The following is a 57671-nucleotide window of genomic DNA, read 5'->3' as shown; positions in this document are numbered from 1 at the left end:
GTGTCGGTGACGTACGCGGCCATCCTGATCGCGGTGGCCTTCCGCCGCTTCCGCCGCAAAGACGTGGTCAGCTAAGACGCCTGCCGCTGCAGGAAGGTCCCGCCACCGCCACCGCCACCGGAGTCGCCCGTCTTCGGTGACGCAGGCCCCTCAGCGGCACAGGCCCCTTCGGTGGCGAACGCCCCCGATCCCGCAAGCCCCTTCCGCATCGGATGCCATCGGCGGCGCAAGCCCTTTCAGCGGCGGACGCTTTCAGCGGTGCAAGCCCTTCGGTGGCGGACGTCTGCGCCGGCCGGTTTCTGGTGGGTGACGGACTTCTGGCGGAGTAGCAAGGCGGCCTGCCGCAGGACGGTCTCCGTAGCTGGCCTTCCTGCCTTACCAGCGCCCAAGGCGCGCCTAACCCCAGTGAGGTGGCTTGTCGTCGAGGTAGAAGGAGTCCGGGTCGGTGTCCTGGGAGTCGCGCCAGTCGCCCCAGCCGAGGTCCGTATCGTCGTCCGTCTGCTCCGGGAGGAATTCACTCACGGTATACATGCTACTCAGAGGGACAAACCCATTCCCGGCCCGCGCGGCTTATCCCGTGCGGCGAAGGGCCCCAAGGGTACGATGCCAAAGCAGGTGTCGCCTATCCCCCGTGAGGTCGCCCATGGCCACCCCGACCGGCTGGCGGCGAGAAGGCAATCTGCCGTCGGAGCTGACCAGCTTCGTGGGGCGGACCCGCTTGCTCGCCAACCTCAAGCGACATCTCGCCGAGTCGCGGCTGGTGACGGTCACGGGCATCGGCGGTGTCGGCAAGTCCCGCACGGTGCTTCGGCTGGCGCACCAGATCCGCTCCCAGTACGAGGACGGCGTCTGGTTCGCCGACCTGGCCCGGTTGCAGGACGCCGGGATGGTCAAGCACACCATCGCGTCGGCGCTGGGCATCGCCGACCAGTCGTCGCGGACCGAGTCCGAGTCCCTGTCGGAGTGGGTCGGCGAGCGCGACATGCTGCTCATCATCGACACCTGCGAGCATCTGGTGCAGGGCTGCGCCGAGCTGGTCGAGGAGTTGCTGGAGCGCGCTCCCAACCTGAAGGTGCTGGCCACCAGCCGCCAGTCGCTGCACTTGCCCTACGAGCACGTGGTGCCCGTTCCGCCGCTGCAGGTGCCGGGCGACGACCCGACCGAGAGCCTGTTCACCAATGAGTCGGTGCAGCTGTTCGGGGCTCGGGCCGGCGCGGTGATGCCCGATTTCGTGCTCGACGAGCAGAGCATCGGGGCGGTGGCCGAGCTGTGCCGCCGGCTCGACGGCATTCCGCTGGCGATCGAGCTGGCGGCCGTACGCCTGCGGGCGCTGTCGGTCGATCAGATCCTGGGGTTGCTGGCCGACCGGTTCAGCCTGCTGGCGGGAGCCAGTCGTACGGCACTACCGCGCCATCAGACGCTGCGCGCGGCGATCGGATGGAGCCACGAGTTGTGCGAACCGGCGGAGAGACTGCTGTGGGCGCGGCTGTCGGTGTTCGCGGGCGATTTCGAGCTCGACGCGGCCAGGTTCGTGTGCGCCGACGACCGGCTGCCGTCCGAGGACATCACCGACCTGGTCACCGGGCTGGTGGAGAAGTCGATCCTGCTGATCAGGAGCAATCACGCCGGAGTCCGCTACAAGCTCATCGACACGCTGGCGGAGTACGGCGAGGAGTGGCTGGACAAGCTCGGCCAGACCGAGCAGATGCGGCGCCGGCATCTGGAGTACTACCTGAGCCTGGCGCAGCGCAGCGAGGACGCCTGGTCGGGGCCGAGGCAGATCTACTGGTTCGTCCGCATGCGCCAGGAGCACGACAACGTGCGAGTGGCCCTTGAGCACGCGCTGCGGTCGCCCGGTGAATCCATTCTGGCGCTGACCCTGCTGTCGTCGCTGTGGTTCATGTGGGTCTGCTGCGGATTCGTACGCGAAGGCCGGCTCTACCTGGAACGCGCCCTGCAGGCCAACCCGGGAGTGAGCAAGCAGCGCTGCAAGGCTCTCTGGGTGCTGTCCTACGTACGCAGCGGCCAGGGCGACAGCGCCGGTGCGCTGGCGGCGGCCGAGCAGTGCAGCACCGAGGCGGTCAGGGTCGGCGACTCCAAGGCGGTCATCCTCGCCTCCAAGATGCAGGGGACGGCGGCCCTGCTGCAGGGCGACCTGCAGAAGGCCAGCGCGCTGCTGGGTGTGGCGATCGAGTTCAACACTGACAACAAGGAGCTCAACCCGGGCCTGCTGCCGGCCATCGTCGAGCTGTCGCTGGTGCTGTCCGCGCAAGGTGAGCTGTATGAGGCCGAGTCCCTGCTGCAGGACTGCCTGCAGGTGTGCCGCGAACGCGGCGAGCTGTGGCTGAGCTCGTACGCGCAGTGGTCGCTGTCCATCACCCGGCTGGCGACGGGCCGGGCCGAGGACGCGCTGCAGAGTGCGCGTGAGGGACTGCGGATCAAGCGCCACTTCCACGACACGCTCGGCACGCTGCTGGTGCTGGAGACCACGGCCCGGATCTTCGCCGTCATGGACCAGGCGCCGCTCGCCGCGCGACTGCTCGGCGCGCTCCATCAGAACTGGAAGACGGCCGGCCTGCCCATGCTCGGCGCGCCGTTCCTCACCAGCGACCACGAGCAGTGCGTCAAGGAGTGCCAGAAGGTGATGGGCGAGGACTCCTACAAGAACGCCTTCGAGGAGGGCACGCGGCTCGACCTCGATGAGGCGTCCGCGCTCGCGCTCGGCGAGCTGGACGCCCCAGGAGATCTCGACTAGACGGCCTGCGGCCAGCACGTACCGATCGGCCAGGCGTGGACATAGCGGGCGCTGCCGAGCGAGAACGCGATGTGCCCGCGCACCCAGTGTTCGAGGCCGCGTACATACTTGTGCACCGGTAACGAGGCCCAGTGGTCGAGCGCCGCGCGCCGGTCGAGGAAGGCGGCGATGGCTTCGTTGTGCATGTTCGCCACTTCTTGCAGCGCCTCTTGCAGCGTGAGGGTCTTGTGCGTGGCCAGCACCGTGACGAGGTTGTGCCGGGCCTTGTCGTTGCCGCGCTCCTTGGCGTACGACAGCAGGTCATTGTCCCAGCCGATGAGGTCGCAGGCGAGGTCGGAGAGCGCGCGCACGTCCGGATGGTGCCATTCCTCCGCTTCCAGCCGGTAGCCGCCGCATGCGTCGATGAGCGCGAGGCAGGTGTACGTGGCCCCGGTGATGCGGCGCATGAGCACGTAGTCCTCGGGCGTGGGGATCAGGTCGACCTCGCGGTTGGCGGCCTCCCAGATCTGGGCGAAGAGGTACTCCTTTACCGTGATGCGCCACCTGTCCACTTGCGCGGGGGTGGCGGTGTCCGAGATTCGGTGGAGCAGCTCGCACAGGGCGAGCCCGAAGGGGTCGGTGACGTCCGGGTCCTTGCGGCCGTCGAGGATCTCGAGGAGCGGCGGAAGGGCGCGGGCCAGCGCAGAGGCCCGGTGTCCCATCAGCTCGCCCTCGCAGAACGCGTCGTCGAACGCGAAGAGCCAGTTGTACCAGTCGTTGATCAGCCTGAGACTGTCCCGCGGCACGAGGGGGTTGGTACGTGCGGCGAGCAGGCCGATCTTTGAGCGCCGGAAGTGCTCGATCGTGTCGGCTCCGGCGAGCATGTGCGAGGCGGCCAGCCATGCGTGGCTTTCCGAGTCGATCTCTGTGGCGTGCACGTTGATCTCGTTCGGGAACGGGCATGGCAATGGAGGGATGCGAAGCGGTCGCCTACTGAAGGAGTGCGCAGAAGTAACCACCTTCCCAGCATGACGATGGACTGTTCGAAAGGCCACACTCGATAACTTCCCGGACATTTCGCCATATTTCACGCTATTTGCCGATTTGCCGGAACCATTCAAGGAACTGGTCGTTCGCGAACATCCGCGCCGTGTCCACCGCCGAGGGGGCTCCGGCCGCCGGATCCGCGCCCGCGTCGAGCAACGCTCTGACCACGGCAGACTCCTTCTTGAACACGGCACCCGCCAGAGGTGTCTGGCCACGGTCGTTCGCTCTTCCCGGGTCGGCGCCCAGCTCGGCGAGCATCCGGACGGTCGCGGCGTGACCGTGATAAGCCGCAAGCATCAGCAAAGTGTCACCTTTGCTATTGGTGAGATTTGCCGGAACCCCGGCGTCCACGTAGGCGCGCAACGTCTCCGTGTCGCCCGCCCTGGCCAGGTCGAACATCCGTGTCGCGAACTCTTCGAGCTCCGGATCCTCGTCCATGTCCACCATTCTCCCTCGATAGGGTGCCTTGCACGGAATCGTTGCGGCTCGTCGTAGGTTCTGGAGAGAGTACCTAGGGAAAGGCTGTCCAACCGTGTTCGACCCGACGGATCTCTACAAGCTCGCAGAAGATGCGCCCGAGCTGGCCGATCCCGTGCTCTTGTACCACTTCGACGGCTTCGTCGACGCGGGTGGTGCCGGGCGCCTCGCGCTGGGCCACCTGCTGGCTGAGCTGGAGCACCGGACCGTGGCGACGTTCGACGTGGACCGCCTCCTCGACTATCGCTCGCGGCGGCCCATCATGACCTTCGACACCGACAGATGGGTCGAGTGCGAGAGCCCCGAGCTGGCCGTCTACGCCGCGAAGGACGCCACCGGCACCCCCTTCCTGGTGATGAGCGGACCCGAGCCGGACCGTGAGTGGGAGCTGTTCACCCGGGCGGTCGGCGCCCTCATCGACCAGCTGAAGATCAGCAAAATTGTCACGTTGCACGGCATCCCGATGGCGGTCCCGCACACCCGGCCGCTCGGCATCACCATGCACGCCAGCCGTCCCGAGCTGATCAATGCCCAGACCAGCTCCTTCGGCCGGGTACAGGTGCCGGCCAGCGTGGCCGCCCTGATCGAATTCCGGCTCGGCTCCCAGGGGCACGACGCGCTGGGGTACGCGGTCCACGTGCCGCACTACCTGTCGCAGGCCGAATACCCGCACGCCGCGGTCGCCGCCCTGGAGGCGGTCACGCGGGGCACCGGCCTGCTCTTCCCGCTGGACGCGCTGCGCGAGGCGGCCCAGCGCACCACGACCGAGATCGAGGAGCAGATCCAGGCCTCGACCGAGCTGTCCACGGCGATCAGCGGTCTTGAGCAGCAGTACGACGCGTTCGCGGGCGGCACCGACCGCGAGAACCTGATCGCCGAGGCCACCCCGATGCCCACGGGCGACGAACTCGCCGCCCAGTTCGAACGCTTCCTGGCCGAACGCGACGACGAGTAGGAGCGGCCCACGAGGCGCGCCTCCGCCGCACGCCAGGCCAAAGACGCGAGCGGCCCCACCCGCACGCCGGACCGATCACGGCGAGAGACCCCCACCGCGCCGGGTGATGGCGGTGGGGGCTCGCGTTACGCTGGGCCGATGAGCGAGATCGAGGTCGGCCTGGTCGGGTACGGCACGGCGGGCGCGTTCTTCCACGCGCCCCTGATCCACGCCACGCCCGGCCTGCGGCTGTCCGCCGTCGTCACCGGAAACCCGGCGCGAGCCGACGAGGTGGCCGCCCGCTACGGCGCGATCCCCGTGCCCGAATTGGCCGGGCTGTGGGACCGCTGCGACCTCGTGGTCGTCGCCTCACCGAACAAGACCCACGTGTCGGTGGCCACCGAAGCCCTCACCCGCGGCAAGCCGGTCGTGGTCGACAAACCTCTCGCCCGTACCGCCGAGGAGGCCCGCGAGCTCGTACGACTGGCGGCCGAGCGCGCCCTGATGCTGACCGTCTTCCAGAACCGGCGCTGGGACGGCGACTTCCGCACCCTGAGCCGGCTCACCGCAGAGGGCCGCTTCGGTGAGGTGCTGCGCCTGGAGTCCCGGTTCGAGCGCTGGCGGCCGGTGCCCAAGGGCGGCTGGCGCGAGGCCGGCGGCCCCGAGGAGGTCGGCGGCCTGCTCTACGACCTGGGCAGCCACCTGGTGGACCAGGCGCTGCAGCTGCTCGGCCCGGTGCGCGACGTCTACGCGGAGAGTGACATCCGGCGCGAGGGGGTGGCGGCCGACGACGATACGTTCATCGCGCTGTCCCACGTCAGTGGCGCCCGGTCACACCTGTGGGCGGGTGCGCTGGCCGCTCAGGGCGGGCCGCGGTTCCGGGTGCTCGGGTCGCGGGGGGCGTACGTCAAGTACGGGATGGACGTGCAGGAGGAACAGCTGCGCGCCGGGATCTCGCCCGGCTCGCCGGGGTTCGGCGAGGAGAGCCAGGAGATGTGGGGGCTTGTCGGGACGGAAGACGACAAAACTGCGGTCCCTACCGAGGCTGGGGCGTACCTCGACTTCTACCGCGGCGTCGAGTCCTGCCTGCGCGCGGGCACGCCGCCGCCGGTGAGCCCCGACAGCGTGATCGACGCGCTGACCGTCATCGAGGCGGCCCGCCGGTCGGCGGCCGAGCGCGTTGTCGTGCGGCTGCGGCAGGGTGCGGCTGAAAGAGCCTGATGCGTCGTCACACGACCGTCTCGGTCCCCGGTGACGGTCCGTGGCGGCTGAGGTCCTTAGGAGAGATCCCCCCTCCGGGGGAGCAGGAGCAGACGGCTCATCGCGGCAGGCGTACCAAGGAAGAACGGCCGGAGGGCCTACTCGCGTAGGCGGGCCCGCATCGTCTCCGTGTCGGTCTCCGTCCATCCGTGTGACTCCAGCCACGCCGCCGGCCCGCCGAACCGTTCGTCCAGCACCGACAGGAACTGTTCCATGTACCGCGCCCGCGGCATGTGGTCGTCCGCGGGCCGTGAGTCGAGGTCGTCGCGGTACGTGGCGCTGCCCCGCAGCCGCCGCAGCACCTGCTCCAGCCGCTCCCCGGTGGCCACGTAGTCGGCGATGATCCCCTCCCGGGTGACGCCCGTCACCTCCAGGGCCAACGCCGACAGCACCCCGGTGCGGTCCTTGCCGGCCGCGCAGTGCACCACGGCCGCGCCGTCGTTCAGCGCCATCGCCCGCAGCGCGGCCACCACCGCGTCGGGCCGATCCCGCAGGTAGCCGTAGTAGAAACCGGTCATCCGCAGGTCCTCGTCCAGCTCACGCTCCTGCCAGGGCAGCACCCGGTCGCCGTCGATGGTGTCGGCCTCGACGTCGGTGTGCCTGCCTCCCTCGGCGAACAGGGTCAGATGGTGATGCGTCACCTCGGGCATCAGGGTCAGCGGCCCGGGGCCCTCCAGCGCGACCTCGGCGTTGGAGCGGAGGTCCACGACGTGGCGCAGTTTGAGCTCGCCGACCAGCCGGGACACGTCCTTGTCGGTGAGCCCTTGGAGATTGTCCGCCCGAAAAATCCGTCCGTAGCGGGTGACGCCGCCGTCATGGGTGGTGAGTCCACCCAGGTCGCGCACGTTGACGGCGCCTTCCAAATCGATCCATCGCGTCATCTCGTTCATTGATTAGACCCTATATGTCGCTTAAAAATGAGCGGATTCGAGGTTCATAACGCAGCATGAACGGTATGGATCCGCGTGCTCTGCCCCCGAGGCTGGTGATCGACCCATCCCTGTCTCCGGACATCTCCATCCAGCTGCGATCCAGCCCGCACATCCTCCGCATGGCCAGAACCGGCCGGCAGATGAGCTCCTCCTTCAATCCCGTCCTGCTGCTCGTCCTTCCGGCGCTCCTGATGATGATCTGGGCCGTGACCGACACGAGCGGCGCGATCGTGGCCGCGCTCGGGATGAGCCTGATCGCGCTGCTGCGGTGGATGGCCGTGGACTCGACGAACCGGGCGGCCAAGAAACGTCTCCGGCTCGCCTCCGAGTACGCCGCCCACTACGTCCTACCCGAAGATCTCGACCATCCCTGCCAGATGCTGCTTCGCCGCGCCCAGGACGCCGTGGACGCGATCCTGAACTCCCAGGTGAACAGGGCAGGGCTGATCGACACCATCGACAATCGGGTGACGTTGCCGGAGGAGGTGTGGCAGATCGCCCAGCGGCTGGCCAAGCTGTCGTCCATGCACGCCGAGCACGGCCGGCTCATCCCCCGCGACCTGCCCACCGGCATGGAGGACGCCTTCAAGCCGTACACCACCGCGCTGGACGCGGCCTGGACGTCGCTGTCGCGGCGGGTGCGCCACCTGGAGAAGTACGCCAAGCAGGTGGTCAAGGCGGACAAGGTCTTCCACGCGCACCGGCGGCTGGAGGCGCTGGCCGCGCGGACGCCGGACTACCAGCAGCTGATCGCCGAGACCGTCCACGACGAGCGGGCCCGTACGCACATCAAGGAGCTGTCCGACCAGGCCGCGCACGTGCGCAAGCTGTTCGAGGAGAGCATCTTCCAGGCCCGGCAGGCCGCCGGTGAGCTCATCAGAGCTCCCCTCCCCTGATCAGGACTCCACTTTCCTCAGCAGCTCCAGCGTCCTGCGCATGCCGGCCTCGTTGCCGAGGCTGCGGTAGATGTCCCTGGCCTGTGTCAGGGGCTCGACGGCCGCGCGCGGCCCACCCGAGTCGAGGTGCGCCTCGCCGAGATAGCGCAGGCTGAGCGCCATCCACCACCGGTCGTCGAGCTCCTCGAAGGCGTGTACGGCCCGGCGCAGCTCACGCTCCGACTCCTCGATCCGGCCCAGCCTGGCCAGCGCCCGCCCGGTCGACAGCGCCGTGCGCGCCACTCCCCAGGAGTCGCCGAGGGCCACCAGGATCTCCTCCGCCCGCCGGACGAAGTCGAGCTCGCGCAGCCCGTTGGACGGGTCGCCGACCTCGCCGGCGGCGCGCAGGCAACGGGCCTCCTCCCACAGCTCGCCCCGCTGCCGGAACATCTCGGCGGCGCGGTCGAGGCTGAAGCCGGCCTTGGTGAAGCCCTCCAGAGCCGCCCGGTGCTCGCCTTCGCGGTGCCGGCCGCGGGCCTGCGCGGCGAGCACCTCGCCATAGGCACGCAACGTCTGGGCCTCGGAGTAGCGGTTGCCCGCGTGCTTGAACACCTCAAGGGCGTCTTCGAGCAGCTCCCTGGCCTCCTCGGGCCGCCGCTCGGCCAGCCGCATCTCGGCCAGGTTGCGCTGGGTGCGGGCCATCCACCAGAAGTCCTCTTCGCCCTTGAAGGAGGTGATGGCACCGATCAGGTAGGACTGCGCGCGGTCGAGGTGGCCGTCGTTGAACAGGCCCATGCCGATCGCCCGCATCGCCCGGGCCGCCCACCACGACTCGCCCAGGTCGGTGAAGATCTCCAGCGCCTGCTCGGCGCCCGCCCTGCCCTGCTCGTGCCCGCCGAGACCACCCTGCACGGCCGCGCGGTCGAGCAGCGCGATGCCCAGGGCGCGCCGGTCGCCGGTGCGCCGCGCGGCCTCGCAGCCCGCCTCGGCCACGGCGTGCCAGTCGGTCCAGTAGGCGCGCAGCGAGTGGCACAGCGAGCAGAACGCCCTGGCCAGGCCCGAGGTCAGCTCCCACAGCTCCAACTGCCTGGCCAGGTTGATCATGGCGAGCAGCGAGAGCCGCTCGGCGTTGAGCCAGTCGCCCGCGTGCGTCTGCCCCTCGATGCCGGAGCTGCGCCCGCCGCGGCTCCAGTCCTGCGGCCAGCGTTCCTGGGCCGCCTCCTCCGCGCGGCGGCGGTAGCCGTACAGCACCCGCTCGATCGCGGCCCGGCGGCGGCCCTGGTCGTCCTCCTCGGCCAGCTCGGTGGCGAACAGCCGGACCAGGTCGTGCAGGCGGTAGCGCATGGCGCCGGTCTGGTCGACGCCCGAGCTCTCGGCGAGCTGCGCGTCGATCAGCGCCTCCAGCTGGTCGGCGCCGTCGAGCCCGGAGATGTCGAGCAGCTCGCCCGCCACCCAGCCGGGCACGTCGGGCGAGGTGAGCGCGGACAGCAGGCGCAGCAGGCGGCGCTGCATGCCGGTGCAGTCGTCGTAGCTGAGCTGCACAGAGGCGCGCACGCTCTTGTCGACGGTCTGCGCGAGTTCGAGCTGGTCGAGGCGGCGGCGCTCGTCGGCCAGCCGGTCGGCCATCTGGCGCAGCGTCCAGTGCTCGCGGGTGGCCAGCCGGCCGCCGCAGATGTTGATCGCCAGCGGCAGGTAGTCGCAGATCCGGACGATCTCCTTGGCCGAGGTGAGGTCGTCGACCACCCGGTCGCCGCCGGCCAGCCTGGCCAGCAGTTCCACGCCGTGGGCCTCGCTGAACACGCCCAGCTGGGTGTCATAGGTGCCGTTGAGGAACAGCGGCTGGCGCGAGGTGACCAGCACGGCGCACCCCGGTTCGGCCGGGATCAGGGGCTTGACCTGGTCGGCGCCGTGCGCGTTGTCGAGGCCGATGAGGATCCTGCGGTCCTTGGTCCAGGTCAGCCAGAGCTTGCGCAGCTCGTCGAGGCCGCCGGGATCGGTGGTCAGCCGGACGCCCAGCGCGCGCAGGAACCCGATCAGCACCTCCTCCGGGCGCACCGGGGCGTCGACGCCGCCCCGCAGGTCGGCGTAGAGGCGCCCGTCGGGGAACGCGCCGGCGACTTCCTGCCCGAACCTGGCCGTCAGCGCCGACTTGCCGACGCCGCCCCGGCCGTACACGGAGACGACCAGCGGCGGTGAGACACCGCCGGCCTTGGACTTGCGCCGCTCGCCGAAGACCGTCCGCAGCTCGGCGAGCGACTCGACGCGCCCGGTGAAGTGCTCGGGCACGGGCGGCCACTGGTCCGGCGGACGCGAGGACGGCTCGGCCGTGATCTCGCGCTTGGGCCGCGCCTCGGTCGTGGCCCAGGTGGTGAGCCCGACGAGGAGCGCCGCGATCATCGTCACGCCCACCTTCGCGACGGGCGGGATGTCCCAGTCGACGGAAGCGGCCAGGACGCTGGCCGCCGCGGCCGCGATGCCGGCCGAGACCGGCGCGGCCCATGGAACCTTCCTACGCCGCGAACGCGGCTTCTCCGGCAGCTGCCCTGTCAAGGACCACCTCCGGGGGTGATTCAAGCGGATGGGGTACGGCCCGCGCCAGCCGTACCCCGTCCTTAAGCTAAAGGCCGATCACCGGACAGGTGGCCGTCACCGTCTTGGCCGGGTCGCTCTCCGACGTCGCGGTGAGCTTGACCTTGCCGAGCCGGTCACCACCCGAGGCGCGCACGGCGTTGACCGTGACCACCTCCTGCTTGCCGAAGTCGACGGCGGCCAGGGCGTTGGGCAGCTGGGCGGTCCAGCCCTTGCCCTGCACCTCGGCCTTGAGCCGGTAGACGTCGGAGTTGAGGTAGGCGCTGACATCCTCGGGGTGCTGCCCCTGCGCCGGGGCCGCCTTACCGGTGTTGAACAGCGGGAACTTACAGCTCGTCACGCCCTTGCCGGCCGGGATCCCGGCCGCGGGCAGCAGCTTGACGCCGCGCTTCTGCGGGCCCGCGCCATCGAGCGAGCGGATCGCGACCGTGTACGACAGCGTGCCCTTGCGGTCGCGCTTCAGGTCGGTCACGTAGAAGTGCAGGCGGTTGGCCTGGTCGACGTACTCGTACTGGCTGCCGGAGCCGGTGCCCGCGTGGAAGAGGGCGTCGGACAGCTGGCGGTAGTCGCCGATCGTGATCGGCACCTTGGTCCCGTCGGGCATGACGTAGTCGGTCATCCCGATGTCCTGCGGGTTGGCGTCGATCACCCACTCGAACGGCGAGCGGTCCTGGTTCTTGGTCTTGGCCACGAGGACGCCGGAGTCGGGGGTGAAGGAGTCGGTGCCGACCCGGTCGACGACCTCGACCGTGTAGTTCTCGTAGCCGCCGCCGTCGCAGAGCGGGTTGGTCTGCGTACTGCAGGCCGGGCTCTTGTCGCCGGTGTCGAAGGAGATGTTGACGCCCGACAGCTCGTTCTGGCCCGGCTGTACCTCGCGGGCGATGACCCTGGCCTTGACCAGGCCCGACTCGTCGAGGGCCTCACGTGACAGGCGCAGCACGTTCTGCTCGTCGACCATCGCCAGCTTGATCTTGTTACGCAGCATGTGCTGGGCGCCCATGGACGCGCCGGAGGTCGGCGGGATCAGCCAGCGGGAGTGCGGGCCGCCGGGCCCGTTGAAGCTGCCGCGGCTGAGCATCTCCCAGATGCCGGTGTAGGCGCGGCGGGCGGGGACGCCGTACGGGTTGTTGTAGTTGTCCAGTACACCGAGGATGTGGCTGAACTCGTGGGCGTACACGGCCATGCCGGAGCTCTCGGCCTGGACGGAGTCGACGCCGATGTTGGCATTGGGCCAGAAGTTGGAGCCGGCCTGCCAGGAGGTCCAGTCGACGTAGCGGGTCTGGGCCCAGTTCGGCAGGGCGGGGTCGGGCGGACCCCACTCGTCGGTCACGTCCTCTTTGGTGGGAAATTTCATCATCCCGAACTCCTGCCAGGTGGACGACTCGTCCTGGCCGGCGCTCACGTAGAAGATGAAGTCGAACTGCTTGGCCGCCTCTTCGCCGATCGCGCCGATGAACGCGGCGTGACCGTCGGTACGCAGGTTCTTGTCGCACGAGTCGCCCGCCGGGCATGCGGTGCCGCCCTGGAACTCCATGGCGTACTCGTGGTCCTTGCCCGGCATGGTGTACGGCCCGAAGCCGGTCAGCTCGACCCCGTAACGCCCACCGGAGTCCTCCATCCAGTACTCGTGGATGGTGTGACCCTTGTTGAGGTCGTTCGGGGTGTTGAGGAAGTCCTGGTAGAACTTCGCCACCTGGTCACGCGGGATGTCGTGGGCCTCGGCGCTCGGGTTGCGGTAGATCGTCGAATTCTTGGGCTGGGTGACCACGAACTGCTGGTTCGGGTAGTCCAGGAGCACCAGCGCGCCCTTGAAGGTGCGCTTGGAGCCCTTGACGGCCGGGTCGTTCCAGCGGGTGCCCGGCACCTTCTTGTAGTCCGCCCACGTCATGTGGTCGGGGTTCTCCCAGTTCTGCGGGTCGATGGGCGCGATGCCGCCCACCGAGCGGCTACGCAGCGACTGGGCGTCCGAAGGCGCGTCCTGTTGCCAGGGCTGGGTCTGCGGCCAGTGGTTCTGCCGCCAGGGGTACTCGGGATCGTCTGTGGGGGGTGCTGCGGAAGCCGGGGTCGCCACAAGGCTCATCGGAATCAGCACGAGGGCCGCCAGCAGACCTTTCAGCAGCTTCTTGGGGGCAATCACGGATCGACGTTATAGACGAAGTTGACGGAGATCACCGATCAGTTGTAGGGAAGACTTGTGGCGTGTCCTCCGACAAATGACGAAATATCCAGGTGACGTGGTGGCGGATCTCCAGCGGACCGTGGACGAGCTGGCCGCTCGCCTTGACAGACCGCTGTTGCTGGAGGACCGCGTGCAACGCGTCGTCGTCTACAGCGAGCAGAACGGCGCCATGGACGACGTCCGCCGCGACTCGATCCTGCGCCGGCACTCCACGCCCGAGGTACGCCAGTGGGTACGCACCGCCGGGATCCACGAAGCCACCGGGCCGTTACGCATCCCGGGCGCGCCGCATCTGGGCCTGCTCCCCCGGGTCTGCGTTCCGGTACGGCACGAGGCCGGGCTGCTGGGCTTCCTCTGGTTCATCGACTCCGGCCCGGCCATGTCCGGCGCGCGGATCGCCCAGGCCGCCGCGGTGGCGCCGGCCCTGGCCCTGACGCTCTACCACGAGAGCCTGGCCACCGGGCTGGCCTCGCACCGGGAGCTGGAAGCGGTCACCGGCCTGCTGCTCGGCGAGCGGGACTCGGCCCGGCAGCTGATCGAGGCCGGCGCCTTCCCGCAGGCTCAGCCGGTGACCGTACTGGTGGCCAGACCGCTGTCGGACGAACCGGACGAGGCGCTGCGGCTCGCGCTGGAGCAGGGCCTGCTCGCGCTGCGGCGACGGCTGAGCGGGCACCACCCGCTGCACCTGGTCCGCTACGACCACGCCGTGCTGCTGACCGCGGGCGGCGCGATGGCGGCCGACGAGCTGCACGCGGCGATGTCGATCCCGGTGGTGGTCGGGATCGGGCGGGCCAGGCCGGCGCTCGCCGAGGCCGCCGAGTCGTACACGGAGGCGCGGCACGCGGCCGAGGTGGCCGCCCGGGTGCCCGATCTCGGCCGGTCGGTGGAGTGGGCCCGGCTCGGCGTCTACCGGATGCTCACCCATCTTCCACACCACGAGCTGCATCCGGGGCTGGCGGACCTGCTCGCCGACGAGCAGTATCTGCCGCTGCTGGAGACGCTGGAGACGTACCTGGATCTGGCGGGCAGCGCGGTGGCCACGTCGCGGGCGCTGCGCCTGCACCGCACCTCCCTGTACTACCGGCTGCAGCGGCTGGAGGAGCTGGCCCGCACCGACCTGAAGGACGGCGGCGAGCGGCTGGCCCTGCATCTCAGCCTCAAGCTCGCCCGGCTCTCCGGCAGCTACCGGCCCAGGGAAGCGCGGCCCAGCACATGATTGCATGCCTGGCCCAGCTCACGTTTAATGCCCAGAAGGAACGCCCAGCAGGTAAAGACCAGAAAATCTAAGCCCAGCGGGCAAATCCAGCAGGTCATCCGACGGGAGGTCCTCTTGCCGTCCGCGAAGCGTGCCGCATCTGGCCGAGCGCCGAAACTCGGCAGGCGCACGCCCGCGCCCATCGTCCTCCACTCCGCCCCGCTGGTGCTGCCGATCGGCGCCGACCCGCTGCGCGGCGCCGCGATCGCGGTCCGGGGCGAACGCGTCCTCCAGGTGGGGCTCCGGGAGGAGCTGCTCGCCTACTTCCCCGTCACCCGGGAGCAACGCTGGCCGGGGATGATCGTGGCGGGGCTGGTGGACGCCTGCGCCACGGCGGCCGTGCCACCACCCGGGGTGACCGCGAGAGCCGGCGTCGCCGCCGACCCGGCCGAGCCGGCCCGGCTGCCCGGCGTCTCCTACGTCGAGGTGTCGTACGAGTCCGAGCAGGTCTGGGAGGAGACCGGGCGCGACGCGGTCATCACCGCGATCCGCGAGGTCGATCGGCCGCGTACGGTGGGCATCGCCGCGTACACGCCCGACCCACAGGTGCTGGAGGACGTGGCGGTGCTGGCCAGGACCTTCGGCCTGCGGCTGCTGGCCGACCTGGACCGCCATTCGCCCGCGGCGCTCGACGAGGCGGGCATCCTGGGGCCGCACTGCCATGTGGCCTGCGACCGGCCGCTCGATCCTGGCGAGCGCAAGCTGCTGCGGCTGCGCAAGAGCGTGGTCGCCCTCTGCCCGTCGCCGCCCGACGACCTGCCGGCGCTCCTGGACGAGGGCAACCGCGTCGCCTTCGGCACCCGCGCCCCCGCCTCGGCCGGCCCGGTGGCCGATCTGCTCACGCTGGCCAGGTCCATCAGGCAGTACGCCAAGGAGCGCGGGCAGCGATCACCGGGACTCGACCGCAGGCTGGTCGAGGCCGCCACGCTGGGCGGGGCGCGGGCGCTCGGCATGTCGAGCGGGGCGGGCCGGATCGGCGCGCTGGGGCCGGGCAGCCGGGCCGACTTCGCGGTGTTCGACGCCCGCGGCCGTTACCCGTACGCCGCCCTGCTGAGCGGGGCTCCCTGCCTCGCCACGGTCGTCGGCGGCACGGTCGTCGGCGGCACGGTCGTCGGTGGCACAGTCGTCGGTGGCACGGTCGAAGGCGGCGCGGTCGTCGAGAGCTGAGCGGTGCCTAGCGTGGCTGGCCGTCGATCACCCCGAGCAGCTCCTTGAGCTGGTCGCGCTGGTCCTCGGACAGGACCGCGAACAGGTCCTGACCCGCCTGCCTGCGCGCCTCCCGCGACCGCTCGTGCATCGCGCGGCCCGTCGGCGTGATCACGACCAGCGTGGAGCGCCTGTTGGCCGGATCGACCTCCCTGCGCACCAGGCCCGCCTGCTCCAGGGTGTCGATGACGGGCGTGACCGAGCGCGGCACGATCCTGAGCTCATCGGCGAGCTGCACCATCCTGAGCGGCCGGTCGGCGTCGGCGAGCGCGCGCAGCGCCCGCGCCTGCCCGGGGTTCACGCCGAGGGGCGCGAGACGATGAGCGTAACCGTGCCGCAGGCGGCGGCTGACCCGGTGCAGGAGCTCCGACAGCTCCACGTCCTCCATGCCGGATAGCTTAGCCGGAATAAGTATGAGTTAGCCTCTGTTTGAGGGAGCATCTGATTAGGAGGCCTGCTTGGCCGAGGAACCACGCGCGCCCTTGCGGCGCATCATCAAACTCTTCCGCGCCTACCGGGGGCGGCTGGCCGTGGTCGGCGCCCTCATCCTGCTGTCGTCACTGGTCTCGCTGGCCTCGCCGTTCCTGCTGCGCGAGGTGCTGGACGTGGCGATCCCCTCCCGCGACGCCATGCTGCTCGCGCTGCTGGCCCTGGGCATGATCCTGGTCGCGATCATCACCAGTGTGTTCGACGTGCTGCAGACGCTGGTGTCCACCACGGTCGGCCAGCGGGTCATGCACGACCTGCGCACCGCCGTCTACGGCCACCTGCAGCGCATGTCGCTGGCCTTCTTCACCCGCACCAAGACCGGCGAGGTCCAGTCGCGCATCGCCAACGACATCGGCGGCATGCAGTCGGTGGTCACCTCCACCGCCACCTCGCTCATCTCGAACCTGACCACCGTGATCGCCACGGTCGTGGCCATGCTGGCGCTCGACTGGCGGCTGACCGTGATCTCGCTCCTGCTGCTGCCGGTGTTCGTGGGGATCAGCCGCAAGGTCGGCGAAGAGCGCCGCCGCATCACCACCGAGCGGCAGCGGAAGCTGGCCGTGATCTCGTCGATGGTGCAGGAGTCACTGTCGATCAGCGGCATCCTGCTCGGCCGTACGATGGGCCGCTCGCCCGCGCTCACCGAGCGCTTCGCCGACGCCTCCGACGAGCTGGCCGAGCTGGGCGTGCGGTCCAGCATGGCGGGGCGCTGGCGGCAGTCGTCGATCCAGATCGTCATGGCCGCGATGCCCGCGCTGGTCTACTGGGCGGTCGGCTACACCGGCGTGATCTCCGTCGGCACGCTGGTGGCGTTCACGACGTTGCAGGTCAGCCTGTTCAGGCCGGCGGTGTCGCTGCTGCGGCTCGGGGTCGAGGTGCAGAGCTCGCTCGCGCTGTTCGGCCGCATCTTCGAGTATCTGGACCTGTCGATCGACATCCACCCGGGCACGCGTACGCTGAGCGACGTCCGCGGCGAGGTCCACTACGAGCGGGTCGACTTCTCCTACGACGAGGAGCCCACGCTCAGAGACGTGGACATCACCGTGCCGCCGGGCACCAGCCTGGCCGTCGTCGGCGAGACCGGCTCCGGCAAGACGACGCTCAGCTACCTGCTGCCCCGGCTCTACGACGTGACCGGCGGCCGGGTGACCATCGACGGGGTGGACGTCCGCGACCTCACCTTCGAGACGCTGGCCGAGACGGTCGGCGTGGTCTCCCAGGAGACGTACCTGTTCCACGCCACGATCGCCGAGAACCTGCGCTTCGCCCGGCCGTCGGCCACGGACGAGGAGCTGGCGGAGGCGGCCAGGGCGGCGCGCATCCACGACCACATCGCCTCGCTGCCCGACGGCTACGAGACGCTGGTGGGCGAGCGCGGCTACCGGTTCTCCGGGGGCGAGAAGCAGCGGCTGGCCATCGCCCGCACCCTGCTGCGCAACCCGCCGGTGCTCGTGCTCGACGAGGCGACCAGCGCCCTCGACACACAGACGGAGCGGGCCGTACAGGAGGCGCTGGACACCCTCGCCGAAGGCCGTACCACGATCATGATCGCGCATCGCCTCTCCACGGTCCGCGACGCGGACCAGATCGTGGTCCTGGACGGCGGCCGGGTCGTCGAGCGCGGCACGCACGACACGCTGATGTCGCTGGAGGGCCACTACGCGGCCCTGGTGGACCGGGACCGCCCACTCGAACCGGTCTGACCGGCCCGTGAGCCGCCGGCGTCCGTCCCTGGAGAACGCCGGACCGCACACCGTAATGTCGGACAGGTGCACACCACCAGATACGCCCCCAACGGCATGGTGTCCAGCGTCGACCACCTCGCCTCCTCCGCCGGAGTGGCGGCGCTGGAGCGCGGCGGGTCGGCCGCCGACGCGGCCATCGCCGCCAACGCCGTCCTGGCCGTCACGGCGCCGCACATGTGCGGGCTCGGCGGGGACCTGTTCGCCCTGATCCACGATGGCTCGGGATCGGCCAACCCCGGACATGAGGGCGCGGTCGGCCCTGGGCAGGCAGGCGCGGTGAGCGCGCTCAACGCGTCCGGGAGGGCCGGCTCGGGCGCCGACCCGGACCGGCTGCGCGCCGAGGGACACCGGCGCATGCCGCACCAGCACGACATCCGCTCCGTGCCGGTGCCCGGCTGCGTGGACGGCTGGCTCGCGCTGCACGCCAGGCACGGCCGTCTCCCGCTCGCCGACCTGCTCGAACCGGCGATCCGCCTGGCCCGCGACGGCTTCCCCGCCTCCCCGCTCATGCTCGCGGGCGCGCGCGTGGCGTCCCAGAGCCCCGGCAGTGGCGACTTCGCGACCGTACGCAGGGCGGGCGACCGCGTGTCGCGACCCGGCGTCGCCCGTACGCTCAAGGCCATCGCCGCGTCGGGACGCGAGGGCTTCTACGGCGGCGAGTTCGGCGCGGGCCTGCTCGAAGTCGGCGGCGGCGAGTACGCGGAGTCCGATCTGGCCGGCCCGCTCGCCGACTGGGTCGAGCCGCTGAAGGTGCGCGCCTTCGGCCACGACGTCTGGTCGATGCCGCCGAACTCCCAGGGTTACCTCCTCCTGATGTCTCTCGGCATCGTCGAAGGGCTGAGCCTGCCGGTCTCACCGGGCCATGCCGCCTGGGCCCATCTGCTGGCCGAGGCCGCGCGCATCGCCGGGCACGACCGTCTCGACGTACTCCATGAGAGCGCGAAGGACCTGCTCACCCCCGGCGAGATCGCCCGCCGGCGCTCACTGATCGACCCGGCGGCGCCGCTGAGCGTGCGGGCCCCGAGCGCTGACGGCGACACGACCTATCTGTGCGCGGTGGACGGCGACGGCATGGGCGTGTCCTTGATCCAGTCGAACGCGGCCGGGTTCGGCAGCCTGCTGTTCGAGCCGCGTACCGGGATCAACCTCCACAACCGGGGCATCGGCTTCTCGCTCACGCCCGGCCATCCCGCCGAGTACGCTCCCGGCCGCCGCCCGCCCCACACCCTCGCGCCCGCGCTGATCACCCGCCCGGACGGCTCGCTCCGCTCGGTCGTCGGGACGATGGGCGGCGACGCGCAGCCGCAGATCCTGCTCCAGGTCATCACCCGGCTGCTCAGGTACGGGGAGACGCCCGGTCAGGCCGTCTCCGCGCCCAGATGGCGGCTGAGCCCCGGCGACACCGGCTTCGACACCTGGGCCGCCCCGACCGACCCGGTCATCGACCTGGAGGAGGGCGCCACCTGGGCGGACGGCCTGTCGGCGCTCGGACATGAGGTGTCCGCCCGGCCGTACGGGAGCGCGTTCGGGCACGCGCACGTCATCGACGTACGCCCGGACGGGATGCTGGCCGGGGCGGCCGATCCACGCTCACTCATCGGCGCCGCGCTCGGCCGGTAACGGTATTACCAGGGGCAGGGTTCGGGGCGTGGCGCTGGGTAGGAGAGCGCGTATGACCGAACAACCTCCGGACAGGTACGGCTTGAGCGACGAGCAGCGGATCGAGGTCGACGAATGGACTGACGACCTCGGTCTCAGCCACGACATAGAAGAGGACGACCCCGCGCACGAGGACACGCTCGACGAGCGACTGCGGCGCGAGGCGCCCGACCGGGAACGCGCCCCCCGCCCCTCGCACCGGCTCACCCAGCCCGACGAGGGGCTGGCACCCGACACGGAGAGCGAGGAGTGGGGCGAGGATTGGGGGCAGGACGACGGCGACCTCTCCGCCGAGGAACGCGCGGTCCGCGTCGACCCCGATGACGAACTGAGGTGAGCCGCTCCAGCGCGGACGGCAGACCGTCGTGACGGACTCAGGCGAGCCGCCCCAGTGCGAGATGAGGAACTCAGGCGAGCCGCTTCAGCGCGGGCAGCAGGGCGGGCAGATCGTCGACGATCATGTCGGCGGCCCGCGCCTGCGGCCGCTCGGCGTGCAGATACCCCCAAGGGCCCCGGCGCAGCAGCGCCGTGCGCATGCCCGCCCGAGAAGCGGGGAGCACGTCGTTGTCCAGCCGGTCCCCCACATAGAGGATCTCGGCGGGCTCCCGCCCGGCGATGGCCGCCACCTTGGCGAAGAACTCGGGAGCGGGCTTGGACACCCCCCAGCCCTCAGAGGTGTGCACCGAGTCCACGGGTAGGTCCATGGCGACCAGCGCGTCATAGGCCCTGGACGGCTGGTTGCCCGCGACGATCACCTGGTATCCCGCCTCACGCAGGGCCTTGAAGGCCTCGCGTACGTCGGGGTAGAGGTCGTCGGCGTCGAAGTGGTTGCGCAGGCTGTGGGGTTCGTCCCGCTCCCAGGCCGCCATCTCGGCCTCGATATCGAGGCCGGGCCGTACGAGCTGGAACGCCTCGCTGTGGGAGCGGTCGAGCGCGGCCATTCCGCCGAGCGCGCCCATCAGCACAAAACTGCTCACACCGAGCCGGTCGGCCCAGCGGGACCAGATGCGGGTCTCGTCGATGAGCGTCTCACCGACGTCGAACACCACTGCCTTGATCATCAAACCTCCTGGATAGTCCCCCCAACTGTACGGATTCCTCATCAATCTCCAGCAAGGGGACATGTCATCCGCTAACGGGCGACGCCAAGGACCGGCGTGCCCTAGGAGCACCGCGTGCCGAATGACAGCCTGCCAATGAGGGACATCTCGGGACGGGCGGCTTGAGCTTCCTGGGTTTTGGAGTGTGTTCGACTCGGGCACGTGGAATACTTAGCGTGCCCGTTCGAATACGAAGGGACAGATTCACATGGTCGCCTTGACGATTCGCCCCGAGAGCGCCGCGCTGGAGCAGGCGAGCGCGTGCGACGCCGCCACCCCCAGCGCGAGCCGTCTGCCCAGGACCGCTCGGGAGTTGTTCGATGCACTCCCCCCTCTGCCCGGTCTCCGGCAAGAGGTCATCGAAGGGAACTTGATCGTGAGCCCTATGGGCAGCCCTGAGCAGGGCTGGATTGCCATGGACCTGTGTGAGGCCCTTCTGCCCCTCAGGAAGGAGCGCGGCTGGCGGGCCGCCGTAAGCACCGTGAGCATCTGCATCGAGGGCTCACATGACTCAGCGACACCTGACTATGTACTGTCGCCACCGGATTGCCGCCGCTGGGGCGAATACGAGCTGCTGTCCTCCCATCTCTTCCTGGTGGCCGAAGTGGTCTCACGGAGCAGCGTCCATCGCGATCACCACGAGAAGCGGGAGATCTACGCGCAGGGCGGGGTGCCGGTCTACCTGTTGATCGATTCGATCGCCGAGCAGCCGACCGCCACAGTGTTCAGCGCCATCAAGGACGGCGCCTACAGCACGACGACCAAAGTCGCCATGGGCACCCCCCTCTACCTGCCCAAGCCGATCGACTTCGAGCTCGACACCTCCATCTTCAAAGCGTGAGCCGCTCCACACGAAGGGACCAACTCAATGGTGACCACCTCTCGCAAGCCACACGCGAAGTGTCAGTGGACCAGTGATCAGCGCATGCCCGCAACCGCACGGGAGATGTTCGATGCTCTGCCGCCCCTCTCCGGCTTCCGGGCCGAGGTCATCGAAGGGAATCTGATCTTGACCCCCGTTGGGAATCCCGAGCACGGCTCCTGCGCAATGGCGCTCTTCCGCGCGCTCATACCTGTCCTGGACGAGCATCGTTGGAAAGCATGGACCGGCAACGTCGATGTATGCATCGAGGGTTCACGAGACCCGGTCGAGCCTGATTTCGTCCTGGCCCCAGCCGATTGCCCCCGCTGGGGCGAACGCGAGCTGCTGTCCTCAGGCCTGATCATGGTCGCCGAGGTCGTCTCCACCAGCAGTGCCCGAAGAGACCGCGAAGACAAGCCCCCTCTCTACGCGACCGGCGGCGTGCCGATCTACCTGCTGATCGACACCATCGCCAAACCACCGTCCGTCACCGTCTACAGCGGCATCGACGACGGTGTCTACCGGACCACGGCCACCGTGCCCGTCGGGACCCCGCTCCGGCTGCCCGCCCCGATCGACTTCGAGCTCGACACCTCCATCTTCAAGGCGTGAGCCTCAAGGCGCGAGCTTCTCCATCGCCTTGGCGATGCGCTTCTCCGACACCGGCGTGGGCGTGCCCAGCGTCTGGGCGAAGAAACTGACCCTGAGCTCCTCGATCATCCAGCGGATCTCCAGCACGTCCGGATCCGCGCGCCGTGCCGGGTGGAGCCTGGCCAGCAGGTCCTCGTAGGCGTCCTCCACCTTGTGCACCCGGTCCATCCACTCCTCGTCACGCCACGGCTCCTCGGGGAGCTTGGTCAGGCGGCGTTCGATGGCTCGGATATAGCGGAGTATGTCGGGTAGGCGGCGATAGCCCGTCGCGGTGATGAAGCCCGCGAAGACGAGTTTGCCCAGTTGGTCGCGGACGTCCGAGGTGGAGGCGCTCTGCCGCAGGGCGTCGAGGCGGGTGCCGATCGCGTGCCACACGGTCAAGATCTGCTCCGTGCGCCCCAGCACCTCGGCCGAAGTCTCGTACACGTGCGCGCGTACGTGCTGATAAAGCCGGTCGAACGAGACCGGGTCCCAGGCGGGGCCGCCCAGGTCGAGCATGAGCTTGTCGATCGCCGCGTTGACCACGTCGTCGAAGAGCGCCACCGCGCCCCCGTGCGGGCTGCGTGAGAGGGCCAGTTTGGCCTGGTTGGACAGGCCGCCCAGTAGCGACTTGGCCGGATTTGTGACGTTGAGCAGGAGCAGGCGGCGGGTGCCGGGCCAATGGGAGCGGCGCTGTTCGGCCGCCGTCTCGAAGATCTTGATCGACACGGAGTCGCCGTCGTCCACCAGCGCCGGGTAGCCCTTCATGCGGCCCTGCTCGAAGACCTTGGGCAGGGTGCCGAAGCTCCAGGTGTGCAGGCCCGACTGCTCCAGGTCGTCGGCGGCGGCCGAGAGCGTCTTGCGCAGGCGCGGCGCCAAGCGCCGCTTGAGGGCGTCGAGGTCTTTGTCCTCGGCGATCGTGCGCTTGCGCTCGTCGATCACCCGGTAGGTGATGCGCAGGTGGTCGGGGACCTGGTCGAGCTGCCAGGCGTCGTGCGGCACGCGTACGCCGGTCAGCCGCAGCAGCTCCCGCTCCACGGCCTCCAGCAGGGGTTCGCCGCCCTGGCGTACGCCTTCGAGCACCTGCTTGGCGTAGTTGGGAGCGGGTACGAAGTTGCGGCGCAGGTGCTTGGGCAGCGACCGGATCAGGGCGGTGATCAGCTCGTCGCGCAGGCCGGGGATCTGCCAGTCGAACCCGTCGGAGCTGACCTGGTTGAGCACCTGCAGCGGCACGTGCACGGTGACGCCGTCGGCGTCGGCGCCTGGCTCGAACTGGTAGGTCAGCTTCATCCGCTGGCCGAGCTGCCGCCAGGCGTCGGGGTAGTCGTGGGCGCTGACGTCGGCGCCCTCGTTGACCAGCATCTCGGGCGAGTAGGTCAGCAGGTCGGGCTCGGTGGTCCTGACCTTCTTCCACCAGGAGTCGAAGTGGCGCGCGGACACGACGTCGGCGGGGACGCGCTGGTCGTAGAAGTCGAACAGGGCCTCGTCGTCGACCATGATGTCGCGCCGGCGGGCCCGGTTCTCCAGCTCCTCGACCTCTTCGAGCAGCTTCCGGTTGTCCTGGAGGAAGCGGTGGTGGCTGTCCCAGTCGCCTTCGACGAGCGCGTGCCTGATGAACAGCTCGCGTGACAGGTCAGGGTCGATGCGGCCGTAGTTGACCTTCCGCCCGGCCACCAGCGGCACCCCGTAGAGGGTGACCTTCTCCAGCGCGATCACCGCGCCCTGGTTCTTCTCCCAGTGCGGCTCGGAGTAGGTACGTTTGACCAGGTGCTGGGCGAGCGGCTCGACCCAGTCGGGCTCGATCTTGGCGTTGACCCTGGCCCACAGCCGGGAGGTCTCGACGAGCTCGGCCGACATCACCCACTGCGGCTGCTTCTTGGCCAGCGCGGAGCCGGGGAAGATGGCGAAGCGGGCGTTGCGGGCGCCGATGTACTCCTGGATCGGGCGGCGCCCGTCGGCGGCCCGCTTCTCCATGACGTCCTTGACGCCGATGTGCGACAGGAGGCCCACGAGCAGCGCGGCGTGCACCTGCTGCGGGTCGGCCTGCCGGCTCCCCGGCTGGGCGCCGAGGGACTGGCGGATCTGGCTGTAGATGTCCTGCCACTCGCGTACGCGCAGATAGTTGAGGAACTCCGACTTGCACAGGCGGCGGAAGGCGCTGGAGGACAGCTCGCGCTGTTTGTCCCGCAGGTGGTTCCACAGGTTGAGGTAGGACAGGAAGTCGGACTCCGGGTCGGCGAAGCGGCGGTGCTTCTCGTCGGCCTGCTGCTGCTTGTCGACGGGCCGCTCACGCGGGTCCTGGATCGACAGTGCGGCGGCGATGACCATGACCTCGCGCAGGCAGCCGTTCTTCTCGGCCTCCAGGACCATCCGGCCCAGGCGCGGGTCGACGGGCAGCCCGGCCAGCTTGCGCCCGATGCCCGTGATGCCGCCCTGACCGTCGAAGGCGCCCAGCTCGTGCAGCAGGCTAACGCCGTCGCGTACCTGGCGGCGGTCCGGCGGCTCGACGAACGGGAACGCCTCGATGTCGCCCAGCCCGATCGAGGTCATCTGCAGGATGACCGAGGCGAGGTTGGTGCGCAGGATCTCCGGGTCGGTGAACTCCGGCCGCTTGAGGAAGTCCTCCTCCTCGTAGAGCCGGATGCAGACGCCGTCGGAGGTACGGCCCGAGCGGCCCTTGCGCTGGTTGGCGCTCGCCTGCGAGATGGCCTCGATCGGCAGGCGCTGCACCTTGGTGCGGTGGCTGTAGCGGGAGATGCGCGCGTAACCCGGATCGACGACGTATTTGATGCCCGGGACGGTCAGCGACGTCTCGGCCACGTTGGTGGCCAGCACGATGCGGCGGCCCGTGTGGCGCTGGAACACGCGGTGCTGCTCGGCGGCGCTGAGCCGGGCGTACAGCGGCAGCACCTCGGTGTTGCGGAAGTCGGCCTTGTCCAGCGCGTCGGCCGCGTCGCGGATCTCCCGCTCGCCCGACAGGAACACCAGGATGTCGCCGGGGCCCTCGGTGACCAGCTCTCGGCAGGCGTCGACGATGCCCTGCGTCTGGTCGTCGTCCTCGTCGAGCGGCCGGTAGCGCACCTCGACGGGGTAGGTGCGGCCCGAGACCTCGACGATCGGGGCGTCGTCGAAGTGGCGGGAGAAGCGCTCCGGGTCGATCGTGGCGCTGGTGATGATCAGCTTGAGGTCGGGGCGCTTGGGCAGGAGCTGCTTGAGGTAGCCGAGGATGAAGTCGATGTTGAGGCTTCGCTCGTGCGCCTCGTCGATGATCAGCGTGTCGTACTGCTCCAGCAGCCGGTCGTTCTGCAGCTCGGCCAGCAGGATGCCGTCGGTCATCAGCTTGACCAGGGTGCGGTCGCTCGCCTGGTCGGTGAAGCGCACCTTGTAGCCGACCGCCTGGCCCAGCTCGGTGCCCAGCTCTTCGGCGATGCGCTCGGCCACCGTACGGGCGGCGATGCGGCGCGGCTGGGTGTGGCCGACCAGGCCCCTGACACCGCGGCCCAGCTCCAGGCAGATCTTCGGGATCTGGGTGGTCTTGCCGGATCCGGTCTCCCCGGCGATGATCACGACCTGGTGGTCGCGGATGGCCGCGAGGATGTCGTCCTTGCGCTGGGATACGGGGAGATTTTCCGGATAGCTGACTTCTGGTACGGCTTCGCGGCGCCGGGCGAGGCGTCGCTCGGCACGTTCCACGTCGGCGAGGATCTCCGCGGTGATCTTGTCCCGGGCCTCGCGAGAGCGTACCCGGCGCACGCCGTCGAGCCTGCGCCGCAATCGCCGCTGGTCGCGCGGCATCAACTCGGGCAGGCGGGACTGGAGCTCGGTGAGTGGAGAGGACAACGCAGAGGTTCCCATACTGCTATCAGGATATTTGAGCTCCGCGTCCCCGGAGCCAACCCACCATGCTGCCCGACGGCGGCGGTGTCCGCATCCGAATATCCGCTCGACCGTGATCCCCAGGTCGGGCCCACGCTCCCCCGAACATCCGGTCGACCGTGATCGCCCAAGACGGGCCCACTCTCCCCAGAGTTGTCGCCTTGGACGACCACGGTCACTAATGAGACTCCCGAGAAGCCCATCAGGTTGCGCTCCGGACCAACCTTTCTTGATCACCCAGGTCGGAGCGTTGCGAAGAAGACGGTCTCACCGTCTCGTACCGGCGCCCGGCCCGCTCCACCGGAGGAGCGTCCCCCTGGACAGACGCCGGCCACGGGCGGCGGGTGGGGCTCACCGTGCCGTGCCGTAAAAAATAGCTATTTGACGGCGAGAGCCGCTCCTATGATGCCCGCTTCGTTGCGCAGGCGCGCGGGAACGACGGCGGTGTCCACGTGCACGTACGGAAGGAACTTGTCCGCCTTCTTGCTCACCCCGCCGCCGATGACGAACAGCGACGGCGAGAAGAGCATCTCCACGTGCCGCAGGTACTCCTCCACCCGCCCGGCCCACTTCTCCCACCCGAGGTCGTGCTCCTCACGGGCGCGATCGGAGGCGCGGCGCTCGGCGTCCTTGCCGTGGAGCTCCAGGTGCCCCAGCTCGGTGTTGGGTACCAGGACGCCGTCGACGAACACCGCGCTGCCGATGCCCGTCCCGAACGTCAGCATGATGACGGTCCCCATCCGGTCGCGGCCCTCGCCGAACCTCATCTCCGCGACGCCGGCCGCGTCGGCGTCGTTGAGGACGGTCGCGCCGTCGAAGAGCTTCCTCGCGTCGACGCCGATCCAGGAGTGGTCGACGTTCGCGGCCGTCATGATCACGCCGTCCACGACCACGCCGGGGAACGTGACGCCGACCGGGCCCGTCCAGTCGAAGTGCTTGACGATCTCCACCACGACCTCGGCCACCTCGCGCGGCTTGGCCGGCTGCGGCGTGGGGATGCGCAGGCGCTCCTCCGTCAGCCGCCCCGACGCGGTGTCCACGGGGGCGCCCTTGATCCCGGATCCACCGATGTCAATGCCCAAAACTTCCATGTACCTCAACTCCCCAGGAAAACGCCCGATTGACGTCCAAGGCCAATATTTCTGACCGTTACTGAACCGCACTTGCGTCCCCCACGTATCTCCGGCCACAAGCGCTAACAAGGAGGCACGGATGCGGCTCCGCATCATCACACTCTGCGCTGGTGCGGTCGTCTTGAGCACGACCCTCACCGCCCCCGCACAGGCAGCGACGAATACCAAGTTTGACGTCGTGAATCTCATTTCCGACATCCAGGGGAAGGCAGCAGTCCACGATCCTAAACTGGTCAACCCGTGGGGACTGGCCATGGGCAAGACCCTGTGGGTCTCCGACACGGGCACCGGCACCGCGACCGTCTACTCCGGAGCGGGCAGGAAGGAGGCGACCGAGGTGGCCATTCCCGGTGGCGCTCCGACCGGCCAGGTGTTCAACTCGGGCGAGGGCTTCACCGTCAAGGGCAAGCCCGCCACGTTCATCTTCGCCAGCCCGAGTGGCGCGATCACCGGCTGGAACGCCGAGGTGGACCCGAAGAACGCGATCATCGCGGCCTTCACCCGGGGCGCCGACTACAAGGGCCTCGCGATGGTGAACACCGACGACGGCGACTTCCTGCTGGCCGCCGACTTCGCCAACGGGCGCCTCGCCGCGTGGAACTCGGAGTTCGAGAAGATCAACCTGTCCCGCAGGGCGTTCAGGGACCCGTCGGTCCCCTCCAATTACCACCCGTACAACGTGACGTTCAGCGGCGGCAGCGTATGGGTCGCCTATGCCCTGCGTGACTCGCAGACCGGGAAGTCCATCGCGGGCTCCGGCAAGGGCTTCGTCAGCCGCTATAACGTGAACGGGCGCCTGGTCGGGCGCATCGCGCGTACCGGGCTCAACGCCCCCTGGGCCGTGACCGCCGCGCCGAAGCAGTTCGGCGCGTTCGCCGGATCGGTCCTGGTCGGCAACTTCGGCGACGGGACGATCCACGCCTACCGCGGCAACCGCCACCTGGGCGCGCTGCGCGATGGCAACGGCAGGACGGTCTCGCTGCCGGGCCTGTGGGACCTCGAGCCGGGCACCGCCGCCACCGGCGGCGAGAACGCCCTGTGGTTCTCCGCGGGCATCGACAAGGCCCAGCACGGCCTGGTGGGCGTGCTCCGGCCCGCCGGCACGGGATCGCAGGTGAGCACGCCTTCGTCGAGCCCCACGCCGACTAACCACTCGTCGCACAAGCCGTCGACGACGTCCAGTCAGTCTCCGTACGGGAGTTACTGACCGGACCCGCTGAACGTTTCCGGCACGGCAGGCGCGAGCCGTGCCGGAAACAAGCTCTTGTTTTTGTACGAGTTATGTACGTCTTTCATGAGGCTTGGATGGGATAACACGCATCCCGTGCAAGTCCATATGCATTTGTGATCGTTCTTCCCAACGGACCGTCTCCTTCCACTCGCCCGAAGGGAGTTTCTCTCCAAGGGGCCTCAGCCAGGATCGCGCGACGAACCCCCCGGAGAACCTCCGTCGTCACCGCTCTGGTCGAAGAGCCCGGTGAGCGCGGGAGTCAGGTCGACGATGCTCCGGTAGTGCACGCCGGTCATCCCCAGGGCCGTGGCGCCCGCCACGTTCTCCAGCCGGTCGTCGACGAACAGGCAGCGCTCCGGCGCGACGCCCGCCAGCTCTGCCGCGAGCTCGTAGATCCGCCGGTCGGGCTTGGCCACCCCCACCCGGGCACTGCTGACCACCGCGTCGGCGAAGTAGGCCAGCCCGAGCCGCTCCAGGTGCTCCTCCAGCGTGTCCATGGCGTTGGTGACCAGCACCACGGGCACCCGCCCCTGTGCCCGCGCCAGCAGCCCCCTGACCTCCTCGTCCACCCAGAACGGCACCGCCGCAAACTCGGCGGCGGCCTGGCGGGCGCGCTCGTCTCCGCCCAGCGCCACGGCGATGGACTCGACCCACTGGGCCTCGGTGATGTGTCCGAGCGTGGCGGGGCCGATCAGGTCCGGGTCGAAGGCGGTCTTCCTCAGGGGCAGGCCGTAACGGGCCTCGATGTCGGCCTGAACCGCGTGGTCGAAATGGCGGAGCACTCCATCGAGATCACAGAGAACCGCGTCAAAGGGGGTCACAGCCACCCATTGTGCCGTGCCAGCTGGGCGGCCTCGATCCTGTTGCGGGTGTTCGTCTTGCCGATGGCGGACGACAGGTGGTTGCGTACCGTGCTCTCCGAGAGGTGCAGCCGCGCCGCCACGTCCGCGATCGTGGAGCCGTCGAGCGCCGCGGTCAGTACATCGCGCTCGCGGTCCGTGAGCGGGCTGGGCCCGGCGTTCAGCGCGGCGGCGGCCAGGGCGGGATCGAGGATCCGCTCCCCCGCCACCGCCCGCCGGATCGCCGCGGCCAGCTCCTCCACCGGCCCGTCCTTGACCAGGAACCCTGCCGCCCCCGCCTCCATCGCCCGCCGCAGGTAGCCCGGCCTGGCGAACGTCGTCAGAATCAGCACCACGCACTCCGGCAGCGCGGCACGCAGTACGGGCAGCACGTCGAGCCCGCTGCGGCCGGGCAGCTCGATGTCGAGCAGCGCCACGTCGGGCCGGTGCTCCGTGGCGGCCGGCACGATCGCGTCGCCGGAGGAGACCTGGGCGACGATCTCCAGGTCGTCCTCCAGCCCGAGCAGCAGCGCCAGGGCGTCGCGCATCATCCCCTGATCTTCGGCGATCATGACCCTGATCACGACGCCCCCCTCGCGCTGCGCGTCTGGTTCCAGAACGGTCTTTTCCCAGAAGGCTCTACTTCCAGAAGGCCAGCTGGTGCTCGGCAGCGTAGTCGACCGGCCGGACGGCCCCCGGCGCCAGGGACAGGGTGCCGGACGAGACTCGCGGCCAGGCGGGCAGCCCGCGGCCGTTCGGGTCGCCGGTGCGGGCGAAGTTCGTCCAGTAGCTCATCATCTGCCCGGACAGCTTCTCCTGGGCGGGCGACAGCTTGGCCTTGGTCTCCGGGAAGATGTACGGCAGGTCACCGGCGTGGTAGGCGCCCCAGTCGAAGTCCGCCTCCAGCGGCAGGAACATCGGCGCCTTCCGGTCGGCGAACTCGTAGCCGTAGACCGGCGCCTTCTTGGCCAGCAGGGCGTTCTGCTCATGGGTGGACCGGGCCCACATACGATCGGTCAACACGGTAGCCCAAGCAATACTCGGCGACTTATAGCGATTTACCGGATATTTCCGGGCAATTCTCTCAGCCTTCGCCCCGAACGCATCTTTTAGCAATTTCCGGTAATCCGGAGAGGCGCCCTGGACGTCGTAATTCATCCCGACAAAGATCCGGTGCTCGTCCTTCGTCGTCCCGGCCAGAACCGGCATCGGGCTGGTGTGCCCCTTCCGCATCGCGTCGGCCGGCGACTCGGGCAGGACGTCGTTGCCGTACGCGTACGACTGGAAGGCGTTCATGATCTGCGGGACCTCGAGGATCTTCTTGACCGGCAGCGCGCGCAGGCACGCCAGGTCCGAGCAGCCAAGCTGCTTGGCGTACACCTCTCCTATGGCGCTCACCTGTGCGGCGGGCCGCCACGCGAAGGACGGCAGGGCGGGCACGCCCGGCACCATGCTGTTGGCGGGCATGTCCATCAGGGTCTCGCCGCTCTGCATGATCGCCCGCTGGAACAGGCCCTTGGCGCCCGGCGAGGCGAGCTGGCCGCCGATCGACAGCGCGCCGTAGGAGACGCCGAAGGCGGTCACGTTGCCCGGGTCGCCGCCGAAGGCCGCCGCGTTCCGCTTGACCCAGCGCAGCGCCTCCTGCTGGTCCTGCAGGCCGTACGTGCCCGAGTCGCGCAGCCCCGGATAGCCGAACCCGCTGAACACGCCGAGCCGGTAGTTGATCGTCACGACCACCACGCCCTTGGCGGCCAGCTTCCGCGCATCGGAGAAGTGGCCCGCGCCGACCGCGCCGTCGCCGTGGATCCACACCATGACCGGCCGCCCCTTCCCGGGGACGGCGGGCGTCGTGACGTTCAGAAATAGGCAGTCCTCGTTGTCGCTGCTGGTCGGCGCGTAGACGGTGCCGACCTGCGGGCACATGGCGCCGGGCTTGGTGGCCTCCCGCACCCCCTGCCACGCGGGCGCGGGCTTCGGCGCCTCCCAGCGCGCCGCCGTGGCGTACTTGATGCCGTGGAACAGGCGGTTCGTCGTGGTCACCGTGCCGCGCACGGCTCCCGACGCGGTCTCGACGACCGCCGGATCCGCGACGGGCCCGGGTTCGCCGACGGACGTTTCGGCGCACCCCGTGAGGAGTACGGCCAGCGCTAGCAGAATCTTCATGCCTCCACGGTCTCGAGGCCGGGGCGCCGGCAGAAGATTCGCCTGTACGGGATCGCCCAGGACAAAAGTCCTGACGCAACGGTCGGCATTACCATCTCCGAGACAGGATTCGGTACTGAAACGGTGGGCATGAACGATCACCAGCTGCCACGTGAGGTGTGCCAGCTGTTCGCCGACGGCGGCAGAGGGCGGCTCCTGCCGGTCGGCCTGCCCGAGGGCGACGTCGTGTGGCCCGACCCCGGCTACACGCACCAGGGCGAGGCGTCCAGGCCCGCGTTCTGGATGAGCGACGAGGCCGTGGCGGGCGACGACTGGGCTCGGTTCCGGGCCGCCCACGCGCGCAGCGGTCTGTGGCCCGTTCTGCTGGACGAGTCCGCGCAGCCCTGGTCGATCGGGCAGATCGTGCCGGACGAGGCGCTGATGATAGATCACTTCACGGCCGAGGGGTTCATGGCCGAGGTGTGGCAGGAGTGGGTCTCCCAGATGCCGCCGGACGCCCTGGCGGAGCTGGAGCCGTTCGGCGCGCTCTGTCCGGGTCCTGCCCCGCCGGGGGTGCTGATAGCCGATCCGGGGGCCGTCGCCGACTGGTATGCCCGTGAGCTGTCATCCAGGGGCCTGCCGCTCGGCCTGGTCGCCGCGCATCGGGGTGCCGACGCGCTGGCCGTGATGGGCTGGCAGGGGGCTTTACACCACAACGAGTGGATGGTGCCGATGGCGGCGGTGGTGCGCAGCTGGGAGGACCGGTTCGGGATCCGGGTGGTGGGGGTCGGCTTCAACACGCTGGAGCTGAGCGTCGCCGCGCCACCGGTCGAGCCTGAGCACGCGCTGCACGTGGCGGCCGAGCACTGGACCTTCTGCCCGGACAACGTCGTCCAGGGGCCGGGGGATCTCCAGAGTTACGCGGAGCAGATCATTGGGCGGCATTACTGGTCGTTCTGGTGGGACTAGGGCGGGGGGTTCGTCACGCGACCGTCTCGATCTCTGTGACGGTCCGTGGTGGCTGGGGTTCTTGGGAGGGATACCCCCTCCGGGGGGTGCGGAAGGAAACGGCCCGTCGTGGCTGGCGTCCCTAGCGAGGGGCGAGGAAGAAGACGGTCCGAGGGTCCGGCCGGTTTGGCGGGCCGGACCCTTGGGTGCGGGCGTCCGTGTGACGGCCGCGCAGGCGCCGTGGCCGGCGGGTCAGGGAAGGCGGGCCACGGCGCCGTAATTGCCCGACGAGCTCGGCTGGTCCGCGCACACGGAGTCGCCGTCGGCCCGCCAGAGCGGGACCCATACCAGGCCCGGTTCCAGCAGCTCGAGCCCGTCCAGGAAGGTCGCCACCTCGGCACGCGAGCGGATCACGTGTCCAGGCAGCGTCATCGCGAGCAGGTCGTTGATGGCGGGCAGCAGTTCGGCGGGGATTCCGTCGAAGGTGGTCTGCAGGATCGCCAGGTAGCTGCCGTCCACGACGGCGTGGCACAGGCGTTTGATCACGAAGGAGGCAAGCTCGTCGTCGGTGAGGCTGTGGGTCGACAGAAGCAGCACCCCCACGGGCCGCTCCCAGTCGATGAACCGGGCCACGACCTCGTCGGCGAGCATCTCGTCGATCTGCCGTATGTCGCCCTCCACCACCCGTACGAGGTCGTTGAGAGGCTCGATGGTGACGCGGGCACTGGCCAGTATCAAAGGGTCGTTCTCGACATAGACGACGCGCACATCGGACGCCGCGGACGCGCCACGGGCGACGTCGTGTAACTGACGTCCGGGCGGCAGCGCGCTGGGCACGCCACTGCCGATGATCAGGAACTGGTCGATGCCGGAGCCGGCCAGGTGGGCGACCACCCGCGCCAGGTAAAGCAGAACTGCTCGCGCGGCGGAACCGGTGACCGGAACCGCCTCGTCGTAACGGCGCACCGCATCACTGTCAACCTCGAAGTGGTTCTTCCCTCCCGCGGCGGCGTCGAGTATTCGGGTGACACTCGCGCGGGTGGTGTCAAGGTTGGTCAGATTTCGGATGGCACGCTGACGCATTTGAGTGTTGCCCCTTTCCCCTCGCCGTATCTCACGGGAAAGTCGGTCCCACTGACCCCACTCAATTTGGCCCAACAATACCAATGATCCATCAACCTCAGGATCTGACAATACAAAGACCAATATTTGTTGGGAAATATCCATTTCCCGTTTTTCGTGCTAGGGAGTGTCAGATCACCTATGGCTCAGACGGTCACGGTGCGCATACAGCAGCTCGTGCGTCTCGTCGCCCATGGTGGTGGAGACCGACAACTTGGTAAACGCCTGGTGGTAGGCCTCTACCGCGGTCGCGTCGGTGATCACTTCATCGGAATCGATGGCGTGGGCGCAGGCCACGTCGGGCTCGAAGGCCTCCGGGAAGCGCCACATCGTGAACGGACCGCAACGGGGCAGGAAGATCGGATCGTCGATCGGCACCACGTGCAAGGAGATGTTGGGCCGCTTCGCGTACTCGATCAGCCGGTCGAGCTGAGCGGCCTGCGTCTCGGGGTCGGCGATCGAGCGCAGCAGGACGCTCTCGTCGATCACCGCCCACAGCACGGGTCCGTCGCCGTGGTTCAGCAGGGCCTGGCGGGAGCGCATCAGGCGCACCGCCGCGTCGGCCGACGTCTGGCCGAGCCCGGCGCTGCCCGACACCTCGATGGCGGCCCGCGCGTAGGCCTCGGTCTGCAGCAGCGGGGGGACGATCTGGGTCTGGTACGTGCGGATCAACGACGCCCGCTGCTCCAGGGCGTAGGTGGCGGCCATCCAGACGGGCACGGAGCCGGCGTCGTACCAGGAGGGCGGGCGTTCGCCGCGGGCCAGCGACAGGACGTATTCGCGGGTGGGCAGGGCGGTCACGCCGTAGAGGGTGAGCAGGCGCTCGACCGTGACGGGCGCGGGCGCGACGCGGCCCTCCTCTATCGCGCCGATGGCGGCGGCCCCTCTGCCCAGGGAGGTCTCGACCTCCTCCGGCGACATGCGCGCGATCAGCCGCAGGTTGCGCAGGCGGTCGCCGAGCGCCTCACGTTGCGGCGCGGTCAGCGGCGCCGCCGCCTCGGGGATCTCCGCGGTGGCGGGAGGCTGGTCGGGCAGCCCTTCGGCCGCGCGCGCGAGCTCGATCACGCCGCGCAGTACGGTCAGCGACCCGTCGGACAGCCCGGAGACCGACGCTCCGATGGCGGCGGCCCGCAACTGGAGCTCCTCGACCGCGCCCGAGTCAGTGGCGTCCTCGCCCAGCAGCCAGCCCACGCTCACCTGTAGGCAGGCGGCCAGGGCGCGCAGCACCTGGAGGGTCGGGTTGGTCTGCTTGCCCGTGCGCAACTGGCTGACGTAGGCGCGGGTGATCGGGATGCCGGCTTCGGTGAGGGCCGCGGCGAGTTGCGCCCCCGTGAACCCGCGCTTGCTCATAGCGAGACCGAGTCGCTCGGCGAAGTTCGCCACTCGTACCTCCCAGCCGCCAGGAGCCTCCAGCGTAAAGGAAGCCTGGCTCGCCGTCCCCTGCCCTGCGGGGCGCGAAACTCCGCAGGGGGAGGTCAACATATACGAAAACTGTCAGTTGACACAACGAGCTGGGTACACCCACTATCGTACTGATCGTGGTAAGTGAGACTTGACAGCCGGAGGGTTCTGGAGAGTCTCCGGCGAGGAGGTGGCCGGACGTGACCGTCGATTCCGTCGATTCCAAGGTCCGTTCCTGGTTCTCGAAGAATCCGGCTCCCCCCGCGCAGGCCAGCGTGATCAGACGCGTCTGCGCTCGGGCGGCCCCTGAAAGGAACGTGATCCATGTAGCAGAGCTGCCACTCGGCGGCGTACAGGTCTGGGTGGAGGACACCCCTGACCGCTGGAGCGTGCAACACCGGATGGCCCGCGAGCTGAGGCTCGCCGGATGGCACACGGAGGCGAGCGCCGATCGCCTGCTGGTGCTCGGCTGGAGCGCCGACTGCCTGCACCACCGCGCCCGCATGCTCGCCTCGGCGCTGCGGGGCCGGCTGGCCGACTTCGACCAGACCGCGGTCATGGCGGTCATGATCGCCAACCCGCTGAAGGACCGGGACCTGTCCATTGACGAGATCGTCCTCGAGGTGGAGGAGCAGCTCAGCAGGTCGCTGCGCTGGCCCGACCGGCTCGCCGATCTCGACGGCCTCGAACGCACCGCGACCGTGGAGTCGCTGCGGCTCCGGCTGGCGCAGATCGCCGGTCTGGAGGCCAAGGTGGCCCGCCGCTGTGCCGAGCACCTGAGCCTGGCCACGCAGGTCGCCCTCACGCTGGCCGGCGGCGAGGTACCGACCAGGATCCGCGAGAACGGCCGCGACGTCGGCCTGTCCGAGCGGGTCGTCGCCGCGAGCGTGCCGAACAACAGCCCGGCGCCGGTTCCCGCCGAACCCGCCCCGGCCCCCGTCGAGCCCGAACTCAGCTACGCGGAGTCGACGCGATGACCCTGACGCCCATCCGCGAGGGCGTCGCCGGTCCCACGATGGTGCCCGCGATGCCGACGGCTCGCCGGTTCCGGGGGCGATTCGCCGTACTGCGGCTGGTCGCCTCCGGGGTGGTGGTCGCGATCATGGCGGACAGCACCGCGACGACGCTGGCGATCCCCGTGCTCAGCCGCGACCCGCTGGCGGCCGCCATGCCGCTGTCCGAGGTCACCTGGGTGAGCACGGTCAACTTCGCCGCCGTCGCCGCACTGCTCGCCACCGCCGGACGCTTCGCCGACCTGCTGGGCAGGCGCAGCGTGCTCGCGCTCGGGCTGGCCCTGTACGGGCTGGGCGCGACGACGGTCATCGCCGCCCCCTCCTGGACCCTGCTCCTGGCTGGACGGGTGGCGCAGGGAGTGGGCGCGGCGCTGATGTTCCCCGCCTCGCTGGCGCTGCTGCTCGGCGAGCTGCCCGCCAACCGCCGTGCCGGCGCCATCGCGCTGTGGAGCGCGTCGTCCGGCATCGGGGCCTTAGCCCTGCAGGCGGGCGGTGGCTGGCTGCTGACCGAGTACGGCTGGCGCGGCCTGTACCTGCCCGGCGCGGGACTCGCGGCGGCGCTGCTGATGCTCACCCCGGCGCTGCCCCGCAACCGCGGCACCAGGCAGGGCGTACCCGACCTGTTCGGTGCGGTCCTGCTGATCGGCGCGGTCGCGGGAGCGGTGCTGGCCATCTCCCAGGGCAGCCTGTGGGGCTGGACCTCCGTGCGCACGCTGGCGTGCGCGGGAGGCGGCGGGCTTCTCCTGGCCCTGGCCATCGCGATCTCGTGGCGGCATCGCGCCGGAGCGATCGACATGAGCCTGTGGCGGCGTCCCGGCTTCCTGTGGGCCGGTGCCACCTCCTGCATGTACGGAGCCGCGTCCTTCGTCGTGCTGGCCATGGGGCCGCTCTACCTGCGCAACGCCGAGTTCGACGCCAGCACCATCGGTCTCTGGCTCACCCCGATCTCCATCGCCATGATCGTGTCGAGCCCGATGGCCGCGCCGATCAGCCGACGCATCGGCGTCAACGCCGTCATCTACAGCGGTGCCCTCATCCTCGGAACGGGCTGCGCGCTGATGCTGGCCCAGCCGTCCCCGAACCTGTGGTGCCTGCTGGGCGCCGTCATGCTCGGCGCCGGGTTCGGCTTCCTGTCCACCGGAACGTTCATGGTCGGCTCGATGGCCGCCGACCCCAGCCAGTACGCCTCGGCGGTCGGCGCGATCAACACCGCGCGCATGCTCGGCGGAGCCATCGGCGTGGCCGGCGCCTCGGTGCTGGTCGACCATCCCATGCTGGCCGGACCGATGCCGGGCTTCTCCACGGTGCTGGTGGCCTGCCTGGCGGTGGCGGTGCTGCTCGGCGTCGCGGCGCTGATCCGCGTAGCCCTCGCGGCCACCAGCATCCGGCCACGCCGTCCCTCGCTGCGCGAAGCGGAGGCGGAGCTGGTCGTGTTGCGCGGCCTGCTCGCCGAGCTCCGCGACAGCTTCGTCCAGGTCCGCAGCGAGGCCGAGCACGAGCTGGCCCGCTTCGGAGTCCGCGATCCGTCCGAGTTCCGGGCCCTTGACCAGCGCTGACAGGAGTGATCATGCTCGCGAACGAGACCCGCAGGCCGTACCCGCACCCCTATGAAGTGCGTTCGCCCAGGCAGGTACTGCCGTCCAGTGCGGCGCCCGATACAGACGACACACAGCCCGCGAGGATCCCACGCCAGAGCATCCCAGCACAGACGATCCCTCGACAGGCCATACCTACGCAGAGCATTCCCACCCAGGCGGCCTCTGTGCCGCCGCAGACCCCGCCCGAGTTGACGGCCCGCACCGTCCACCGCCTTCGCCACATACGGCAGGTGTCGGACCAGGCGATCAGCGTGATCGACCAGGTCCTTCACCACGTGCCCTGAACCCCCCAGGCTCCTTCGCAGGAGGAACTCATGCTCACCATCCAGGTCGAATCCCCAGCAGGACTAGCAGTCGACAGGCAACGGGAGTTCGCCGATACCGTGATCGGGGCAGCGGTGGATCTCCTAGGCGTGGAGCGCGGCGAGATACAGCTCGTCCTCACCGACTGGGACGAGGCACGGGCACGTCGAGAGGCGGCTTTCTGGGCCGCGGCTTGGTCGGGCTGCTGATGCCGGCCACCCTTACCCGCCGGACGACCGCCGGCGAGGGCGGAAACGTTCTGGGCGTGTCGTTCCGCTGCCCTTACGGTTCCAGAAGGGTCCCCACGGTGCCGGTGCCGGTGCCGCCTACCGTCCCCGTCGTACAAGCACTGAAGCACAAGGCGAACGCCGTAGCGGACGCCGAACTCGGCCGGCTGGCCTCCCGTGCCCCCAGCCTGGACGCCGCCGCCCGCGCCGAGATCAGGGACGCCGTCCAGAGAGTGGTCGACGCCTTCCTGTACGAGCCGATCAACCGGGTGACCAGCTACGCCGACTCCCCTCTGGGAGAGAGCTACGCGGACGCCTTACGTGAGCTGTTCTCCCTGGAACTGCCCACCTTCGGTCCGGCCGGGAGCGCGGGATGAGCCGGGGCCGGGTCGGCGTGTTCGTACCGCCGGCGAACCCATCGGTGGAGCCCGAACTGGCGCGCCTGTTCGGGTCCCGGGCCGACATGTACGTCAGCCGCTTCCCGGTACGCCCCGGCCTCACCCTGGCGGAGCGGCTGGAGAGCTACAACGAGGTCCTGCCCGCGATGATCTGCTCGTTCGGCAACCTGCCGCTCGACGCACTGGTCATGGCCTGCAGCGGCTCGCGATATCTGTTCGCACCCGAGGAAGATCGCGCGAGGTGCGACAAGCTGAGCGGTGAGGCGGGCATCCCGTTCGCCTCGGCGACCCTGGCGACGCGGGAGGCGCTGGAGCACATCGGGGCGCAGGAGTTCGTGCTCGTCTCGCCGTATCAGCCCTGGCTCACCGAACTCGCCGAACGCTTCTGGGCCGCGGCCGGTCTGCACGTCTCCCGCGTGATACCGGTCAGGGCGCAGGGCGGCTTCTCACCGTACGACGTCACGCCGAACGAGCTGGTCGAGCAGGTGGAGCAGGCAGGGCTGCCGTCCGACGCGGTGGTGCTGTTCAGCGGCACCGGGATGTCCACGCTGCCCGCGCTGGGCCCCCTGGGCGCCGGAAACGACCGGATCCTGCTCACCTCGAACCTGTGCAGCGCCTGGTGGGCGCTGGCGCACGCGACCGGTCAGCCGGTCACGCTCAGCCGGGTGCCGCACCGCCCGGTGGCACAGGGCCGGCCGTCATGAACGGCGTCACCGTGGTCGGCGCGGGCCCGGTCGGGCTGACCGCGGCGCTCACCCTGGCCCGCGCCGGAGTGCCGGTGATGGTGCTGGAGCGGGAGCCGGGCCTCGGCCGCCAGTCACGCGCCTCGACCTTCCACCCGGCCACGCTCGACCTGCTGGAAGAGCTCGGGATCGCTACTCCGCTGATCGCCCGCGGCCGGGTGGTGGAGCGGGTGCAATGGCGTGACCGGTCGGGCCGGGTGCTGGCCGAGATGCTGATGGGCAGCCTCGACGGCCTGACCGAGCACCCGTTCCGGCTGCACGCCGAGCAGTCCACGCTCACCGCGCTGCTGCTGGAGGCGCTGTCGGCCTACCCGGAGGCGGACGTGCGCTTCGGCACCCCGGTCGACGGGGTGGCCGAGGGCGGCACGGGCGTCCGGCTGCGCATCGGCCGTACGTGGGCGCGGGCCCGCTACGTGGTCGCGGCGGACGGTGCGCACAGCACCATCCGCAGCTCGCTCGGCCTGCCGTTCCCCCGCTCTGAGTATCCGACGCAGGCGCTGCGGATCTTCACCGACTCACCGCTCGACGCGCTGCTGCCCGGCCTGGCGCCGCTGACCTACATCCGCGACTCCCGGCAGTCGTGCAGCCTGCTGGCGCTGCCCGATCACTGGCGGATCATCATCAGGATCCCGCACGACACCCGCGACCCTCTCAATCCTCAGAACGTGGCCAAGCTGCTGTTCCGTGCCCTGCCCACCGAGCAGGCGCCGATCCGGGTGATCGGGGCCGACCGCTACAGCCTGGCCCGCGGCGTGCTGGGCGACTACCGGTGCGGGCGCGTGCTGTTCGCCGGGGACGCCGCCCACCTGACCTCCACGGCCGGCGGCCTGAACATGAACGCCGGCATCCACGACGCCGTCGAGATCGGCCAGGTGCTCGCGGCCGTGCTCGGCGGGTTCACCGCACCCGCCGCGCTGGACGCGTGGGCGTGGCGGCGGCGCACCGTACTGGTCAACCGGGTGATCCCGCGCAGTGAGGCGCGGGTGGCCGGCGTACAGGACCGGGACAACACCAAGCTGGCGGCGGCCATGGCGGGACTGCGCGCCATCGCCGGCGATCCGGAGTCCACCCGCGCCTACCTGGCGCAAGCCTCGATGCTCGACACCGTTCCATCTGGCCCGACCCCCCATCATGTGAGGCACGGCTGACATGCGCATCTGGTTCCAGAAACACACCGTCGAGGGTCGTTCCGCGCTGCTGGACAAGCTCTACGCCGAGCACTTATCCAAGATCACCGAACCCGGCACCGAGGTGGAGATCCACACGTTGCCGGCCGACACATACGGCACCGACCTGCCCGAGCACCTGGTCGGATACGGGCAGCTGGGGCTGCTGTTCGGCAACTACTTCGCGCAGACGGCCGTGGCGGCCGAACGCGACGGGTGTGTGGCCTGGATCAGCGGCGCGGGGCAGGACCCCGGGCTGGCCGCCGCCCGCTCGCGCGTGTCGATCCCCGTGGTCGGCTACGGCGACGCGGTCTGGCAGGCGGCGCGCATGGAACGCCACCGGCTGGGCCTGATCGGCTTCATCCCGCATCTGGCCGAGCCCATCACCGACAACATCCGGGCGGCGGGCGCCGACCTGGCCTCATATCAGGTGGTAGAGGACGGCACCACCCTCGTCCAGCGGGCCCTGGCCGAGGACTTCGGGCCGCTGCTGGCGGCCTACACGAAGGCCGCCAAACGGGCGGCGGACGCGGGGGCGCAGTGGCTGGTCCCCGCCGAAGGCATCCCGAACGAGATCCTCGTCCACCTCGGCGTGCACGAACTGCACGGCCTGCCGGTGATCGACCCGGACGGGCTGGCGGTCAAGACGGCCGAACACCTGTGCCACCTGCGCCGGCTCAACATCACCGCGCGCAGCACCTCCGGCTACTGGTTCCGGCTCCCGCCCGCGGACGCCGTCAGGCACGCGGAACGTGTTTTTCTCGGCAAGGTAATCGGAGGCTAGAACCCATGAGCTTCCCCGCAGACCGTCCCCGCCGCCTGCGGCGCACGTCCGCGCTGCGTGGCCTGGTCGCCGAAACGCGGCTGCACCCGGCCGACCTGATCCAGCCCTTGTTCGTCCGCGAAGGACTGGAGGAACCCCGAGAGATCCCCAGCATGCCGGGCCAGGTCCAGCACAGCCGTGACAGCCTGCGCAAGGCCGCCTCGGCCGCGGCCACCGCCGGCGTCGGCGGCCTGCTGATCTTCGGCATCCCGGCCGCCAAGGACCCCGAGGGGTACGGCGCCTGGGACCCGTACGGCATCGCGCAACTGGCCATCGCCGACGTCGCCGCCGAGGTCGGCGACGCCACCGTGGTGATCAGCGACATCAACCTGGACGAATACACCGAACACGGCCAGGTCGGCATCCTCGACGCGACCGGCGACGTCGACAACGACGCCACCCTGCGCGCCTACGCCCAGGTCGCCATCGCCCAGGCCAACGCCGGCGCCCAGGTGGTGGCCCCGAGCGGCATGATGGACGGCCAGGTCGCCGCCGTCCGCCAGGCGCTCGACCAGGCCGGTCACCATCGGGTGGCGATCCTGGCCTACGCCGCCAAGTACGACTCCGCCTTCTACGGCCCGTTCCGCGACGCCGTCGAATCGCGGCTGACCGGCACCCGCTCGACCGCCCAGCAGGACCCCGCCAACAGCCGCGAGGCGCTGCGCGAGGTGCTCCTGGACATCGAGGAGGGGGCCGACATGGTGATGGTCAAGCCGGCGGGCCACTACCTGGACATCGTACGCATGGTGGCCGACACGGTCCGCGTGCCGGTCGCCGCCTACCAGACCTCCGGCGAGTACGCGGCGATCGAGGCCGCCGCCGCCCAGGGATGGCTCATGCGCGACCGGGCCATCCGGGAGAGCCTCATGGCGATCCGCCGGGCCGGCGCCGGGAGCGTGATCACCTACTGGGCTACGGAGATCGCGGAGCAGTTACCCGGCTGAGGCTTCTGGAGGCTTTCTGGACGCTTTTCGGTGACGGTACGAGGTTCAAGGAGGTGGCACGGGTGATGTGGCGGACGCTGACCGACGACGTACGCGAGGAAATCCGCGAGCTGTGCGACGAGTACGGGTCCCACCTCTATGACTATTGCCGCACGGAACTCGCCCAGAGCGAGGCCGAGCTGGCGGTCGCCGGAGCGCTGCTGTCGGCGTACGGCCACACGCACCGGGTCGTCGACTCCTCCCTGGTGCGGCCGTGGCTCTATGGGCTGGCCCGGGCGCATCGCGCGGCCGTGGCCGGCCCGGCGAGCATCGGCTCGTGGTCGCGTTCCGGCCGGATGCCGGACCTGCTGCCCGAGGCCCTGCGCGCGCTGGACGGCCCGCAGCGGGAGCTGCTGGACCTGTCCGTACGGCACGGCCTCGCGCATCAGGAGATCGCCGTGATCTTCGATGTGACGCCTCCGGACGTGGATGTCATCGTGACCGAGGCGGCCCGCGGGGTCGAGCGCTGGTTCTCCGCCGTCATCGCCGCCCGGTCCGCCAACGGCTGTGGCCAGCTCGCGGCCAAGGTGACGGCCTGGGCGACGACGCCCACGCGGCGCAACCGGGCCCGCATCAGCCGCCACATCCCCACCTGCCCCACGTGCCGGGCGGCGCCCCGGGCCGTGGTGGCGGCCACACTGCTGCGCGAGCTGCCCATCGCCACCGCTCCACCCACGCTGCGCGACCGCCTGACGTGGGCTCAGCCGCTTCCGGACGCGGGCGAGCTGTGGCGGGTGGACGGGTTCCCCGTGCAGGTTCGGGGGCTGGTCGAGGCCGCCCCGATGTTGATCTCCCCGATCGCCGACCCCACGGCGGCGATCAGGGGTAGCGCCTGGCCGGCGGCGGGCGCGGCTGCCGCCGGCCAGGAACGCAAACCCCACAGGAGCCACCGCGCCCCCACCCCGCCCCGCTCCAGCACCCCGGCTTCCGCCCCGCCCCGCTCCGGCGCCCCCGCCGCTGCCCCACCGGGCTTCGGCGCCCCCGCCGCTGCCCCACCGCGCTCCGACTCCCCCACCTCTGTCCCATCCCGCAGTGACGCTCCGACATCTGCCCCACACCGCAGCGACGCCCCGACCGCCATCCCGCACCAGCGGTCCGATCCGGATGCGCTTTCAGCGGCTCTCGAGCACGAGACCACCATTCCACTCGCCCGGAAACCCGCTGCCGGGGTCCTCCCGCGGCGCACTCCAGCCACCGGCCCATCCGCTCCCGGCCTCCTGGCCGCCCCCGTCTATGAGGCGCCTGCCGCTCCCCCCCGTGACACCCCGGCCAGCCCTGCGCCGGAGCCGGTCTTGCGGCTGCCCGGGCTGGTCATCGGCGGACCGCCCGTGCTGAGCGCCCCAGTCGGCGACCCGCCCGTGCGCGACGCGTCGAACGGCCAGGCGCCGCCCGACACGTCGAACGGCCAAGCACCGCCCGACACATCGAACGGCCAGGCGCCGCCCGACACGTCCGATCGTGGACCGGGCGGTGCCGGACCGCGTGGTCGTCACCCCTTCGGGGACCGCCAGCGGGACGTCCTGGTGGCCACCGCCCGCGACCGGCAGGGCGTCTTCGTCGCGGCCAGCGGCACCCGCCGGGACACCCCCGCCGCCAGGAGCCGCCCGGCCCCGTCAGCCCCGGGCAGCCGCCGGGACGCCACCACCACGAGCCCGCACCGGGACGCGACCGCCCCCGGCAACCGCCGGGGTGCCCCCGACACCCACCGGGACGCCCAGACCACCATCGGTGAAACCCACCGAAACGGACAACCCACCACCGCAGACACCGGCCGAAACGGACAGTTCGCCACGACGGGCACCCGGCCCGGCGCCCAGAGCGCGACCCCAACCACGGACGCCCTGATCGCGGGCGCCCAACGGGACGCCCTGATCACCGCCCCCGGCACCCGCTGGGACGCGCCGTTCCCCACGACGGACACCCACGCGGGCACCCAGGCCGACGCCCGCGCGGAGGCCCTGTTCACGACCGCGGCCACGCTCCGAGACGCCCTGATCATGGCCACCGGCGAGCACCGAGACCTGCTGGTCGCGACCCAGAGCACCGACGGTGACGCAGACGACGACGGGCCGGACGGTCCGGGGTCGGAGTTCTGGCGTAACCGTCCGGACGACCAGCAGACCGAGTTCTGGCGCAACCGCCCGGGCGAGTACGAGTCCGACGGCCGGTTCTCCATCCGGTCCATAGCCACGGTGGGGCTGCTCGTCGGCGCCGGGATGCTGGTGGCGAGCCTCGCCTGGTCCGGCATCCAGAGCCGCCACCAGCCCGAGGTGCCCGAGCCGCAGACCAAGCTGTCCGGCCCCGGCAGTGCCCCGGCCGTACCGCCGGGGAGCGGGAGCACCCCCAACCTCATGCTCAACCCCACAGTGGTCCCACCGCCCACGGACGTGCCGGCGGCCCCGACGGCCAACCCGGACTCCAAGATGAGCGACACCGCCACCGGCGAGGTCCGGCCGCAGAAGGTGAGTCTGCCCGGCTCCAGGCCGCCGGTCGCGAGGCTGTCGCCGTCGTCGATCAACCTGGGCACCCGCCGTACCGGATCATTCGGGCTGGTCTGTCCGGGAAGCTGCAAGATCACCACGGTGTCCGGGACGAAGGGGATCGCGGTCTCCGCGCACGCGTTCCGCGTCCAGGCGCCCGCGTCGCGGCCCGGCTGCCCGGGGCCGCCCGCCACCGAGTTCGGCAAGGTCACCGTAAGGTGGACCGGCACGTCCAGCGGCAACGGCCAGAGCACCACGGGCCTCGTCCGCGGCAGCGGGACACTCACCCTGCGCCTGTCCTGGACCGTAGCCAACGCCAAGGGATCGTACGTGTCCGACGGCAAGGGCAGCGGCTACTGGACGAACTGCGGCTGGCCCGCCACCGGCGGCGAGGGAGCCCAGCACCAGCCGCTGCCCGGCTCTGGATGAACCTCCATGTGGTGGCGGGCGGACCCGCCACCACAGAGCCAACTTAGAAGAAGGAGTTCTCCGGCTCCGGCAGGTCGATCCGCGCCGGTCCGCGGAACTGTGTCGTGTCCTTGGGCACGTCCACGAGGGGCGCCCCCTGCGTGAACGGCACGATCACACTGCTCCTGGCCAGGTCGAGCGTGACGTTCGCGCCCGTGCCCGCCTCAGAGGTGTACGTCGTGTCGGTGCCCGCGACCACCAGGGCGATCCGGTGTCCCTTCCGGAAGGTGTAGTCGTGCGGCAGCGTCTGCCACTTGACCCTGCCCCACGTCCCGACCGGCAGCGGCGACGACGCGCTGAGCGAGTCGCGGTTCTGCACGTCGATCCAGCCGCGGGCGACGATCTCGGCGGGCCGCGTCACGGTGTTCGTGGTCACCTTGCGGTAGCAGGCGTCGTCGGCGGCGGTGCTGTCGCCGTGGCAGTCCTCCTCGGCGAGCGTGGTGATGCCCTGGCCGCGCCCCCAGTCGACGCGGTTCGCCGCGCCGAAGTCGACGAGCAGGGCGGTCAGGTTGGCGGCCGGCTTGTCGAGCTTGACCCGCAGGTCGGCCGTGGGCGTGCCGGACAGGCGCAGGTCGAGCGGGAGCGCGCCGCTGGTGAACGCCACCCGGCCCGGCTTGGCCGTACCGACGTCGGCGATCATCTCCTCCTCGTCCAGCGGCACGTCCGTGAAGGACGCGCTGGCGTCGCGCCGGGCGGCGGCGAGGCCGAGCGAGCCGTCGGCGGCCGGCCGGAGCGGGACGTTCGTCGCGAACGGCGCCGGCCAGTCGCGCTGGGTGATCCACTGCGTCGGGCCGGTCTGCACGTCGGCGCGCGGGGCGTTCATGATCCCATTGCGTACGCCCTGCAGCCAGTAGTCGAACCAGCCGTGCAGCGTGTCCACCCACACGTCCCTGCGGCCCTCGAAGTCGAACGGGTCCACGTGCTGGTACTGGCCCACCCAGATCTTGCGCGGTACGTTCCGCTTGGCCAGGGCCTGCCACCAGGTGGAGAAGTTGTCCGGCTTGACGTTCAGGTCGTTGGCGGTGTGCACCACGAAGACGCTGGCCCTGACCTTGGAGGCGTCGCCGAGCAGGCCGTTGACGTAGTCGCGCTCGGCCCAGAAGGCGTTGTAGTCGCCCGTGGCATCGCCGTCCTCGGCATCCATGCGATCCCGTACGGCCTGGCACTTGGCCTCGGGGTCGGTGTCGACGTAGTTGGCCAGCCAGGAGGCGTAGTCGTAGTTGTAGACCACGCCGTTCGAGCGCTGGTACCTGTACCAGGAGCTGATCGCCGAGATCGGCACGATCGTCTCCAGGCCGCGTACGCCGGTGGCGGCGACGGCGTTGGCCAGGGTGCCGTCGTAGGACTTGCCGATCATCCCGGCCTTGCCGGTGGTCCAGTCGGCCACGGCCTGGGTGCCGTCCGCGCGGTAGGCCTTGGCCCGGCCGTTCAGCCAGTCCACGACGGCCTTGCCGCCCAGGACGTCCGCCTTGCCGCCGATGTCCGGGCAGCCTTCGGACTTGGTGGTGCCGAGCATGTCGACGTTCAGGACGGCGTAGCCGCGGGGCACGAAGTAGTTGTCATAGAAGAGCGGAAATTTCGTGACATTCCCGGCGGCGTCGTAGACCTTCCGCTCGGCCTCGTTGCCGCGTCCAGAGTTGTCGTAGTACGGACTCTCGTCGATGATCACCGGCACTTTGAGCCGGGGACCGGACTCCTTGGGCCTGATGATGTCGACGCGTACCCTGTCCAGCCGGCCGTCGGAATCGCTGTCGACGCTCGACTCGACGTAGACGTATTCGCGGACGGCGTCCGCGTAGGAGAAGACCGGCTGCGTACGGCCGTTCTCAACGGTGATCCTGGGTCCGGCGGCCGCTTGCGCGGGACTCGCGATCGCCATGGTCAGGGCGACGGCGATGAGGGCCGGGCGTAATTGAGGCACGCGTGTCCTCCGAGACGATGGGCGCCAAAGTACCCGCAATCTCTCACCCGGCAGGGGGCCTGACAAGATCCGGTGCACCTACGTGCAGAGGCGTGTCGGGCGGATATGGCCGCATCCGGTCAGTGACGTGAGTGCACCTCCGTGAACGATGAGGCGTCCTCTCCAGTCTCTAACCGATCCATCCCGACCCCCTGGAGGGCCCATGCGCATCATCAGCCTCACCGCCGTCGTCCTGCTCGCCGTTCCCGCTCCCGCGTACGCCGCCGGACCTCCCGCCGCAGTGCCGAAGGGCGCGATGAGCGTACGCGTGGCCAAGATCGTGAACGGCGACACGATCGACGTCACGACCGGCGACGGCAAGAAGACCCGCGTCATGTTCCTGGAGTCGGACGCCCCCGAGCGCGGCCAGTGCTGGGGCAAGGCCGCGACCCAGCGCACCGCGGCGCTGCTGCCGGTCGGCCGGCTCGCGTACGTCGTCGCCGACAAGAAGCCCGTGGACGGCTTCGGCCGCCGGCTGTTCTACGTGTGGAACGCCAAGGGCGTGCACGTCAACCGCAACCTCGTCCGGTACGGCTACGCGAAGGCGGTCCTGGTCAAACCGAATGACCGCTACATCAAAGTGATGCGGAGCGAGGAGGCCGTGGCCAAGCGGCAGAAGCTGCGCATCTGGTCCGGCAAGTGCGACACCGGCACCACGACCCCCACCCCGACTCCCACTCCGACTTCTGGCGCCGACGACCCGCGCTACCGGACCTGTGGTGACGCCAACGCCGCCGGGTACGGCCCGTACCGGAAGGGCGTGGACCCCGAGTACGCCTGGTACCAGGACCGCGACGGCGACGGCCTCGTCTGCGAGCGCTGACCCCGGCCGATGACCGATCACCTGACAGCCGCTTAGGATACGGTTTCCTTTAGGCAATCACTGAGAATCGGCGAACGGGCTCATGCGAAACGTGGCGCGGACCTCCCTCGTGGACGCCGCGATCGAGGAGCTCCGGGGGGAGATCACCAGCGGCGCGTGGCCGGTGGGGACGAAGATCCCGTCCGAGCTCCGGCTCGCGGAGACCCTCGGCATGAGCCGGCTCTCGGTGCGGGAGGCCGTACGCGTGCTGGCCCACTCCGGGCTGCTGACCACCCGCCAGGGCGACGGCACCTACGTCACGGCGGTCGACGAGTCGCAGGTCGCGCTGGGCAGGCGGCTGGCCAAGGCGGCCGCGATGGACATCATCGACGTGCGGCGCGGCCTCGACATGGTGGCCGCCCGGCTGGCCGCCGGGAAGCGGACCGAGCAGGACCTCACCGGCCTGCGGGAGGCGCTCGTCCGGCGGGACGCGGCCGGGCGGGCGGGCGACGTGGACGCGTTCGCCGACGCGGACGTCGACTTCCACCTGCGGGTGGCGGACGCGGCGCACAACCCGCTGCTCGGCGACCTCTACCGGAGCATGAGCGACGCGTTGCGCGACAGCGTCCGCCATATGGAGCAGGCGGCGCTGGTGCTCGACGGGTCGCACGAGGAGCTGCTGCGGGCGATCGAGGACGGCGATCCCGGCGCCGCCGTGGCGATCTCCGTCGCCATCCTCGACCAGCAGGAACGCGACCTCTGACGACCTGGCGACCTCTGACGGCGCCCTAGCGGCCTCTGCCGACCTGCGGTCGGCTCGGTGGCTAAGGTCTGCGGGCCAGGCCGAGAATGTGGGTCAGGGCAGGCGACCCCGGCGTAGCCCGATGGACGAACCGGTCGGCGTCCTCGATCACGAACCCCGCCTCTCGGATCGCCGCCCCGGTGTCCCGGTTGGGGCGGCAGTCTCCGGCCATCAGCCGCCACAGCGGAGTGATGAGATCCTGCAGCACGCCCCGGACCGGGCTCGCCGAGCGTACGTGCTCGAAGAAGCGCAACTCGCCACCCGGCCTGAGCACCCTGCGCAGCTCGGCCAGCAGCACGGCCGAGTCGGGGACGGAGCACAGCACCAGCGACACCACGGCCGCGTCGAACGACCCGGCCTCGTACGGCAACGAACCGCCATGCCCCCGCACCACCGTGACGGGCACCGGCGCCAGGGCCGCGGCCCGCTCCCCCAGGGCGCGCAGCCGGTCCTCCGGCTCGATGGCGACGACCTCGGAGACCTGCGGGGGATAGTGCGGGAAGTTCAGCCCATTTCCGGCGCCCACCTCCACCACCCGGCCGCTGAGCCCGGACAGCAACCGGCGCCGCAGCCCGGTCATGCCGTGCCGCTCGGCCTCGGCGCTGAGCCGCTCGTACATGCGGGCGAAGCGCGGATGCTGAAACGCCGAAAGATCCTGCATGCCCCCACGCTAAGTCGCCCCAAGGCCCACCGCGCATGGCCATGGCCGCCACTGTGGCGGCCATGGTCTCGCTGGGGGCTGGTTCGGTCAGGGGCTTACGAGCGCCGACCCGGCCCGCTCACTCCGACACGGTGTTGTTGATGTAGCGCTCGATCTTCCACTCACCGCCGGACTTCTTGAGAAGGAAGAACTCCCGGTACTTCTCGCTGCCCTCGGTGCTGGTGGTCCGGACGAAGGCCACATCGCCCATCATGCGTGTCTCGTCGATGGTGTGCGTGGCGATCATCTTCGCCTTGAACAGCTCCTTGAACAGTGTGGTCAGCGCGTCGGTGCCCTGTGCGGTCGGCTTGCCCTCCACGGCCGCCATTCCGTCGGTGGCGAACGCCTCGACGGCCTTGTCCGGCTCTCCGGCCTTGGCGGCGTCGAAGAACGCCATTACGGCCGCGCGCGGCGTGGTCATCGGCGCCATGGACGCGCTCTCGGAGGCCGATGGTTCGGGGCTCATGTTGCCCGACTCGGATGGCATCGGGCTCATGTTGCCCGACTCCGATTCGTACGGTGTCGGGCCTGATTCGGAGGGCATCGGCGATGCCGCCGCGCCCATGAGTCGCATATCGTTACCGCCCGCGGCACAGCCCGTGACGAGCAACGCCGGGACGACTGCCGCCAGCAGGAGTGCTCTGGCCTGGGATTTTGTGCTCATAGCGGGGTGATTCCCCGCAAAAGCTGTCACGAATGCGCCATTTGTCCACTTCGGACGACCCCTTTACCAGCTGCCGCCTCAGCCCCTGGGATTGCTCACAGTAACCTTCACAGGAGTTGATGAGATCGTTCAGAGGTTGGATCGTTGCCGGGCCGCGACCAAACGGCCGCCGCCTCGCCGATAGCGTCCAACGAGTGCCGCACCTGGAGACGATCCTGAGCACTACCCCCGAACCCGAGCCCCTGCCGCAACGCGACGACGCGGAGCGCTGCGCCAGCGTCGACTCCGACCGGCGCTGTGTCCTGCCGGTGGGACATCAGGCCGCCCACGTGTACCCACCGGCGGACGTATTGGCCGAACCATAGAAGCGACCCGGGCGTCCGCTAGGCGCCCGTACCCACCTGCACCAGCCCGGCCTCCACCCGTATCGGATAGACCGGGACGGAGAACTCCGGCTCATCCAGACACACCCCGCTCACCAGCGAGAACACCTGCTTGTGCAGGGGCGACGCCACAGTCGGCTCCCCCTGCCGGGTGCCGACGATCCCCCGCGACAGCACCTGCGCCCCGCTGAACGGGTCCAGGTTGCCGATCGCGTGGACGGTGCCGTCGAACGTACGGAAGACGGCCACCTGCCGGCCGTCCACCAGAGCGCACACCCCGCGCTCCGGCAGCAGTCCCTGATAACCACAGACTGGGATCCAACCACTCATCGGGCAGCCACCTCCACGGGCTTGATCTGGTCGCGTTCGGTCTCGAAGACGATGGACGGGTCAGGGACCCCGGGCGCGTTGACGAAGCTCACGAACCTGCCGAGCTTGTCCGGGTCATCGATGGTCGTCTGCCACTCGTCCACGTACGTGGCGACGTGGTGCTCCATCTGGGCGTCCAGCTCGGCACAGATCCCCAGGGAGTCGTCGATGATCACCTGCCGCAGGTAGTCGAGCCCGCCGTCGAGCGACTCCAGCCAGGCGGCGGTGCGCTGCAGCCGGTCGGCCGTCCGTATGTAGAACATGACGAACCGGTCGATCGTCCTGATCAGCTCCTCGGTGGTCAGATCCGCCGCCAGCAGGTCGGCGTGGCGCGGCTTGAAGCCGCCGTTGCCGCCGACGTACAGGTTCCAGCCCTGCTCGGTGGCGATGACCCCGAAGTCCTTCGAGCGGGCCTCCGCGCACTCACGGGCGCAGCCGGACACGGCCGACTTGAGCTTGTGCGGCGCGCGCAGGCCGCGATAACGCAGCTCCAGGTCGATGGCCAGGCCGACAGAGTCCTGGACGCCGTAGCGGCACCAGGCCGAGCCGACGCACGACTTCACCGTCCGCAGCGCCTTGCCGTACGCGTGGCCCGACTCGAACCCGGCGTCCACGAGCCGCCGCCAGATCTGCGGCAACTGCTCGACGCGGGCCCCGAACAGGTCGATCCGCTGCCCTCCGGTGATCTTGGTGTAGAGGCCGAAGTCGCGGGCCACCTCGCCGATCACGATGAGCTTGTCGGGCGTGATCTCGCCGCCCGGGATGCGCGGGACGACCGAGTAGGTGCCGTTCTTCTGGATGTTGGCCAGGAAGGCGTCGTTGGTGTCCTGCAGGGCCGCCCGCTCCCCGTCGAGGACGTGCCCGTTGTGCAGCGAGGCGAGGATCGAGGCCACGGCCGGCTTGCAGATGTCGCAGCCCCTGCCCTGCCCGTGCGCGGAGACCAGCTCCGAGAAGGTGCTGATGCCGCGCACCCTGACGATGTCGTACAGCTCAGCCCTGGAGTAGGCGAAGTGCTCGCACAGCGCCTTGCTCAGCTCGACCCCGGACTTCTCCAGGAGCTGCTTGAGCATCGGCACGCAGCTCCCGCAGGTGGTGCCCGCCCGCGTGCACGCCTTGACCCCGGGCACGTCGGTGAGCGCCTTGTCGGCGATGGCGGTGCGGACCGTCCCCGCGCTGACGTTGTTGCACGAGCACACCTGCGCGTCGTCGGGCAGGTCCAGCTCGGCTCCCGACCCGGTGAACAGCAGGTCGGACGGCGCCGCGGGCAGCGGCTTGCCGACGAAGGGCCGCAGCGACCCGTACGGCGAGGCGTCGCCGACGCAGATGCCGCCGAGCAGCGTCTGCGCGTCGTCGCTGATGAACAGCCTCTTGTAGACGCCGGCCACCGGGTCCATGTAGGTGACGTCGAGCGCCCCGTCCATCGCGCCGAACTGCGCCACCTCGACACCGAGCAGCTTCAGCTTGGTGGACATGTCGGCCCCGTCGAAGGTGGCGGCCCCGCCCAGGATGCGGTCCGCGGCCACCTCCGCCATGGTGAAGCACGGCCCGACCAGCCCGTACACCATGCCGCCCGCCAGCGCGCACTCGCCGATCGCGTAGATCGCCGGGTCCGAGGTGCGCATCCCGGCGTCCACCGCGATGCCGCCGCGCTCGCCGACGTCCAGCCCACTGGCGCGGGCGAGTTCGTCGCGCGGCCTGATCCCGGCGGAGAAGACGACGATCTGGGCGTCGAGCAGTGTTCCGTCGGGCTTGCGCAGGCCGGTGACGCCGCGCTCGCCCGCGACGATCTCCTTGACGCCCGCGCCCGCGTGCACGCTGAGCCCGAGCCCCTCGATGTGGCTCTTGAGCACCGAGCCGCCGCCCTCGTCGACCTGCCGGGGCATCAGCCAGGGGCTCATCTCCACGATGTGCGTCTTGAGTCCCAGCCCGCGCAGCGCGTCGGCGGCCTCCAGGCCGAGCAGCCCGCCGCCGACCACCACGCCCTCGGTCGCGTCCTTGGCGGCCATCCTGATCGCGTCGAGGTCGTCGATCGTCCGGTAGACGTAGGCGTGCTCCGCGCCCGGCACCGGCGGCACGAACGGCGCCGACCCGGTCGCCAGCACGAGCACGTCGTACGACTCGGCCGACCCGTCGGCCAGCGTGACCGTACGGGCCGCGCGGTCGATCCCGGTGACGCGCCCGCCGAGCCTGGTCACCGTGCCCGGCGGCACCGGGTAGGTGAGGTCCTCGACGCTGGTCCCCGACAGGTAGGAGGTCAGCGCGACCCGGTCGTACGCGGGGCGGGGCTCCTCGCCGATGACCGTGACCTGGCCGCCGAAGCCCCGCTCGTGCAGCGTTTCGACGAGCCGGTGGGCGGTGGGTCCGTAACCGACGACAACGATCTTGCTCATGCCGAGATCCCTTCCTGCTCACACAGCCAGCCAACGATGCCCTCCACGGCATCCCGGCACGTCCCACACCCGGTCGTGGCCCTGGTCGCGGCCGCCACTCCGGCCACGTCCCGCGCGCCGGCCTCCCAGCACGCCCTGATCTGGCCCTTGGTCACGTTGTTGCACTGGCAGACCTTCGCCGCGTCGGGCATCAGCACCGGGCTGTCGGCCACGGTGACCGCCCCCAGGCCGGGGAACAGCAGCCCGGCCCGATCACCCGGCAGCGGCCCGCCGCGGTCGAACAGCTGGGTGAGCGTGCCGACGGCGTCGGTGTCGCCCAGCAGGATCGCGCCGACCAGCCGGCCGTCGCGGATGACGAGTTTGCGGTACGTACCGCGGGCCCGGTGGGTGAAGCGCACCACCTCGGCGTGCTCCTCGGTGAGGTGGGTCTCGCCCATCGCGGCCAGCTCGACGCTCCTGGCCTTGAGCCTGGTCACCAGCCGCGAGCCCCGGTAGAGCGCCTTGCCGCCGGTGATGACCTCCGCGGCGACGGCCGCCTGCTCCCAGGCGGGGGCGACCAGGCCGTAGACGGTGCCGTCATGCTCGGCGCACTCGCCGATGGCGAACACCGCCGGGTCCTCGGTACGCATCTCGTCGTCCACGACGACGCCCCGCCGTACGTTCAGGCCCGACTCCTTGGCCAGGGCCGTCATGGGCCGCACGCCGCAGGCCAGCACGACGAGGTCGCCCTCGACCAGTTCGCCGTCGGCCAGCCGCACGCCCTCCTCCAGGATCGCCTCGGCCGTCACGCCGGTGCGGATGTCCACGCCCAGCCCGGTGAGCGTCTCGCCGAGCACCAGCCCGGCCTCGGCGTCCAGCTGCCGCTCCATCAGATGGCCGGCCAGGTGCAGCAGCGTCACGGGCAGGCCGCGCCCGGCGAGCCCGCGCGCGGCCTCGATGCCGAGCAGGCCACCGCCGACCACCACCGCCCTGCGTCCGTGCTCGGCCGCCGCCAGGATGCGGTGGCAGTCGTCGAGCGTGCGGAACGGGATCGCCAGCTCGGCTCCCGGCACCGGCGGGACGACCGCCTCGCTGCCGGTGGCCAGGACCAGCACGTCGTACGGTGTGCTCCGACCGTCGGCGGTGATCACCGTCTGGGCGCTCCGGTCGACGCGCACCACCCCGGTGCCGAAGACGGCCTCGACGCCGTGCGTGGCGTACCAGCTCGGGTCGAGCAGCCGCACCTGGTCGGGACCCGAGCTCCCGGCCAGGACGTTGGACAGCAGCACCCGGTTGTAGGGCTGCCAGGTCTCGGCGCCGAACACGGTGACCGGCATGTGCGGATCACGTGCCCGCACCTCACCGACCAGCCGCGACCCGGCCATTCCGTTCCCCACTACGACGAGCCTCATGCGACCTTCTCCACCCTGACGGCGCAGACCTTGAACTCCGGCATCCGCGATGACGGATCGAGCGCGGGATTGGTCAGACGGTTGGCTCCCTCCCAGTGGAACGGCATGAAGACGGTGTCGCGCCTGATCGAGTCGCTGACCCTGGCGACCCCCGTGCTCTCGCCCCGCCGGCTGAGCACCCGTACGACGTCTCCGGCGGTGATGGCCAGTTGCTCGGCGAGGTCGGGATGGAGCTCGACGAACGGCTCCGGCGCGGCCTTGGACAGGGCGGCGATCCTGCGGGTCTGCGCGCCGCTCTGGTACTGGGCGAGCACGCGGCCCGTGGTCAGGTAGACCGGGTAGTCGTCGTCGGGCTCCTCGGCGGCGGGCCGGTGCTCGACGGGCACGAACCTGGCGCGGCCGTCGGGGGTGGCGAAGGAGTCGAGGAACGGGCGCGGCAGTCCGGGGTCGTCCGGCGACGGACAGGGCCAGAACACGCCGGTCTCCTCGGTGATCCGCTCGTAGGTGATGCCCGCGTAGTCGGCCACCCCGCCCGCGCTGGCGCGGCCCAGCTCCTCGAACACCTCGCGCGGCTCGGCCGAGAACCGGTGGCCGAGCCGGCCGGCCAGCTCCCGGATGATCTCCAGGTCGCTTCTGACCCCTTCGGGAGCGGGTACGGCCTGGCGGCGCAGCAGGACCCGGCCCTCGAGGTTCGTCATCGTGCCGGTCTCCTCGGCCCACTGCGTCACGGGGAAGACCACGTCGGCCCGCGCGGCCGTCTCCGACAGCACGATGTCGCAGACCACCAGCAGGTCCAGCGCGTCGAGCCGCTCGGTCACGTGCGCGGAGCGCGGCGCGGAGACCACCGGGTTGGAGCCGAAGACCAGCAGGGCGCGCGGCCCCTGGGGCGTCCCGAGCGCGTCGAGCAGCTCGTAGGCCGAGCGTCCAGGGCCGGGCAGCTCCTCGGGTCGTACGCCCCAGATCGCGGCGACGTGCTCGCGGGCGGCCGGGTCGTCGATCTTGCGGTAGCCGGGCAGCTGGTCGGCCTTCTGACCGTGCTCCCTGCCGCCCTGGCCGTTGCCCTGGCCGGTCAGGCAGCCGTACCCGGAGCCGGGGCGGCCGGGCAGCCCCAGCGCCAGGGCCAGGTTGATGAACGCGGTGACGGTATCGGTGCCCTTGGCGTGCTGCTCGGCTCCCCGCCCGGTGAGCACGGCGGCCCGTCCGGCCGAGGCGAGCGCGCGTACGGCCTCACGCATCCTGGCCACCGGCACGCCGGTGACGCGCTCGACCCGCTCGGGCCACCAGGACGCGAGCGACGTACGGACCTGCTCGAAGCCCGAGGTCCTCGCGGCGACGTAGTCCTCGTCGACGAGCCCTTCGGCGATGACCAGGTGCAGCAGCCCAAGGGCGAGCGCCAGGTCGGTGCCCGGCGTGGGCTGCAGGTGCAACCAGGCCAGCTTGGCCGTCGCGGTGCGGCGGGGGTCGATGACGATGAGCCGCGGCCCGGTCAGGTGGCGGACGAAGGGTGGCATGGTCTCGGCGACGTTCCCGCCGGCCAGCAGGACGACGTCGGTCTCGGCCAGGTCGGTGATGGGGAACGGCAGGCCGCGGTCCAGCCCGAACGCCCTGAGCGAGGCGGCCGCTGCCGACGACATGCAGAAGCGGCCGTTGTAGTCGATCTGGCTGGTGCCGAGCGCGACCCTGGCGAACTTGCCGAGCTGGTACGCCTTCTCATTGGTCAGCCCGCCGCCGCCGAACACGGCCACTCCGTCGGGGCCGTGCACGGCGCGTATGGCGGTCAGCCGGTCGGCCACGTAGTCGAGGGCAGTGTCCCAGGCCACGGGCCGGCCGTGGAGCAGCGGCGTGGTCAGGCGCTCGCCGTTGGTCAGCAGGTCGGCCGCCGTCCAGCCCTTCTGGCACAGGGCCCCGCCGGAGTTGGCCGGTACGTCGGTGCGCGGGGTGATCGTGATGTCGGTCCCCGTGGCGGTGATCGTCATGCCGCACTGGAGGGCGCAGTACGGGCAATGGGTCTCTGTCGTGCGGTCCTCAGACACGAGCGTGGGCCAGACTGCCGACCAGCGAGACGCCGACCTTGCGCGTGTAGCACCACCAGGTGAGCGCGAAGCAGGCCACGTAGAAGGCGCCGAACCCGACGAACGCGGTGGCCGGGCTGCCCGTCTCGGCGAACGACATCCCGAACGCGCGGTTAATGAGGAAGCCGCCGAGCGCCCCGACCGCGGAGATGATCCCGATGGCGGCCGACGCCTGCCGCTTGCCGTACATCAGGGCCTCCTCGCCGGTGCCGCGCTCGGCCACCGCCTTGGCCTGGAAGATCGCGGGGATCATCCGGTAGGTGGAGCCGTTGCCGATGCCCGCCGTGAGGAACAGCATCTGGAAGGCCAGGAAGAACAGCCAGAAGTCGCCCGAGGTGCTGCCGAGCCAGACCAGGACCACGCCGACGCCCATGGCGGCGAAGTTCCACAGGGTCACCGGCGCGCCGCCCTTCTTGTCGGCCAGCCAGCCGCCCACCGGCCTGATCAGCGAGCCGAGCAGCGGGCCGACGAACGCCACCGCCGCCCACGGCGAGCCGGGGAACAGGCTCTTGGCCAGCAGCGGGAAGGCCGTCGAGTAGCCGATGAACGAGCCGAATGTACCGATGTACAGGAACGACATGATCCACGTCTGCGCCCGCCCGGCCACCGCCAGCTGCTCGCGCGGCTTGGCCCTGGCGCTCGACAGGTTGTCCATGAAGAACCACGCGCAGGCGGCGGCCACGACGGCCAGCGGCACCCAGAACCACCCGGCGGCCGCCAGCCCGAACCCGCCGATCACCAGCGGCATGACCAGCTGCACGGAGCTGACCCCGATGTTGCCTCCGGCCGCGTTCAGCCCGAGCGCCACGCCTTGCCGCGAGCGCGGATAGAAGTAGGTGATGTTCGCCATACTGGAAGCAAAATTGCCGCCACCGACCCCGGCCAGCGCCGCGATCACCAGGAACATCCAGTACGGCGTGCCCGGATCGCTGACCGCCAGCCCGAGCAGCACCGCCGGTATGACCAGCAGCAACGCGCTGACCGTGGTGAACGTGGCCCCGCCGAACCTGGCCGGCCCGAAGGTGTAGGGGACGCGCAGCACGGAGCCGATGAGGTTGGGCAGCGCCACCAGCCAGAAGAGCTGGTCGGTGGAGAAGTCGTAGGCGCCCATCTTGGCGGCCACGATGCTCCACAGCGTCCACACCGTGAACCCGAGGTGCTCGGCCAGGATCGAGAAGGCGAGGTTGCGCCGGGCGATCCGCTTGCCGGTGCTCTCCCAGAAAGCCTTGTCGTCGGGGTGCCACTCGGCGATCCAGCGCGCCATCGTTCCT

General features: G+C 70.2%; 50 protein-coding genes (1 of these 50 cut by a window edge). 27 read left to right on the top strand and 23 right to left on the bottom strand.

Features of this window, described 5'->3' with window-relative positions:
* On the top strand, positions 1-75 hold the final stretch of the coding sequence (locus AB0L53_RS36465) for an ABC transporter permease subunit (RefSeq protein WP_364004017.1). It extends 861 nt beyond the left edge of the window; only the last 75 of its 936 coding nucleotides appear in the window; the start codon falls outside the window, past its left edge; it ends in the stop codon at positions 73-75.
* Positions 76-396: 321 nt separating this feature from the next.
* Here AB0L53_RS36465 and AB0L53_RS36460 read toward each other — a convergent pair whose 3' ends face one another.
* On the bottom strand, positions 397-522 hold the full coding sequence (locus tag AB0L53_RS36460; RefSeq protein WP_358437978.1) for a hypothetical protein: 126 nt from the start codon (positions 520-522) through the stop codon (positions 397-399).
* Between the two features lie 109 nt (positions 523-631).
* On the opposite strand from AB0L53_RS36460, the gene AB0L53_RS36455 reads away from it, so the two are divergent.
* Positions 632-2755 (top strand): ATPase, encoded by a 2124-nt coding sequence (locus AB0L53_RS36455; protein ID WP_364004014.1) that lies wholly within the window; start codon positions 632-634, stop codon positions 2753-2755.
* Here AB0L53_RS36455 and AB0L53_RS36450 read toward each other — a convergent pair.
* Positions 2752-3672 (bottom strand): hypothetical protein, encoded by a 921-nt coding sequence (locus AB0L53_RS36450; RefSeq protein WP_364004011.1) that lies wholly within the window; start codon positions 3670-3672, stop codon positions 2752-2754. The two genes, AB0L53_RS36455 and AB0L53_RS36450, sit on opposite strands and share 4 nt — an antisense overlap.
* Positions 3673-3826: 154 nt before the next feature.
* Positions 3827-4228: an ankyrin repeat domain-containing protein gene (locus AB0L53_RS36445; RefSeq protein ID WP_364004008.1), complete on the bottom strand. Its 402-nt coding sequence runs from the start codon at positions 4226-4228 to the stop codon at positions 3827-3829.
* Positions 4229-4313: 85 nt separating this feature from the next.
* Between AB0L53_RS36445 and AB0L53_RS36440 the strand changes: the two genes are divergently transcribed.
* A complete protein-coding gene (locus AB0L53_RS36440) occupies positions 4314-5213 on the top strand; it encodes a PAC2 family protein (protein ID WP_357940625.1) in 900 nt (299 codons plus the stop codon).
* 138 nt (positions 5214-5351) lie between these two features.
* On the top strand, positions 5352-6413 hold the full coding sequence (locus AB0L53_RS36435; protein WP_364004005.1) for a Gfo/Idh/MocA family oxidoreductase: 1062 nt from the start codon (positions 5352-5354) through the stop codon (positions 6411-6413).
* A gap of 137 nt (positions 6414-6550) precedes the next feature.
* Here the strand turns inward: AB0L53_RS36435 and AB0L53_RS36430 are convergent, their stop codons facing one another.
* Positions 6551-7342, bottom strand: a complete 792-nt coding sequence (locus tag AB0L53_RS36430) for a tyrosine-protein phosphatase (protein ID WP_364004003.1) — start codon at positions 7340-7342, stop codon at positions 6551-6553.
* Positions 7343-7407: 65 nt separating this feature from the next.
* Between AB0L53_RS36430 and AB0L53_RS36425 the strand changes: the two genes are divergently transcribed.
* Positions 7408-8280 (top strand): hypothetical protein, encoded by an 873-nt coding sequence (locus tag AB0L53_RS36425; RefSeq protein WP_364004000.1) that lies wholly within the window; start codon positions 7408-7410, stop codon positions 8278-8280.
* On the opposite strand, the gene AB0L53_RS36420 is transcribed toward AB0L53_RS36425, so the two are convergent.
* Positions 8281-10809, bottom strand: a complete 2529-nt coding sequence (locus AB0L53_RS36420) for a tetratricopeptide repeat protein (RefSeq protein ID WP_364003997.1) — start codon at positions 10807-10809, stop codon at positions 8281-8283. It lies immediately after the preceding gene.
* 67 nt (positions 10810-10876) lie between these two features.
* Positions 10877-12985, bottom strand: coding sequence for a M6 family metalloprotease domain-containing protein (locus tag AB0L53_RS36415; protein ID WP_364003994.1), 2109 nt, complete (start codon positions 12983-12985; stop codon positions 10877-10879).
* Positions 12986-13061: 76 nt separating this feature from the next.
* Between AB0L53_RS36415 and AB0L53_RS36410 the strand changes: the two genes are divergently transcribed.
* Together AB0L53_RS36410 and AB0L53_RS36405 are read left to right on the top strand one after the other, a co-directional pair.
* Positions 13062-14243 (top strand): helix-turn-helix domain-containing protein, encoded by a 1182-nt coding sequence (locus tag AB0L53_RS36410; protein WP_364003991.1) that lies wholly within the window; start codon positions 13062-13064, stop codon positions 14241-14243.
* A gap of 114 nt (positions 14244-14357) precedes the next feature.
* Positions 14358-15449 (top strand): amidohydrolase family protein, encoded by a 1092-nt coding sequence (locus tag AB0L53_RS36405; protein WP_364003988.1) that lies wholly within the window; start codon positions 14358-14360, stop codon positions 15447-15449.
* A gap of 7 nt (positions 15450-15456) precedes the next feature.
* On the opposite strand, the gene AB0L53_RS36400 is transcribed toward AB0L53_RS36405, so the two are convergent.
* Complete coding sequence (locus AB0L53_RS36400) at positions 15457-15876, bottom strand: MarR family transcriptional regulator (RefSeq protein ID WP_364003985.1); 420 nt, start codon at positions 15874-15876, stop codon at positions 15457-15459.
* A gap of 70 nt (positions 15877-15946) precedes the next feature.
* On the opposite strand from AB0L53_RS36400, the gene AB0L53_RS36395 reads away from it, so the two are divergent.
* The 3 genes from AB0L53_RS36395 (at position 15947) to AB0L53_RS36385 (ending at position 19718) form a co-directional block, all read left to right on the top strand.
* Complete coding sequence (locus tag AB0L53_RS36395; RefSeq protein WP_364003982.1) at positions 15947-17680, top strand: ABC transporter ATP-binding protein; 1734 nt, start codon at positions 15947-15949, stop codon at positions 17678-17680.
* A 66-nt stretch (positions 17681-17746) separates the two neighbouring features.
* Entirely contained in the window at positions 17747-19342 is a 1596-nt protein-coding gene (locus tag AB0L53_RS36390; protein WP_364003979.1) for a gamma-glutamyltransferase, read from the top strand.
* A 52-nt stretch (positions 19343-19394) separates the two neighbouring features.
* Positions 19395-19718 (top strand): DUF5709 domain-containing protein, encoded by a 324-nt coding sequence (locus AB0L53_RS36385; RefSeq protein WP_358545239.1) that lies wholly within the window; start codon positions 19395-19397, stop codon positions 19716-19718.
* Between the two features lie 70 nt (positions 19719-19788).
* Here the strand turns inward: AB0L53_RS36385 and AB0L53_RS36380 are convergent, their stop codons facing one another.
* On the bottom strand, positions 19789-20442 hold the full coding sequence (locus tag AB0L53_RS36380) for an HAD family hydrolase (protein ID WP_364003976.1): 654 nt from the start codon (positions 20440-20442) through the stop codon (positions 19789-19791).
* 256 nt (positions 20443-20698) lie between these two features.
* Between AB0L53_RS36380 and AB0L53_RS36375 the strand changes: the two genes are divergently transcribed.
* Positions 20699-21322, top strand: coding sequence for a Uma2 family endonuclease (locus tag AB0L53_RS36375; RefSeq protein WP_364003973.1), 624 nt, complete (start codon positions 20699-20701; stop codon positions 21320-21322).
* A gap of 84 nt (positions 21323-21406) precedes the next feature.
* Positions 21407-21955 carry a Uma2 family endonuclease gene (locus AB0L53_RS36370; RefSeq protein WP_357940596.1) on the top strand — a complete coding sequence of 183 codons (549 nt, stop codon included), beginning with the start codon at positions 21407-21409 and terminating at the stop codon, positions 21953-21955.
* A 3-nt stretch (positions 21956-21958) separates the two neighbouring features.
* Here the strand turns inward: AB0L53_RS36370 and hrpA are convergent, their stop codons facing one another.
* Both hrpA and ppgK read right to left on the bottom strand, forming a co-directional pair.
* Positions 21959-25828: an ATP-dependent RNA helicase HrpA gene (hrpA, locus tag AB0L53_RS36365; RefSeq protein WP_364003969.1), complete on the bottom strand. Its 3870-nt coding sequence runs from the start codon at positions 25826-25828 to the stop codon at positions 21959-21961.
* Between the two features lie 398 nt (positions 25829-26226).
* Entirely contained in the window at positions 26227-26940 is a 714-nt protein-coding gene (gene ppgK / locus AB0L53_RS36360) for a polyphosphate--glucose phosphotransferase (RefSeq protein ID WP_364003966.1), read from the bottom strand.
* A 220-nt stretch (positions 26941-27160) separates the two neighbouring features.
* On the opposite strand from ppgK, the gene AB0L53_RS36355 reads away from it, so the two are divergent.
* Positions 27161-28189 (top strand): TIGR03118 family protein, encoded by a 1029-nt coding sequence (locus AB0L53_RS36355; protein ID WP_364003963.1) that lies wholly within the window; start codon positions 27161-27163, stop codon positions 28187-28189.
* A 203-nt stretch (positions 28190-28392) separates the two neighbouring features.
* Here the strand turns inward: AB0L53_RS36355 and AB0L53_RS36350 are convergent, their stop codons facing one another.
* Genes AB0L53_RS36350 through AB0L53_RS36340 form a run of 3 tightly spaced genes read right to left on the bottom strand, consistent with a single transcriptional unit; the run spans position 28393 to position 31215 of the window.
* Positions 28393-29034, bottom strand: a complete 642-nt coding sequence (locus AB0L53_RS36350; RefSeq protein WP_364003960.1) for an HAD-IA family hydrolase — start codon at positions 29032-29034, stop codon at positions 28393-28395.
* The gene (locus AB0L53_RS36345; protein ID WP_358545223.1) at positions 29031-29636 is read right to left on the bottom strand and encodes a response regulator transcription factor; all 606 of its coding nucleotides are present in this window, start codon (positions 29634-29636) and stop codon (positions 29031-29033) included. Before AB0L53_RS36345 ends, AB0L53_RS36350 begins: the two co-directional genes overlap by 4 nt.
* A gap of 55 nt (positions 29637-29691) precedes the next feature.
* The gene (locus tag AB0L53_RS36340) at positions 29692-31215 is read right to left on the bottom strand and encodes a carboxylesterase family protein (RefSeq protein ID WP_364003955.1); all 1524 of its coding nucleotides are present in this window, start codon (positions 31213-31215) and stop codon (positions 29692-29694) included.
* Between the two features lie 129 nt (positions 31216-31344).
* On the opposite strand from AB0L53_RS36340, the gene AB0L53_RS36335 reads away from it, so the two are divergent.
* Complete coding sequence (locus AB0L53_RS36335; protein WP_364003953.1) at positions 31345-32163, top strand: DUF4253 domain-containing protein; 819 nt, start codon at positions 31345-31347, stop codon at positions 32161-32163.
* Positions 32164-32394: 231 nt separating this feature from the next.
* On the opposite strand, the gene AB0L53_RS36330 is transcribed toward AB0L53_RS36335, so the two are convergent.
* Both AB0L53_RS36330 and AB0L53_RS36325 read right to left on the bottom strand, forming a co-directional pair.
* On the bottom strand, positions 32395-33225 hold the full coding sequence (locus AB0L53_RS36330) for an SAM-dependent methyltransferase (RefSeq protein ID WP_364003950.1): 831 nt from the start codon (positions 33223-33225) through the stop codon (positions 32395-32397).
* 174 nt (positions 33226-33399) lie between these two features.
* Positions 33400-34647, bottom strand: coding sequence for a Scr1 family TA system antitoxin-like transcriptional regulator (locus AB0L53_RS36325; RefSeq protein ID WP_364003947.1), 1248 nt, complete (start codon positions 34645-34647; stop codon positions 33400-33402).
* Positions 34648-34982: 335 nt separating this feature from the next.
* On the opposite strand from AB0L53_RS36325, the gene AB0L53_RS36320 reads away from it, so the two are divergent.
* Genes AB0L53_RS36320 through AB0L53_RS36275 form a run of 10 tightly spaced genes read left to right on the top strand, consistent with a single transcriptional unit; the run spans position 34983 to position 44828 of the window.
* Entirely contained in the window at positions 34983-35642 is a 660-nt protein-coding gene (locus AB0L53_RS36320; protein ID WP_358545213.1) for a hypothetical protein, read from the top strand.
* Complete coding sequence (locus AB0L53_RS36315) at positions 35639-37234, top strand: MFS transporter (protein WP_364003943.1); 1596 nt, start codon at positions 35639-35641, stop codon at positions 37232-37234. Before AB0L53_RS36320 ends, AB0L53_RS36315 begins: the two co-directional genes overlap by 4 nt.
* Before the next feature lie 11 nt (positions 37235-37245).
* A complete protein-coding gene (locus AB0L53_RS36310) occupies positions 37246-37560 on the top strand; it encodes a hypothetical protein (RefSeq protein WP_364003940.1) in 315 nt (104 codons plus the stop codon).
* Between the two features lie 30 nt (positions 37561-37590).
* Positions 37591-37788, top strand: a complete 198-nt coding sequence (locus AB0L53_RS36305; RefSeq protein WP_357940570.1) for a hypothetical protein — start codon at positions 37591-37593, stop codon at positions 37786-37788.
* Positions 37788-38183 carry a hypothetical protein gene (locus AB0L53_RS36300; protein WP_364003936.1) on the top strand — a complete coding sequence of 132 codons (396 nt, stop codon included), beginning with the start codon at positions 37788-37790 and terminating at the stop codon, positions 38181-38183. Before AB0L53_RS36305 ends, AB0L53_RS36300 begins: the two co-directional genes overlap by 1 nt.
* Complete coding sequence (locus tag AB0L53_RS36295; RefSeq protein ID WP_364003933.1) at positions 38180-38908, top strand: hypothetical protein; 729 nt, start codon at positions 38180-38182, stop codon at positions 38906-38908. The genes AB0L53_RS36300 and AB0L53_RS36295 overlap by 4 nt, the downstream gene beginning before the upstream one ends.
* Positions 38905-40095 (top strand): FAD-dependent oxidoreductase, encoded by a 1191-nt coding sequence (locus AB0L53_RS36290; protein ID WP_364003930.1) that lies wholly within the window; start codon positions 38905-38907, stop codon positions 40093-40095. The genes AB0L53_RS36295 and AB0L53_RS36290 overlap by 4 nt, the downstream gene beginning before the upstream one ends.
* 1 nt (position 40096) lies before the next feature.
* Positions 40097-40897 carry an aspartate/glutamate racemase family protein gene (locus AB0L53_RS36285; protein WP_358437883.1) on the top strand — a complete coding sequence of 267 codons (801 nt, stop codon included), beginning with the start codon at positions 40097-40099 and terminating at the stop codon, positions 40895-40897.
* 5 nt (positions 40898-40902) lie between these two features.
* Complete coding sequence (gene hemB, locus AB0L53_RS36280; protein WP_358545199.1) at positions 40903-41880, top strand: porphobilinogen synthase; 978 nt, start codon at positions 40903-40905, stop codon at positions 41878-41880.
* A 53-nt stretch (positions 41881-41933) separates the two neighbouring features.
* Positions 41934-44828 (top strand): hypothetical protein, encoded by a 2895-nt coding sequence (locus AB0L53_RS36275; RefSeq protein WP_364003926.1) that lies wholly within the window; start codon positions 41934-41936, stop codon positions 44826-44828.
* 43 nt (positions 44829-44871) lie between these two features.
* Here AB0L53_RS36275 and AB0L53_RS36270 read toward each other — a convergent pair whose 3' ends face one another.
* Positions 44872-46788 (bottom strand): Xaa-Pro dipeptidyl-peptidase, encoded by a 1917-nt coding sequence (locus tag AB0L53_RS36270; RefSeq protein WP_364003923.1) that lies wholly within the window; start codon positions 46786-46788, stop codon positions 44872-44874.
* A gap of 202 nt (positions 46789-46990) precedes the next feature.
* On the opposite strand from AB0L53_RS36270, the gene AB0L53_RS36265 reads away from it, so the two are divergent.
* Complete coding sequence (locus tag AB0L53_RS36265; RefSeq protein WP_364003920.1) at positions 46991-47650, top strand: excalibur calcium-binding domain-containing protein; 660 nt, start codon at positions 46991-46993, stop codon at positions 47648-47650.
* Between the two features lie 82 nt (positions 47651-47732).
* On the top strand, positions 47733-48392 hold the full coding sequence (locus AB0L53_RS36260; protein ID WP_364003917.1) for a FadR/GntR family transcriptional regulator: 660 nt from the start codon (positions 47733-47735) through the stop codon (positions 48390-48392).
* A 61-nt stretch (positions 48393-48453) separates the two neighbouring features.
* Here the strand turns inward: AB0L53_RS36260 and AB0L53_RS36255 are convergent, their stop codons facing one another.
* A complete protein-coding gene (locus AB0L53_RS36255) occupies positions 48454-49092 on the bottom strand; it encodes a class I SAM-dependent methyltransferase (protein WP_364003914.1) in 639 nt (212 codons plus the stop codon).
* A gap of 118 nt (positions 49093-49210) precedes the next feature.
* On the bottom strand, positions 49211-49795 hold the full coding sequence (locus AB0L53_RS36250; protein ID WP_364003910.1) for a nuclear transport factor 2 family protein: 585 nt from the start codon (positions 49793-49795) through the stop codon (positions 49211-49213).
* Positions 49796-49989: 194 nt separating this feature from the next.
* Between AB0L53_RS36250 and AB0L53_RS36245 the strand changes: the two genes are divergently transcribed.
* On the top strand, positions 49990-50160 hold the full coding sequence (locus AB0L53_RS36245; RefSeq protein WP_364003907.1) for a hypothetical protein: 171 nt from the start codon (positions 49990-49992) through the stop codon (positions 50158-50160).
* An 18-nt stretch (positions 50161-50178) separates the two neighbouring features.
* On the opposite strand, the gene nirD is transcribed toward AB0L53_RS36245, so the two are convergent.
* The 5 genes from nirD to AB0L53_RS36220 are packed head-to-tail and all read right to left on the bottom strand — an operon-like array spanning position 50179 to position 57664.
* Positions 50179-50508 (bottom strand): nitrite reductase small subunit NirD, encoded by a 330-nt coding sequence (gene nirD / locus AB0L53_RS36240; protein ID WP_225289070.1) that lies wholly within the window; start codon positions 50506-50508, stop codon positions 50179-50181.
* Positions 50505-52937, bottom strand: a complete 2433-nt coding sequence (gene nirB, locus AB0L53_RS36235; protein ID WP_364003903.1) for a nitrite reductase large subunit NirB — start codon at positions 52935-52937, stop codon at positions 50505-50507. Before nirB ends, nirD begins: the two co-directional genes overlap by 4 nt.
* Positions 52934-54328: an FAD-dependent oxidoreductase gene (locus tag AB0L53_RS36230; protein ID WP_364003900.1), complete on the bottom strand. Its 1395-nt coding sequence runs from the start codon at positions 54326-54328 to the stop codon at positions 52934-52936. The genes nirB and AB0L53_RS36230 overlap by 4 nt, the downstream gene beginning before the upstream one ends.
* Entirely contained in the window at positions 54325-56361 is a 2037-nt protein-coding gene (locus AB0L53_RS36225) for a molybdopterin-dependent oxidoreductase (protein WP_364003897.1), read from the bottom strand. The genes AB0L53_RS36230 and AB0L53_RS36225 overlap by 4 nt, the downstream gene beginning before the upstream one ends.
* Positions 56354-57664: an MFS transporter gene (locus AB0L53_RS36220; RefSeq protein WP_364003894.1), complete on the bottom strand. Its 1311-nt coding sequence runs from the start codon at positions 57662-57664 to the stop codon at positions 56354-56356. The genes AB0L53_RS36225 and AB0L53_RS36220 overlap by 8 nt, the downstream gene beginning before the upstream one ends.
* Between the last annotated feature and the right edge of the window lie 7 nt (positions 57665-57671).

It is taken from the genome of Nonomuraea sp. NPDC052129, assembly GCF_040680095.1.
GTDB lineage: Bacteria > Actinomycetota > Actinomycetes > Streptosporangiales > Streptosporangiaceae > Nonomuraea.
The sequence above is the reverse complement of the archived record's forward strand: the minus strand, read 5'-3'. Positions and strand labels throughout refer to the sequence as shown.

Bases quoted from the DNA above. Each gene is read 5' to 3' on its own strand.
- AB0L53_RS36445 (WP_364004008.1), bottom strand. From the start codon at position 4,228: ATGGTGGACATGGACGAGGATCCGGAGCTCGAAGAGTTCGCGACACGG.
- AB0L53_RS36435 (WP_364004005.1), top strand. From the start codon at position 5,352: ATGAGCGAGATCGAGGTCGGCCTGGTCGGGTACGGCACGGCGGGCGCG.
- AB0L53_RS36430 (WP_364004003.1), bottom strand. From the start codon at position 7,342: ATGAACGAGATGACGCGATGGATCGATTTGGAAGGCGCCGTCAACGTG.
- AB0L53_RS36425 (WP_364004000.1), top strand. From the start codon at position 7,408: ATGGATCCGCGTGCTCTGCCCCCGAGGCTGGTGATCGACCCATCCCTG.
- AB0L53_RS36410 (WP_364003991.1), top strand. From the start codon at position 13,062: ATGACGAAATATCCAGGTGACGTGGTGGCGGATCTCCAGCGGACCGTG.
- AB0L53_RS36400 (WP_364003985.1), bottom strand. From the start codon at position 15,876: ATGGAGGACGTGGAGCTGTCGGAGCTCCTGCACCGGGTCAGCCGCCGC.
- AB0L53_RS36385 (WP_358545239.1), top strand. From the start codon at position 19,395: ATGACCGAACAACCTCCGGACAGGTACGGCTTGAGCGACGAGCAGCGG.
- AB0L53_RS36380 (WP_364003976.1), bottom strand. From the start codon at position 20,442: ATGATCAAGGCAGTGGTGTTCGACGTCGGTGAGACGCTCATCGACGAG.
- AB0L53_RS36370 (WP_357940596.1), top strand. From the start codon at position 21,407: ATGCCCGCAACCGCACGGGAGATGTTCGATGCTCTGCCGCCCCTCTCC.
- hrpA (WP_364003969.1), bottom strand. From the start codon at position 25,828: ATGGGAACCTCTGCGTTGTCCTCTCCACTCACCGAGCTCCAGTCCCGC.
- ppgK (WP_364003966.1), bottom strand. From the start codon at position 26,940: ATGGAAGTTTTGGGCATTGACATCGGTGGATCCGGGATCAAGGGCGCC.
- AB0L53_RS36340 (WP_364003955.1), bottom strand. From the start codon at position 31,215: ATGAAGATTCTGCTAGCGCTGGCCGTACTCCTCACGGGGTGCGCCGAA.
- AB0L53_RS36335 (WP_364003953.1), top strand. From the start codon at position 31,345: ATGAACGATCACCAGCTGCCACGTGAGGTGTGCCAGCTGTTCGCCGAC.
- AB0L53_RS36330 (WP_364003950.1), bottom strand. From the start codon at position 33,225: ATGCGTCAGCGTGCCATCCGAAATCTGACCAACCTTGACACCACCCGC.
- AB0L53_RS36315 (WP_364003943.1), top strand. From the start codon at position 35,639: ATGACCCTGACGCCCATCCGCGAGGGCGTCGCCGGTCCCACGATGGTG.
- AB0L53_RS36310 (WP_364003940.1), top strand. From the start codon at position 37,246: ATGCTCGCGAACGAGACCCGCAGGCCGTACCCGCACCCCTATGAAGTG.
- AB0L53_RS36305 (WP_357940570.1), top strand. From the start codon at position 37,591: ATGCTCACCATCCAGGTCGAATCCCCAGCAGGACTAGCAGTCGACAGG.
- AB0L53_RS36300 (WP_364003936.1), top strand. From the start codon at position 37,788: ATGCCGGCCACCCTTACCCGCCGGACGACCGCCGGCGAGGGCGGAAAC.
- AB0L53_RS36295 (WP_364003933.1), top strand. From the start codon at position 38,180: ATGAGCCGGGGCCGGGTCGGCGTGTTCGTACCGCCGGCGAACCCATCG.
- AB0L53_RS36290 (WP_364003930.1), top strand. From the start codon at position 38,905: ATGAACGGCGTCACCGTGGTCGGCGCGGGCCCGGTCGGGCTGACCGCG.
- AB0L53_RS36285 (WP_358437883.1), top strand. From the start codon at position 40,097: ATGCGCATCTGGTTCCAGAAACACACCGTCGAGGGTCGTTCCGCGCTG.
- hemB (WP_358545199.1), top strand. From the start codon at position 40,903: ATGAGCTTCCCCGCAGACCGTCCCCGCCGCCTGCGGCGCACGTCCGCG.
- AB0L53_RS36265 (WP_364003920.1), top strand. From the start codon at position 46,991: ATGCGCATCATCAGCCTCACCGCCGTCGTCCTGCTCGCCGTTCCCGCT.
- AB0L53_RS36260 (WP_364003917.1), top strand. From the start codon at position 47,733: ATGCGAAACGTGGCGCGGACCTCCCTCGTGGACGCCGCGATCGAGGAG.
- AB0L53_RS36255 (WP_364003914.1), bottom strand. From the start codon at position 49,092: ATGCAGGATCTTTCGGCGTTTCAGCATCCGCGCTTCGCCCGCATGTAC.
- AB0L53_RS36250 (WP_364003910.1), bottom strand. From the start codon at position 49,795: ATGAGCACAAAATCCCAGGCCAGAGCACTCCTGCTGGCGGCAGTCGTC.
- nirD (WP_225289070.1), bottom strand. From the start codon at position 50,508: ATGAGTGGTTGGATCCCAGTCTGTGGTTATCAGGGACTGCTGCCGGAG.
- nirB (WP_364003903.1), bottom strand. From the start codon at position 52,937: ATGAGCAAGATCGTTGTCGTCGGTTACGGACCCACCGCCCACCGGCTC.
- AB0L53_RS36230 (WP_364003900.1), bottom strand. From the start codon at position 54,328: ATGAGGCTCGTCGTAGTGGGGAACGGAATGGCCGGGTCGCGGCTGGTC.
- AB0L53_RS36220 (WP_364003894.1), bottom strand. From the start codon at position 57,664: ATGGCGCGCTGGATCGCCGAGTGGCACCCCGACGACAAGGCTTTCTGG.